This window comes from Tsukamurella sp. DT100 (assembly GCF_049844855.1).
Lineage (GTDB): Bacteria > Actinomycetota > Actinomycetes > Mycobacteriales > Mycobacteriaceae > Tsukamurella.
Window position 1 is genome coordinate 570,837 of record NZ_JBNCLV010000002.1, and the last position, 51,965, is coordinate 622,801.

General features: G+C 68.3%; 66 protein-coding genes and 1 tRNA gene (1 of these 67 only partly in view). 33 read left to right on the forward strand and 34 right to left on the reverse strand.

What is annotated here, in order from left to right; genetic code table 11:
* Window positions 1-1,084, reverse strand: the 5' portion of a protein-coding gene (locus tag ACLQ3K_RS06340) for a copper resistance D family protein (RefSeq protein WP_425997885.1). 62 nt of this gene lie to the left of the window's left edge; the window shows 1,084 of its 1,146 coding nt (coding positions 1-1,084); it begins with the start codon at window positions 1,082-1,084; its stop codon lies beyond the left edge, outside the window.
* Window positions 1,085-1,312: 228 nt separating this feature from the next.
* Here ACLQ3K_RS06340 and ACLQ3K_RS06345 point away from each other — a divergent pair, with 228 nt between their 5' ends.
* Window positions 1,313-2,650: an MFS transporter gene (locus ACLQ3K_RS06345; RefSeq protein WP_425997887.1), complete on the forward strand. Its 1,338-nt coding sequence runs from the start codon at window positions 1,313-1,315 to the stop codon at window positions 2,648-2,650.
* Here the strand turns inward: ACLQ3K_RS06345 and ACLQ3K_RS06350 are convergent.
* Together ACLQ3K_RS06350 and ACLQ3K_RS06355 are read right to left on the reverse strand one after the other, a co-directional pair.
* Window positions 2,581-3,438: a sterol desaturase family protein gene (locus tag ACLQ3K_RS06350; RefSeq protein ID WP_425997889.1), complete on the reverse strand. Its 858-nt coding sequence runs from the start codon at window positions 3,436-3,438 to the stop codon at window positions 2,581-2,583. The genes ACLQ3K_RS06345 and ACLQ3K_RS06350 overlap by 70 nt on opposite strands.
* Window positions 3,439-3,455: 17 nt before the next feature.
* On the reverse strand, window positions 3,456-4,169 hold the full coding sequence (locus ACLQ3K_RS06355) for a FadR/GntR family transcriptional regulator (protein WP_425997891.1): 714 nt from the start codon (window positions 4,167-4,169) through the stop codon (window positions 3,456-3,458).
* Between the two features lie 61 nt (window positions 4,170-4,230).
* Here ACLQ3K_RS06355 and ACLQ3K_RS06360 point away from each other — a divergent pair, with 61 nt between their 5' ends.
* Window positions 4,231-4,695 carry an NUDIX domain-containing protein gene (locus ACLQ3K_RS06360; RefSeq protein ID WP_336671102.1) on the forward strand — a complete coding sequence of 155 codons (465 nt, stop codon included), beginning with the start codon at window positions 4,231-4,233 and terminating at the stop codon, window positions 4,693-4,695.
* On the opposite strand, the gene ACLQ3K_RS06365 is transcribed toward ACLQ3K_RS06360, so the two are convergent.
* Window positions 4,610-6,022, reverse strand: a complete 1,413-nt coding sequence (locus ACLQ3K_RS06365; protein ID WP_425997893.1) for an MFS transporter — start codon at window positions 6,020-6,022, stop codon at window positions 4,610-4,612. The genes ACLQ3K_RS06360 and ACLQ3K_RS06365 overlap by 86 nt on opposite strands.
* Before the next feature lie 60 nt (window positions 6,023-6,082).
* Between ACLQ3K_RS06365 and ACLQ3K_RS06370 the strand changes: the two genes are divergently transcribed.
* On the forward strand, window positions 6,083-6,595 hold the full coding sequence (locus tag ACLQ3K_RS06370) for a winged helix-turn-helix transcriptional regulator (protein ID WP_425997895.1): 513 nt from the start codon (window positions 6,083-6,085) through the stop codon (window positions 6,593-6,595).
* A 6-nt stretch (window positions 6,596-6,601) separates the two neighbouring features.
* On the opposite strand, the gene ACLQ3K_RS06375 is transcribed toward ACLQ3K_RS06370, so the two are convergent.
* On the reverse strand, window positions 6,602-6,847 hold the full coding sequence (locus ACLQ3K_RS06375; protein WP_425997897.1) for a DUF2630 family protein: 246 nt from the start codon (window positions 6,845-6,847) through the stop codon (window positions 6,602-6,604).
* A 117-nt stretch (window positions 6,848-6,964) separates the two neighbouring features.
* On the opposite strand from ACLQ3K_RS06375, the gene ACLQ3K_RS06380 reads away from it, so the two are divergent.
* On the forward strand, window positions 6,965-7,258 hold the full coding sequence (locus ACLQ3K_RS06380; protein ID WP_224648777.1) for a DUF1330 domain-containing protein: 294 nt from the start codon (window positions 6,965-6,967) through the stop codon (window positions 7,256-7,258).
* Between the two features lie 62 nt (window positions 7,259-7,320).
* On the opposite strand, the gene ACLQ3K_RS06385 is transcribed toward ACLQ3K_RS06380, so the two are convergent.
* From ACLQ3K_RS06385 to ACLQ3K_RS06415, 7 genes are all read right to left on the reverse strand, one after another.
* Window positions 7,321-7,393 (reverse strand) — tRNA-Ala (locus tag ACLQ3K_RS06385).
* Window positions 7,394-7,481: 88 nt separating this feature from the next.
* Window positions 7,482-8,222, reverse strand: coding sequence for a DsbA family protein (locus ACLQ3K_RS06390; protein WP_425997899.1), 741 nt, complete (start codon window positions 8,220-8,222; stop codon window positions 7,482-7,484).
* A gap of 46 nt (window positions 8,223-8,268) precedes the next feature.
* The gene (gene pgm, locus ACLQ3K_RS06395) at window positions 8,269-9,912 is read right to left on the reverse strand and encodes a phosphoglucomutase (alpha-D-glucose-1,6-bisphosphate-dependent) (RefSeq protein ID WP_425997901.1); all 1,644 of its coding nucleotides are present in this window, start codon (window positions 9,910-9,912) and stop codon (window positions 8,269-8,271) included.
* A gap of 172 nt (window positions 9,913-10,084) precedes the next feature.
* A complete protein-coding gene (locus ACLQ3K_RS06400) occupies window positions 10,085-11,479 on the reverse strand; it encodes a GntP family permease (protein ID WP_224648807.1) in 1,395 nt (464 codons plus the stop codon).
* A 27-nt stretch (window positions 11,480-11,506) separates the two neighbouring features.
* Window positions 11,507-12,133, reverse strand: coding sequence for a bifunctional 4-hydroxy-2-oxoglutarate aldolase/2-dehydro-3-deoxy-phosphogluconate aldolase (locus ACLQ3K_RS06405; RefSeq protein WP_425998138.1), 627 nt, complete (start codon window positions 12,131-12,133; stop codon window positions 11,507-11,509).
* A 2-nt stretch (window positions 12,134-12,135) separates the two neighbouring features.
* Complete coding sequence (locus tag ACLQ3K_RS06410; protein WP_425997904.1) at window positions 12,136-13,737, reverse strand: N-acyl-D-amino-acid deacylase family protein; 1,602 nt, start codon at window positions 13,735-13,737, stop codon at window positions 12,136-12,138.
* 12 nt (window positions 13,738-13,749) lie between these two features.
* Window positions 13,750-15,003 carry an amino acid deaminase gene (locus tag ACLQ3K_RS06415; RefSeq protein ID WP_425997906.1) on the reverse strand — a complete coding sequence of 418 codons (1,254 nt, stop codon included), beginning with the start codon at window positions 15,001-15,003 and terminating at the stop codon, window positions 13,750-13,752.
* Window positions 15,004-15,102: 99 nt separating this feature from the next.
* Here ACLQ3K_RS06415 and ACLQ3K_RS06420 point away from each other — a divergent pair, with 99 nt between their 5' ends.
* The 5 genes from ACLQ3K_RS06420 (at window position 15,103) to ACLQ3K_RS06440 (ending at window position 19,170) form a co-directional block, all read left to right on the forward strand.
* On the forward strand, window positions 15,103-16,155 hold the full coding sequence (locus ACLQ3K_RS06420; RefSeq protein ID WP_425997908.1) for a sugar kinase: 1,053 nt from the start codon (window positions 15,103-15,105) through the stop codon (window positions 16,153-16,155).
* A complete protein-coding gene (locus ACLQ3K_RS06425) occupies window positions 16,152-16,898 on the forward strand; it encodes an IclR family transcriptional regulator (RefSeq protein ID WP_425997910.1) in 747 nt (248 codons plus the stop codon). The genes ACLQ3K_RS06420 and ACLQ3K_RS06425 overlap by 4 nt, the downstream gene beginning before the upstream one ends.
* Before the next feature lie 58 nt (window positions 16,899-16,956).
* On the forward strand, window positions 16,957-17,361 hold the full coding sequence (locus ACLQ3K_RS06430; RefSeq protein WP_146430997.1) for a RidA family protein: 405 nt from the start codon (window positions 16,957-16,959) through the stop codon (window positions 17,359-17,361).
* A gap of 87 nt (window positions 17,362-17,448) precedes the next feature.
* Window positions 17,449-18,372 (forward strand): cation diffusion facilitator family transporter, encoded by a 924-nt coding sequence (locus tag ACLQ3K_RS06435; RefSeq protein ID WP_336671116.1) that lies wholly within the window; start codon window positions 17,449-17,451, stop codon window positions 18,370-18,372.
* Window positions 18,373-18,423: 51 nt separating this feature from the next.
* On the forward strand, window positions 18,424-19,170 hold the full coding sequence (locus tag ACLQ3K_RS06440; RefSeq protein WP_425997913.1) for a lipase family alpha/beta hydrolase: 747 nt from the start codon (window positions 18,424-18,426) through the stop codon (window positions 19,168-19,170).
* Between the two features lie 4 nt (window positions 19,171-19,174).
* Here the strand turns inward: ACLQ3K_RS06440 and ACLQ3K_RS06445 are convergent, their stop codons facing one another.
* Entirely contained in the window at window positions 19,175-20,122 is a 948-nt protein-coding gene (locus ACLQ3K_RS06445) for an esterase/lipase family protein (protein ID WP_425997915.1), read from the reverse strand.
* Window positions 20,123-20,360: 238 nt separating this feature from the next.
* Here ACLQ3K_RS06445 and ACLQ3K_RS06450 point away from each other — a divergent pair, with 238 nt between their 5' ends.
* Complete coding sequence (locus tag ACLQ3K_RS06450) at window positions 20,361-20,570, forward strand: excalibur calcium-binding domain-containing protein (protein ID WP_224648827.1); 210 nt, start codon at window positions 20,361-20,363, stop codon at window positions 20,568-20,570.
* Between the two features lie 381 nt (window positions 20,571-20,951).
* On the opposite strand, the gene ACLQ3K_RS06455 is transcribed toward ACLQ3K_RS06450, so the two are convergent.
* The 4 genes from ACLQ3K_RS06455 to ACLQ3K_RS06470 all read right to left on the reverse strand — a co-directional run bounded on the left by ACLQ3K_RS06455 (window position 20,952) and on the right by ACLQ3K_RS06470 (window position 24,571).
* Window positions 20,952-21,788, reverse strand: a complete 837-nt coding sequence (locus ACLQ3K_RS06455) for a bifunctional 5,10-methylenetetrahydrofolate dehydrogenase/5,10-methenyltetrahydrofolate cyclohydrolase (RefSeq protein WP_425998140.1) — start codon at window positions 21,786-21,788, stop codon at window positions 20,952-20,954.
* Window positions 21,789-22,644: 856 nt separating this feature from the next.
* A complete protein-coding gene (locus ACLQ3K_RS06460) occupies window positions 22,645-23,016 on the reverse strand; it encodes a hypothetical protein (protein ID WP_425997917.1) in 372 nt (123 codons plus the stop codon).
* Window positions 23,017-23,270: 254 nt separating this feature from the next.
* Window positions 23,271-24,011, reverse strand: coding sequence for a hypothetical protein (locus ACLQ3K_RS06465; RefSeq protein ID WP_425997919.1), 741 nt, complete (start codon window positions 24,009-24,011; stop codon window positions 23,271-23,273).
* The gene (locus tag ACLQ3K_RS06470; RefSeq protein WP_425997921.1) at window positions 24,011-24,571 is read right to left on the reverse strand and encodes a hypothetical protein; all 561 of its coding nucleotides are present in this window, start codon (window positions 24,569-24,571) and stop codon (window positions 24,011-24,013) included. The genes ACLQ3K_RS06465 and ACLQ3K_RS06470 overlap by 1 nt, the downstream gene beginning before the upstream one ends.
* A gap of 100 nt (window positions 24,572-24,671) precedes the next feature.
* Between ACLQ3K_RS06470 and ACLQ3K_RS06475 the strand changes: the two genes are divergently transcribed.
* The 6 genes from ACLQ3K_RS06475 to ACLQ3K_RS06500 all read left to right on the forward strand — a co-directional run bounded on the left by ACLQ3K_RS06475 (window position 24,672) and on the right by ACLQ3K_RS06500 (window position 27,578).
* Complete coding sequence (locus tag ACLQ3K_RS06475) at window positions 24,672-24,959, forward strand: hypothetical protein (protein WP_425997923.1); 288 nt, start codon at window positions 24,672-24,674, stop codon at window positions 24,957-24,959.
* 37 nt (window positions 24,960-24,996) lie between these two features.
* Window positions 24,997-25,350, forward strand: coding sequence for a VOC family protein (locus tag ACLQ3K_RS06480; RefSeq protein WP_425997925.1), 354 nt, complete (start codon window positions 24,997-24,999; stop codon window positions 25,348-25,350).
* Window positions 25,343-25,816 (forward strand): hypothetical protein, encoded by a 474-nt coding sequence (locus tag ACLQ3K_RS06485; RefSeq protein WP_425997927.1) that lies wholly within the window; start codon window positions 25,343-25,345, stop codon window positions 25,814-25,816. Before ACLQ3K_RS06480 ends, ACLQ3K_RS06485 begins: the two co-directional genes overlap by 8 nt.
* Window positions 25,813-26,019, forward strand: a complete 207-nt coding sequence (locus ACLQ3K_RS06490) for a hypothetical protein (protein WP_425997929.1) — start codon at window positions 25,813-25,815, stop codon at window positions 26,017-26,019. The genes ACLQ3K_RS06485 and ACLQ3K_RS06490 overlap by 4 nt, the downstream gene beginning before the upstream one ends.
* Entirely contained in the window at window positions 26,016-26,513 is a 498-nt protein-coding gene (locus ACLQ3K_RS06495) for a hypothetical protein (protein ID WP_425997931.1), read from the forward strand. Before ACLQ3K_RS06490 ends, ACLQ3K_RS06495 begins: the two co-directional genes overlap by 4 nt.
* 126 nt (window positions 26,514-26,639) lie before the next feature.
* Window positions 26,640-27,578 carry an alpha/beta hydrolase gene (locus ACLQ3K_RS06500; protein ID WP_425997933.1) on the forward strand — a complete coding sequence of 313 codons (939 nt, stop codon included), beginning with the start codon at window positions 26,640-26,642 and terminating at the stop codon, window positions 27,576-27,578.
* A 326-nt stretch (window positions 27,579-27,904) separates the two neighbouring features.
* Here ACLQ3K_RS06500 and ACLQ3K_RS06505 read toward each other — a convergent pair whose 3' ends face one another.
* Window positions 27,905-28,627 (reverse strand): SDR family oxidoreductase, encoded by a 723-nt coding sequence (locus ACLQ3K_RS06505; RefSeq protein ID WP_425997935.1) that lies wholly within the window; start codon window positions 28,625-28,627, stop codon window positions 27,905-27,907.
* 424 nt (window positions 28,628-29,051) lie between these two features.
* Between ACLQ3K_RS06505 and phoU the strand changes: the two genes are divergently transcribed.
* The 4 genes from phoU (at window position 29,052) to ACLQ3K_RS06525 (ending at window position 32,125) form a co-directional block, all read left to right on the forward strand.
* Complete coding sequence (phoU, locus tag ACLQ3K_RS06510; RefSeq protein WP_425997937.1) at window positions 29,052-29,714, forward strand: phosphate signaling complex protein PhoU; 663 nt, start codon at window positions 29,052-29,054, stop codon at window positions 29,712-29,714.
* A gap of 309 nt (window positions 29,715-30,023) precedes the next feature.
* Window positions 30,024-30,299 carry a hypothetical protein gene (locus ACLQ3K_RS06515; RefSeq protein ID WP_425997939.1) on the forward strand — a complete coding sequence of 92 codons (276 nt, stop codon included), beginning with the start codon at window positions 30,024-30,026 and terminating at the stop codon, window positions 30,297-30,299.
* A gap of 353 nt (window positions 30,300-30,652) precedes the next feature.
* Window positions 30,653-31,549: an alpha/beta fold hydrolase gene (locus tag ACLQ3K_RS06520; RefSeq protein ID WP_425997941.1), complete on the forward strand. Its 897-nt coding sequence runs from the start codon at window positions 30,653-30,655 to the stop codon at window positions 31,547-31,549.
* Window positions 31,550-31,684: 135 nt separating this feature from the next.
* A complete protein-coding gene (locus ACLQ3K_RS06525) occupies window positions 31,685-32,125 on the forward strand; it encodes a pyridoxamine 5'-phosphate oxidase family protein (protein ID WP_425998142.1) in 441 nt (146 codons plus the stop codon).
* A 55-nt stretch (window positions 32,126-32,180) separates the two neighbouring features.
* On the opposite strand, the gene ACLQ3K_RS06530 is transcribed toward ACLQ3K_RS06525, so the two are convergent.
* Window positions 32,181-32,561 carry a hypothetical protein gene (locus ACLQ3K_RS06530; RefSeq protein ID WP_425997943.1) on the reverse strand — a complete coding sequence of 127 codons (381 nt, stop codon included), beginning with the start codon at window positions 32,559-32,561 and terminating at the stop codon, window positions 32,181-32,183.
* A 67-nt stretch (window positions 32,562-32,628) separates the two neighbouring features.
* On the opposite strand from ACLQ3K_RS06530, the gene ACLQ3K_RS06535 reads away from it, so the two are divergent.
* The gene (locus tag ACLQ3K_RS06535; protein WP_425998144.1) at window positions 32,629-32,967 is read left to right on the forward strand and encodes a histone-like nucleoid-structuring protein Lsr2; all 339 of its coding nucleotides are present in this window, start codon (window positions 32,629-32,631) and stop codon (window positions 32,965-32,967) included.
* A gap of 70 nt (window positions 32,968-33,037) precedes the next feature.
* Here ACLQ3K_RS06535 and ACLQ3K_RS06540 read toward each other — a convergent pair whose 3' ends face one another.
* The 3 genes from ACLQ3K_RS06540 to ACLQ3K_RS06550 form a co-directional block, all read right to left on the reverse strand.
* Window positions 33,038-33,565, reverse strand: coding sequence for a hypothetical protein (locus tag ACLQ3K_RS06540; protein ID WP_425997944.1), 528 nt, complete (start codon window positions 33,563-33,565; stop codon window positions 33,038-33,040).
* Window position 33,566: 1 nt separating this feature from the next.
* Window positions 33,567-33,977 (reverse strand): M57 family metalloprotease, encoded by a 411-nt coding sequence (locus ACLQ3K_RS06545; protein WP_425997946.1) that lies wholly within the window; start codon window positions 33,975-33,977, stop codon window positions 33,567-33,569.
* A gap of 732 nt (window positions 33,978-34,709) precedes the next feature.
* A complete protein-coding gene (locus ACLQ3K_RS06550) occupies window positions 34,710-34,889 on the reverse strand; it encodes a DUF7340 domain-containing protein (RefSeq protein WP_425997948.1) in 180 nt (59 codons plus the stop codon).
* Window positions 34,890-35,060: 171 nt separating this feature from the next.
* On the opposite strand from ACLQ3K_RS06550, the gene ACLQ3K_RS06555 reads away from it, so the two are divergent.
* From ACLQ3K_RS06555 to ACLQ3K_RS06565, 3 genes are all read left to right on the forward strand, one after another.
* A complete protein-coding gene (locus ACLQ3K_RS06555) occupies window positions 35,061-35,360 on the forward strand; it encodes a hypothetical protein (RefSeq protein WP_425997950.1) in 300 nt (99 codons plus the stop codon).
* A gap of 56 nt (window positions 35,361-35,416) precedes the next feature.
* Window positions 35,417-36,076, forward strand: a complete 660-nt coding sequence (locus ACLQ3K_RS06560) for a DUF805 domain-containing protein (protein WP_425997952.1) — start codon at window positions 35,417-35,419, stop codon at window positions 36,074-36,076.
* 167 nt (window positions 36,077-36,243) lie between these two features.
* Window positions 36,244-36,972 (forward strand): S1 family peptidase, encoded by a 729-nt coding sequence (locus tag ACLQ3K_RS06565; protein WP_425998146.1) that lies wholly within the window; start codon window positions 36,244-36,246, stop codon window positions 36,970-36,972.
* 403 nt (window positions 36,973-37,375) lie between these two features.
* Here ACLQ3K_RS06565 and ACLQ3K_RS06570 read toward each other — a convergent pair whose 3' ends face one another.
* Entirely contained in the window at window positions 37,376-37,843 is a 468-nt protein-coding gene (locus tag ACLQ3K_RS06570; RefSeq protein WP_425997954.1) for a hypothetical protein, read from the reverse strand.
* Between the two features lie 43 nt (window positions 37,844-37,886).
* On the opposite strand from ACLQ3K_RS06570, the gene ACLQ3K_RS06575 reads away from it, so the two are divergent.
* Together ACLQ3K_RS06575 and ACLQ3K_RS06580 are read left to right on the forward strand one after the other, a co-directional pair.
* Window positions 37,887-38,309 carry a hypothetical protein gene (locus ACLQ3K_RS06575; RefSeq protein ID WP_425997956.1) on the forward strand — a complete coding sequence of 141 codons (423 nt, stop codon included), beginning with the start codon at window positions 37,887-37,889 and terminating at the stop codon, window positions 38,307-38,309.
* 206 nt (window positions 38,310-38,515) lie between these two features.
* Window positions 38,516-38,959: a hypothetical protein gene (locus ACLQ3K_RS06580; RefSeq protein WP_425997958.1), complete on the forward strand. Its 444-nt coding sequence runs from the start codon at window positions 38,516-38,518 to the stop codon at window positions 38,957-38,959.
* 30 nt (window positions 38,960-38,989) lie between these two features.
* Here ACLQ3K_RS06580 and ACLQ3K_RS06585 read toward each other — a convergent pair whose 3' ends face one another.
* From ACLQ3K_RS06585 to ACLQ3K_RS06615, 7 genes are all read right to left on the reverse strand, one after another.
* Window positions 38,990-39,328 (reverse strand): DUF4440 domain-containing protein, encoded by a 339-nt coding sequence (locus tag ACLQ3K_RS06585; RefSeq protein WP_425997960.1) that lies wholly within the window; start codon window positions 39,326-39,328, stop codon window positions 38,990-38,992.
* Window positions 39,329-39,435: 107 nt separating this feature from the next.
* Window positions 39,436-39,816, reverse strand: coding sequence for a hypothetical protein (locus tag ACLQ3K_RS06590; RefSeq protein WP_425997962.1), 381 nt, complete (start codon window positions 39,814-39,816; stop codon window positions 39,436-39,438).
* A gap of 79 nt (window positions 39,817-39,895) precedes the next feature.
* The gene (locus tag ACLQ3K_RS06595) at window positions 39,896-40,195 is read right to left on the reverse strand and encodes a hypothetical protein (protein ID WP_425997964.1); all 300 of its coding nucleotides are present in this window, start codon (window positions 40,193-40,195) and stop codon (window positions 39,896-39,898) included.
* Window positions 40,196-40,550: 355 nt separating this feature from the next.
* Window positions 40,551-40,850, reverse strand: a complete 300-nt coding sequence (locus ACLQ3K_RS06600; protein ID WP_425997966.1) for a hypothetical protein — start codon at window positions 40,848-40,850, stop codon at window positions 40,551-40,553.
* Window positions 40,851-40,907: 57 nt separating this feature from the next.
* Window positions 40,908-41,945: a hypothetical protein gene (locus ACLQ3K_RS06605; RefSeq protein WP_425997968.1), complete on the reverse strand. Its 1,038-nt coding sequence runs from the start codon at window positions 41,943-41,945 to the stop codon at window positions 40,908-40,910.
* A gap of 144 nt (window positions 41,946-42,089) precedes the next feature.
* Window positions 42,090-42,839 (reverse strand): enoyl-CoA hydratase, encoded by a 750-nt coding sequence (locus tag ACLQ3K_RS06610; protein WP_425997970.1) that lies wholly within the window; start codon window positions 42,837-42,839, stop codon window positions 42,090-42,092.
* Window positions 42,840-42,895: 56 nt separating this feature from the next.
* Window positions 42,896-43,225 carry a hypothetical protein gene (locus tag ACLQ3K_RS06615; RefSeq protein WP_425997972.1) on the reverse strand — a complete coding sequence of 110 codons (330 nt, stop codon included), beginning with the start codon at window positions 43,223-43,225 and terminating at the stop codon, window positions 42,896-42,898.
* Between ACLQ3K_RS06615 and mihF the strand changes: the two genes are divergently transcribed.
* A complete protein-coding gene (mihF, locus tag ACLQ3K_RS06620) occupies window positions 43,224-43,535 on the forward strand; it encodes an integration host factor, actinobacterial type (protein WP_425997974.1) in 312 nt (103 codons plus the stop codon). The genes ACLQ3K_RS06615 and mihF overlap by 2 nt on opposite strands.
* 70 nt (window positions 43,536-43,605) lie before the next feature.
* Here the strand turns inward: mihF and ACLQ3K_RS06625 are convergent, their stop codons facing one another.
* Window positions 43,606-43,773, reverse strand: coding sequence for a hypothetical protein (locus ACLQ3K_RS06625; RefSeq protein WP_425997976.1), 168 nt, complete (start codon window positions 43,771-43,773; stop codon window positions 43,606-43,608).
* 154 nt (window positions 43,774-43,927) lie between these two features.
* Entirely contained in the window at window positions 43,928-44,881 is a 954-nt protein-coding gene (locus ACLQ3K_RS06630) for an MspA family porin (protein WP_425997978.1), read from the reverse strand.
* A gap of 468 nt (window positions 44,882-45,349) precedes the next feature.
* Between ACLQ3K_RS06630 and ACLQ3K_RS06635 the strand changes: the two genes are divergently transcribed.
* The 5 genes from ACLQ3K_RS06635 (at window position 45,350) to ACLQ3K_RS06655 (ending at window position 50,205) form a co-directional block, all read left to right on the forward strand.
* The gene (locus ACLQ3K_RS06635; protein ID WP_425997980.1) at window positions 45,350-45,616 is read left to right on the forward strand and encodes a hypothetical protein; all 267 of its coding nucleotides are present in this window, start codon (window positions 45,350-45,352) and stop codon (window positions 45,614-45,616) included.
* Entirely contained in the window at window positions 45,616-46,329 is a 714-nt protein-coding gene (locus tag ACLQ3K_RS06640; RefSeq protein WP_425997982.1) for a hypothetical protein, read from the forward strand. Before ACLQ3K_RS06635 ends, ACLQ3K_RS06640 begins: the two co-directional genes overlap by 1 nt.
* Window positions 46,320-46,565: a hypothetical protein gene (locus ACLQ3K_RS06645; protein WP_425997984.1), complete on the forward strand. Its 246-nt coding sequence runs from the start codon at window positions 46,320-46,322 to the stop codon at window positions 46,563-46,565. The genes ACLQ3K_RS06640 and ACLQ3K_RS06645 overlap by 10 nt, the downstream gene beginning before the upstream one ends.
* Window positions 46,566-46,872: 307 nt before the next feature.
* Window positions 46,873-49,545: a hypothetical protein gene (locus ACLQ3K_RS06650; protein ID WP_425997986.1), complete on the forward strand. Its 2,673-nt coding sequence runs from the start codon at window positions 46,873-46,875 to the stop codon at window positions 49,543-49,545.
* Window positions 49,546-49,551: 6 nt separating this feature from the next.
* A complete protein-coding gene (locus ACLQ3K_RS06655) occupies window positions 49,552-50,205 on the forward strand; it encodes a hypothetical protein (RefSeq protein ID WP_425997988.1) in 654 nt (217 codons plus the stop codon).
* An 82-nt stretch (window positions 50,206-50,287) separates the two neighbouring features.
* Here ACLQ3K_RS06655 and ACLQ3K_RS06660 read toward each other — a convergent pair whose 3' ends face one another.
* Entirely contained in the window at window positions 50,288-50,491 is a 204-nt protein-coding gene (locus ACLQ3K_RS06660; protein WP_425997990.1) for a helix-turn-helix domain-containing protein, read from the reverse strand.
* Window positions 50,492-50,752: 261 nt separating this feature from the next.
* Window positions 50,753-51,325: a recombinase family protein gene (locus ACLQ3K_RS06665; protein ID WP_425997992.1), complete on the reverse strand. Its 573-nt coding sequence runs from the start codon at window positions 51,323-51,325 to the stop codon at window positions 50,753-50,755.
* A 317-nt stretch (window positions 51,326-51,642) separates the two neighbouring features.
* Between ACLQ3K_RS06665 and ACLQ3K_RS06670 the strand changes: the two genes are divergently transcribed.
* Window positions 51,643-51,879, forward strand: coding sequence for a transposase family protein (locus ACLQ3K_RS06670; RefSeq protein ID WP_425998148.1), 237 nt, complete (start codon window positions 51,643-51,645; stop codon window positions 51,877-51,879).
* The last annotated feature ends 86 nt before the right edge of the window (window positions 51,880-51,965 follow it).

Below are 51,965 nucleotides of genomic sequence, written 5' to 3' on the forward strand. Positions count from 1 at the left end.
CGCACGCGCCGATCAGCAGCACCACGAGCAGCGCGCCGATGCCGAAGGTCTCCCAGTCGAACGGGCCGGCGGCAGCACCGTCGGCCTGCTTGCGCGCGGAACCGGACAGGAAGGGCACGATCAGCAGCACACCGCCGCCGGCCACGGCCTCGGCCGTGACCACCCTCGGGAAGTGATGCAGGGCCAGCCGCACGACGGTGTCCTCGTCACCGGCGAGGCGCGCCCGCCGGATCGCCGGAATGAGGACGCGCACGTTGTAGACGCCCGCCGCCACCATGCCCACAACCAGGACCAGCTTGATCAGCAGGTACCGGCCGTACGGCGTGGTGACGAACTGCATGAACGAGCCCACGTGCACCCACGTCAGCCACAGACCGCTCACGCCGACCGCGATGACGGCGCCCATCGCCCACGCGCTGAACCGGACCCACATGCGCTCGAAGGCGCCGGCACCGTCGACCCCGGAGCGCCGCGCCCGCAGGCCGGCGGCCGCGAGCACGAACAGCCCGCCGAGCCAGACGACGCAGGCCAGGATGTGCGCGAGCTTGAGGACGCGATTGGCCGCCGCGTCCATGCCCACCACCGCCGTGGTGAGGCTGGGCGCCGACGCGGCGAGCATCACGACGGCGAATCCCGCGGTCGCCACGACGGCCATCGAGCGGCCGTGCAGCCGCCGCAGGGCCAGCAGCAGCACGACCGCGAGCGCGAACAGGGCGAGCTGCACCGTGGCCATCGCGGCGCCCGAGATCCACGCGCCCTTCTCCTTCGGCAGGTCGAGGTACGCGCCGAATCGGGCCGGCGAGAGCGACTCGGCGAACGAGAGCCCCAGCTTGCTCCGCGCGATGCGCCCCGCGTACTGCGCGTAGGCGGCGACCACGGTGAAGACCGCGACGTACGGCACCAGGCCGCGGAGGGCACGCTCGGCCGCGCCGCCCCGGGCAGTGGCCGGCAGCAGGAAGGCGAGTGCCAGGAACAGCCCGCCGGACAGCGACAGTGCGCCGAAGTAGCCCATCTGCGTGAGGATGCGCCACAGCGGAGGAGCGGCCGGTGCGGCCGCGGCGAGATGCAAGGTAAGGCTCGTCATAGTCGAGTGAGACTAGCCTTACTTATCCGGTGTGACCAATCGGACAAAACCCCTCTTTACCTGGGGTTTTATTAGTTTGGACAAGCTGTCCGGTTCTTGCACGCGCGCATCCTCGGCCGAGAATTGATAGGATGATCCGGCCGCGATGACGCCGCGGCGACAGCTCCGTGTATCTACCTGGCACGGCCTCCGGGCACCCAAGGCGGCACGTCGACAACGATGGCGGCCGTGGCGCCGCGGAAAGGCCCGACGACGGTGACCGCCACCATGTCCCACGAGACGTCCCCCCAGGAGACCCCTTCCCCCGCACCGACATTGATGTCGGTCGCCGGGCGCAGCTACTTCCCGGTGGCCTTCGTCGCGCGGCTCCCCTTCGCCATGATGGTGGTCGGCGTCCTCACCCTGGTGGTCGCCGGCCGGGACTCGCTCGCCTTCGGCGGCCTGAGTTCCGCGATGGTCGGCATCGGCTCCGCCGCAGTCGGTCCGCTCGTCGGCGCGGCGGCGGACCGGTTCGGCCAGCGCCGGACGGTGCTCGCCGCGGGGATCGCGAACAGCCTTGCGCTGCTCCTCATGACGTGGGTCGTCTTCAGCCCGCTGCCCGGCTGGGCGGTGCTCGCCTCGGCCGCGCTGGTGGGCGCGAGCGCCCCGCAGGTCGGGCCGATGTCGCGCAGCCGCCTGGTCACCATGATCACCACGAAGCTCCCCGAGGGACGCCGGGTGCGCACGCTGCTCTCGGTGATGGCCTACGAATCCGCGGCCGACGAGGTGATCTTCGTCTTCGGCCCGGTCATCGTCGGCCTACTCGCGACCACGATGTCGCCCGCCGCCCCGATGATCGGCGCGGCCGTGCTCACGGTGCTCTTCGTCTCGGCCTTCGCCCTGCACCCCAGCGGCCGGGCGCCCGAGCAGCACGGCGACGGCGCCGTCGTGCAGGCGCCGGCCCGCGAGCTCGCGAATCCCCTGCTGTTCACCGTGATCGCCGGCGTCTTCGGCATGGGCCTGTTCTTCGGCTCCACCCTCACCGGCCTCACGGCCTTCATGCGCGACGCCGGCAACGCGGAGTCCGCCGGGCTCTTCTACGGCGTCATGGGCGTCGGCTCCGCCGCGCTCGCCCTCGGCTCCGCACTCCTCCCCGAGCGGTTCAGCATCGCCGCGCGGTGGGTGAGCTTCTCCACGGTGCTCGTGTTCGGCGCCGCCCTGATCGCCGCCGCGCCCTCGCTCCCGCTGCTGGTGGCAGGACTGGCCATCGCGGGCATCGGCGTGGGCCCGACCCTGGTGACCGAGTTCAGCCTGGGCGCCGAGCGCAGCCCGCTGGGCCGCTCCGCCACCGTCATGACCATCCTCGGCAGCAGCCTGATCCTGGGCCAGTCGCTGGCGTCGGCGGTGAACGGCGCGCTCGCGGAGAACGTCGGCACCGCGGCGGCGCAATGCGCGCCGCTGGTCGCCGCCCTCGTCGTGCTGGGTGCGGGCGTCGCGAACGCCGTTCTCTCGCGGCGTCAGTCGGCCGACGCCGCCGCGGGCAGTGCGGGTGCGGCGGGCGACCAGCCCGGCCCCTTCGCCACGTAGCCCCATCGCTCGCGCCACGAGCGCGTACCCCGCACGTCCGCGAGGATCGCGGAGTATTCGTGCGTCGCGACCTTGAGCGGGTTGTGCGTCTCGATGTTCTTCGTCAGCCCGAAGCGCACCCGCTCCCCCTCCGGCTCGAAGGTGCCGAACAGACGGTCCCAGACGATGAGGATGCCGCCGTAGTTGCGGTCGAGGTACGCCGCGTTCGAGCCGTGGTGCACGCGGTGGTGCGACGGGGTGTTCATCACGAATTCGATCGGCCGCCACAGCTTCCCGACCCGCTCGGTGTGGATGAAGAACTGGTAGAGCAGGCTCACCGACTGTTGCAGCAGGATCATCCACGGCGGGATGCCGAGGAGCGCCAGCGGGATCCAGTAGGGCAGCGCGGTGAACGGCGTCCAGGTCTGGCGGAGCGCGGTCGAGAGGTTGTAGAAGCGGCTCGAGTGGTGCACCACGTGGCTCGCCCACAGCACGCGCACGGTGTGGTGGGTGCGGTGGTACCAGTAGTAGGCCAGGTCGTCGGCGACGAAGAGCAGCACCCAGGTCAGCGGGTTCGTCGCCGGGAGGTGCACCGGCGCGATCAGGTACGCGCCGGCCAGCGCCGCCAGTACCACCAGCTTCCAGCCCAGGTTGATGACCACGTTGCCGATCCCCATGGTGAGGCTGGTGCGCGCGTCGCGCAGGTCGTAGCCGAGTTCGTCGTCGTCCGGCCGGAACCGGAAGGACAGGTACTCCAGCGCGAGGCAGAGCACGAACACCGGGATGGCGGCGCGAATGAGGTCGAACACGGTGGCATCGGTGCTTTCTAGGAGGTCGCCGAGGCGGCGTCGAGGGCGGCGACGACGCCGGCCAGGAGGTCGGAGGTCGTCCGGTGGGCCGCATCGCCGTCACCGTCGGCGATGGCGCGCGCGAGGTCGAGGTGCGCCTGCCGGTCCAACAGCTCACCGTCGAGCCCGAGGGCGCCGAAGGTCTGCTCGCCCACGCCCCGCATGCCGGCGAGGAGGGTGTTGAGCGCGAGCCGATAGGCGAGGTTCCCGGAGCCGTCGATCACGGCCGTCCAGAAGGCGGCGTCGGCGGCGTATCCGCCGTCCGGATAGCCCTGCGCGAGCGCGACGATCGTGGCCTTCCGCTCCGCGGTAGCACGCTCAGCGCACAGCCGCGCGGCGTCGGCGGCGATGGTGCGGCGCATCTCGGTGACGTCGCGCAGCACCCGCAGCGGTGGTACGACGCCCGCGGCGGCGACGGCGCTGAGCACGTCGAGGCCGGCGCTCTCCCGCCAGTCGAGCACGCGGGTCTTGCCGCCCTGCGCGATGTGCACCAGTCCCGCCTGCCGCACGCCCTTGAGGGCCTCGCGGATCGCGTGGCGGTTCACGCCGAAGCGCTCGGCGAGCTCGCGCTCCGCGGGCAGCGGGTCGCCCGGGGCGAGGCGCCCGGACAGGATCTCGTCGACGATGCGCGCGAGCACCTCGTCCGAGACCGCCGTCCGGGCGATGGGGGTGACGTCCATGGCGAGCAGCATGGCACGGCTCCAAATTCTAGTCAACTGGTTGGACCAGTTGTGTGAGGTGCACACTGAGGACGTGACCACGACCAGTGCCGGGCTCCTGCTGTTCCGCCGCACCGACGACGCTGTCGAAGTGCTGCTCGGCCACATGGGCGGCCCGTTCTGGAGCCGCAAGGACGCGCACGCCTGGTCGATCCCCAAGGGGCTGTACACCGACGAGGAGCCCCTGGCCGCCGCGGAGCGCGAGTTCGCCGAGGAGATGGGCTCCCCCGCGCCAACGGGCCCGACGGTGCCGCTGGGCTCCGTCCGGCAGTCCGGCGGCAAGACGGTGACGGTCTTCGCCCGCGAGGGCGACTTCGACGCGGAGACCATCCGCTCCAACGAGTTCGAGCTGGAGTGGCCCCGCGGCTCCGGCCGGATGCAGAGCTTCCCCGAGATCGACCGCGCCGGCTGGTTCAGCCCCGGGGAGGCCGCGGAGAAGCTGGTGAAGGCGCAGTCGGCGTTCCTCGACCGGCTGCGGGAGCACCTGACCGGAGCGTGAGCGCCCAGGCGCCGACAGCGCAGGTGAGCGAGGCTCCGGCGGCGGCCAGCGCGATGTGGTTCCACCCGGCGACGGCGCCGGTGCCCGCCGCGAGGACCCCAGCGATCGTGATGCCGAGCGCGGAGCCGACGTAGCGGGCGGTGTTGTTCACACCGCTCCCCATCGCGGCGTCGGCCGCGGGGACGCTCGCGATCGCCTCGCGCGCCAGTCCGGTGTTGAGCAGACCGGAGGCGATGCCCGCGACCAGGAGACCCGGAACGAGGCGGAGCGGGGAGGCACCGTCGGACAGCCCCGCGGTGAGGAGCAGGCCCAACCCCACGCCGGCGAGCCCGCCGACGAGGTGGACCCGACCGGACAGGACTCCGGCTAGGCGCGAGAAGCCCAGCGCCGCCACGGCGCTCGTCCCCGCCCACAACGCGAGCAGCGCACCCGCCTGCAGCGTGCTGAGGCCGAGCCCGCGGACCACGAAGGTGCCGGCGACCGACATCGCGGAGATGACGCCGATGCCGGTGCCGAAGGCGGCGAGGGTCGCGGCGAGGAACCTGGGCCGCCGGAACAGGCCCGGGTCGACGAGGCGCGCGCGACCGTAGCGCTGGCTCGCGATGAGTGCGACGGCGAGGACAACGGACACCACCCCGAGCGCAGCCGCCGGGGCGCCCGCCCCGGCGCGCGCCTCGACGAGGGCCGCGACCGCGGCGGTGAGGGCGCCCGTGAGCAGGGCGAATCCGAGGACGTCGAGCGGGCGGTCCGGGTTGTGCGCCGGCCGCGCGGGAATCCGGCGAGCGGAGCCCCACAGCGCCGCGCCGCCCGCCGCGAGCAGGAGGTAGAACAGGCGCCACGCGCCGGCGAGGTCGAGGAGGCCGGTGAGGATCGGCCCGAGGGCGATCCCCGCACCCATCGACGAGCTCCACCACACCGCGGTGCGGGCGCGGTGGCCGTCGTGTTCGCTCACCGCGGCGACGAGGCCCAGCCCGGTGGCGATCATCCCCGCCGCCCCGACTCCCGCGACGATCCGGGCGGCCACGAACAGCGGCGCCGAGGCCACCGCCGTGCACGCGAGGCTCGCCACGACGAAGACGGCTGCGCCGGCGAGGAAGACCCGTCGGTGGCCTATGCGGTCGGCGACGACACCCGCGGTGACCAGGGCCGCCGCGAGCCCGACGCTCATCGACGCGAGGATCCACGTGGCCGCCGCCGGGCCTGCGCGCAGCGCGCCGTTGAGCGTGACGGCGTTGCCCAGCGGTCCCGCGTACGCGAGCATCGCCAGCAGCGTGCTGGCGGCGACGGTCGCGAGGACCCGCTCGTATCCGGACTCAAGTCTGGTCATGAGACTCATCATGACCCATGACGAGTCCATTCACAAGACTCTTTCAACTATGCTGAAGGCATGGCTCTGGGGACCGGATACGAGGCGCAGCCCTGCTACCTGGCACGCGCGCTCGAGGTGGTCGGCGAACGATGGACCCTGCTGATCCTGCGCGACCTCTTCTACGGCGTGCGGCACTTCAGCGACCTGCTCGAGCACCTCGACGTCTCCCGCGGCGTGCTCACCGAGCGGCTCGACACCCTGGTCGCCGCCGGAGTCGCGACCCGCCGCAAGGTCGGGCGGACCGTCGAATACGAGCTCACGCCCGCCGGAGAGGACCTGTGGCCCACCGTTTTCAGCCTGGTGCGGTGGGGCGAGCGGCACCTCGACGGCGACTTCCCCGCGCGGATCTTCGCGCACGCCACCTGCGGGACGGACCTGGCGGAGTCCGGCCTGTGCCCACGGTGCGGCATCGTCCCGACGGTGCGGGACATCGACACCCGTCCTGGCGAGGGGCCGAACCCGCGCCGGCGCGACGACCCGGTCGCCGTGGCGCTGCGCACCCGGCACCGGATGCTGACGCCGGTCCCCTGACGGCCGTCAGTTGCGGTAGTTCTCCACGGTGTTCGCCGACCGGGTCGCCGCGTCGTCCGGGTTCTCGCCGAACTCGCGCCGCGCGCGTCGCTGCCGGAGCAGATCCCACGCCTGGTCCAGCTGGGTCTCGAGCACCTGGAGCCGGGCGCGCTCCTCGCTCTCGCTGATCTCGCCCGCGCCGAGCCTCTCCCGGAGCGCGTGCTCCTCCGCGATGAGGGCGTCGATCCGGGTGTGCACTGCGTCGTCGGTCATGATTCGATCCTGCCACCGATCGGCGGGGCGCGTGGGGACACAATCGAGGTGTCCCCGCCGAACCGTCGGCGCGATCGCGTCCGATCGCGGACAACCACTCCGAGCACAGGAGGCACCGTGGCCAAGGGCTACTGGGTCAGCAACTACCGCGCGATTCTCGATACCGACAAGCTCGAGGCCTACAACGTGCTGGCGGCCCGCGCCGTCGCCGCCGGCGGCGGGAGGTTGCTCTCCCGCGACGGCCGCGTCGCGGCCTACGAGGCCGGCATCGCCGAGCGCACCATCGTGATCGAGTTCGAGAGCTTCGAGCAGGCGATCGCCGCCCGCGAGAGCGCCGCCTACCAGGAGGCGCTGGCAGCGCTCGGGGACGGCGTGGAGCGCGACTTCCGCATCGTCGAGGGCCTCGACTGACCCCGCCATCACCGCGAGAACAAGAAATCCCCTCCGACCTGCGTCGGAGGGGATTTCTTCGGTGGAGCTAAGGGGACTCGAACCCCTGACCCCCACACTGCCAGTGTGGTGCGCTACCAGCTGCGCCATAGCCCCGTATTGCGTTGTTCACCTGCGGTTTCCCGCCCGGAGAACATTACAGGAGGCAGCTCTCGTGCACCAAATCGGCTGGTCAGTGCCGGTTTTACTTGAGGAGCGGGGTCAGCCAGTCGCCCTGCACGGTGATCTTCTCGCCGTTGTGCACGACGGTCGGGGTGCCGGTGCTGCCGATGTCCTGCATCAGCTGGCTGCCGGCGCCGGCGTTCTGAGCGGACTCGACGGTGTACTTGCCGTCCCGGATGGCGCTGACCACGTCGGCGGGCAGCTCGACGCCCTTGGCCTTGGAGCCGTCGGCGAGCATCGTGGCGATCTCGGCGTTGGTCTTGTCGCCCTTGCCCTCCTCGGGCTGGTTCGCGTACATCGCGGTGTGCGCGCCCAGCCACGCCTTCTGCTTCTGGTCGTCGGGCAGCGAGGACTTCGCGATGGCCAGGAGGCCGCCGGCGGCGCGGTCGGAGTAGTCGCCCGACGGGCTCTGGCGGTTCAGGAACGACAGCATGAAGAACTTGACCTGCAGCTTGCCGTCCTCGATCGCCTTGGTGACCTGCTCGCCGTACTGGCGCTCCATGTTGCCGCAGGCGGGGCAGTACGGGTCCTCGAAGAAGGTCAGCTTCGTCGGGGCGTCGGCCTTGCCGAGGACGAAGGCCGAGGTGGCCTTGTCGATGGCGGCCTGCGCCTTGTCGACGGGCGTGCCCTCCTTCTTGCTCAGCAGCAGGACGCCGCCGATGACCACCACGATCACCACGAGCACGGCGATGCCGCCGAGCACGTAGGTCATGGTGTTGGACTGCTTCGCGGGAACGTACTTCGCGTTCTTACCCTTGCTCACGCCGACCACAATAGCGGCAGTCGGCGAGTGCGCAGGTCAGGCGGGGTCAGGCGCCCAACACGCCGTCCACGAGCGCCTTCGCCTCGGCCTGCACCTGCGCGAGGTGCTCCGGCCCCCGGAAGGATTCGGCGTAGATCTTGTACACGTCCTCCGTGCCCGACGGCCGCGCCGCGAACCACGCGCTCTCGGTGGTCACCTTGAGGCCGCCGATGGGCGCGCCGTTGCCGGGCGCGCGGGTGAGCTTGGCGGTGATCGGCTCCCCCGCGAGCTCGTCCGCGGTGACCTGCTCGGGCGAGAGCTTCGCCAGGACGGCCTTCTGCTCGCGGCCGGCGGGCGCGTCGGTGCGGGCGTAGGCGGGCACGCCGTACTGCTCCCCCAGCACCGCGAAGTGCTGCGACGGGCTCTTGCCGGTGACGGCGAGGATCTCGGAGGCCAGCAGCGCCAGGATGATGCCGTCCTTGTCCGTGGTCCACACGGAGCCGTCGTGCCGCAGGAACGAGGCGCCGGCGGACTCCTCGCCGCCGAAGCCGACGCTCCCGTCGAGCAGGCCGGGCACGAACCACTTGAAGCCGACGGGGACCTCGAGGAGCTTGCGACGCTGCTCGGCCACCACGCGGTCGATCATCGACGAGCTGACCAGCGTCTTGCCGACGGCGGCGTCGTCGCGCCAGCCGCCCCGCGACGCGAAGAGGTAGTCGATGGCGACGGCGAGGTAGTGGTTCGGGTTCATCAACCCGCCGTCGGGGGTGACGATGCCGTGCCGGTCGGAGTCCGCGTCGTTGCCGGTCGCGATGTCGTACTGGTCCTTGTTCGCGATGAGCGAGGCCATCGCGTTCGGCGAGCTGCAGTCCATGCGGATCTTGCCGTCGGTGTCCAGCGTCATGAAGGCGAACTGCGGGTCCACCGTCGGGTTGACCACCGTGAGATCGAGGTTGTAGCGGTCCCCGATCGCGCCCCAGTAGCCGACGGCGGCGCCGCCGAGCGGGTCCGCGCCGATCCGGATCCCGGCGTCGCGGATCTTGTCGAGGTGCAGCACGGAAGGCAGGTCGCCGACGTAGGAGTCGAGGAAGTCGAAGCGCTGGACCGCGTCCGAGGCGAGGGCCTGCGCGAGCGGGATCCGGCGCACGTCGCGCAGGCCGCCCTCGAGGATCTCGTTGGCGCGGGCCGCGATCGCCGAGGTCGCGTCGGTATCGGCGGGGCCGCCCGTGGGCGGGTTGTACTTGAAGCCGCCGTCGGCGGGCGGGTTGTGCGACGGGGTGACGACGATGCCGTCGGCCTCGATGCCGCCGCCGTGCCGGCGATTGAAGGTGAGGATCGCGTGGCTCAGGGCCGGCGTCGGCGTGTACCGGTCGTCGTGGTCGATGAGGGTGTCCACGCCGTTCGCGGCGAGCACCTCGACCGCCGTCTCCCACGCGGGCCCGGACAGCAAGTGCGTGTCCTTCGCGAGGTACAGCGGCCCGCGCACGCCCTCCGCCGCGCGGTACTCGACGATGGCCTGCGTGGTGGCCGCGATGTGATTCTCGTTGAAGCTGCCGTTCAGCGACGTGCCGCGGTGCCCCGACGTGCCGAAGGCCACGCGCTGATCCGGGTCGCCGGGGTCCGGCACGACCGAATAGTACGCAGCACGAACAGCTTCGACGTCGATCAAGTCCTCGGGAAGAGCCGGTTGACCGGCACGCGCATGAGCCATCTTCAGTCCACCTCGTCAGTGCGGGAACGCGGCCGCGGATCGCACGGCCGCTGTCGTCCAACGTATCGCCGAGTCGGGTTCCGCGCGCGGTAATCCGGCGCACCAGCGGGGGCCGGGGTGGTGGGACGGCGACGCGGCGTCGCGACGGCGGACCGTCGCGACGCCGCGATCGTCAGACGATCGCCCAGACGACGAGCACCATCGCGAAGCCGACCACCGACAGGATGGTCTCGAGGACCGACCAGGTCATGAGGGTCTGCTTGACCGTCATGTTGAAGTACTTCGCGACGATCCAGAAGCCGCCGTCGTTGACGTGGCTGAGGATGATCGAGCCGGCGGAGATCGCGATGACGATGAGCGCGATCTGCGCCTGCGAGAAGTTGCCCGCTGCCACGGACTCGCCGATGATGCCGGCGGTCGCGGTGATCGCCACCGTCGCCGAGCCCTGGGCGATGCGGAGCGCGCAGCTGACCAGGTACGCGGTCACGATGAGCGGCAGGCCCAGGTCCGACATCGAGTCGGTGAGCGCGGTGCCGACGCCCGTGGCGCGCAGTACCGCACCGAACAGCGCGCCCGCGCCGACCACGAGCAGGATCATGCCGATCGGCTTGAGCGCCGCACCCGTCATCTCGGCGAGTTGACCGGCGTTGATGCCGCGGCGGATGCCGAGCAGGTAGAAGGCCATCACCACGGCGATGGTCAGGGCGATCGCGGGCGTGCCGAGGAAGACCAGGATCGAGAAGGGCTTCGTGCCCGGCGTCAGCCACACGGACCCGAACGTGCCGCCCAGGATCAGCAGCATGGGCACCGCGATGATGAAGGCGATCAGCGCGAGCGGAGGCTTGTCCTTGCTCGCGTGCTCCTCCTCCGGCACGAACTCCTCCGGCACCTCCACGATGACGCGCTTGCCGATCCACGTGCCCCACACGATGCCCGAGGCGAACCACGCCGGGATGCCGCAGACGAGGCCCATGATGATGATCCAGCCGAGCGAGGTGTGCAGCAGGCCCGCGGCGGCAACGGGGCCGGGGTGCGGGGGCAGGAAGGCGTGCGTCATCGACAGGCCCGCGAGCATGGGCATCGCGTACATGACCAGCGACTTGCCGCCGCGCTTGGCGCAGACGTAGACCAGCGGCGCCAGGATGAAAATGCCGATGTCGAAGAACACCGGGATGCCCAGGATGAGGCCCGTGACGCCCATCGCGAGCGGCGCGCCCTTGGGCCCGAACAGCTTCAGGAGCCAGCTGGTGAGCACGTCGGCGCCGCCGGAGCGTTCCAGGATGGCGCCGAGCACCGTGCCGAGGCCGATGATCGGGGCGATGTGCCCGAGGATGCCGCCGAAGCCGGTCTCCAGGATCGATTGCGCCGCGCCCTTCTGCGGCGACCCGACGAGCTTCTCGACGGAGACGCCCGCGACCAGCGCGAGGCCCACCGAGACGATGATCAGGGCGATGAAGGGTTCGAGCTTGACCTTGATGATGAGGAGGAGCAGGACCGCGATCGACACCGCGGCGAGGGTCAGCAGACCCCCGGTGTCGTGCTGCAGCCAGTCGATGGCCGAGGACATGAGTGGTACTCCCGTTCTGGAAGGGGATCAGAGCGCGGCGACGAAACGCGCGGCGCGGATGGTGATGTCGGCCCAGTCGCCGGCGGCGACGGTGTCGGGGGGCACGACGGACGTGCCGGCGCAGACGGCGACCGCGCCGGCACCCAGGAACTCGCGGGCATTGGCCTCACTGACCCCGCCGGACGGCAGGAGCGGCAGGCCGGGGAACGGACCGTGCAGGTCCTTGAGGTAACCCGGCCCGAACGCGCGGGCGGGGAAGATCTTCACGGCCACCGAGCCGAGCGCGGCCGCGCGGGCCACCTCCGTGGGAGTGAGCGCGCCCAGGAAGACGGGCACGCCGAGATCGCGAGCGGCCTGCGCCACCTCCTCGTTGACGTCGGGCGTGACGAGGAAGCGGGCGCCGGCGTTCACGGCGTCGCGGGCCTGGGCGGCGGAGCGCACGGTGCCCACGCCGAGGTTCGTGCCCTCGACGCCGGCGGCCCGCTCGAGGTGGCCGAGCACCCCGGGCGTGGTGAACGTCAGCTCCACGGTGCGGATCCCGCCCTCGGCGAGCGCGCGGCACAGGGCCGCCGCGTCGGGGAGTTCGGGGGCGCGCACCACGGTGAGCGCCCGGTCGGCGGCGAGCGCATCGAGCAGGCCGGAATGGTCGGTCACGGTCACAGGACCCCTTCTTCGGTCAATCGCAGCGCGCCGCCCGCGAGCGCGCCGGTGAGGTTGCCGTCGTCGAGCGCGGGGACCCCGCGGACGAGGACGTGCGTGAATCCCGCTGCGGGCGTGCGCGGGGCGTCGTAGGTGGCGCGGTCGATGACTGCGTCGGGGTCGAAGAGCGCCAGGTCGGCGGCGTAGCCCTCGCGGACGAGGCCCCGTCGGACCAGCTTCAGGCGCCGGGCCGCGCGGCCCGTGAGGTGGCCCACGCACTCCTCGAGGCTCATCAGGCCCAGGTCGCGGCTGTAGTGGCCGAGGTAGCGGGCGAAGGTGCCCCAGGCTCGCGGGTGCGGCTTGCCGCCGACGAGCAGGCCGTCGCTGCCGCCCGTGTGCGTGGGGTGGCCCATGATGGCGCGCACGTTCTCCTCGTGCCCGACGTGCTGCAGGATGCCGGTGGCGAGGCGGTCGTCGAGGAGGATCCCGATGCACACGTCGAACGGGTCGCGGCGCTCGTCGGCGGCGATCTGCTCGATGGTGCGGCCCACGTAGCCCGCCAGGTCGTCGCTGCCGACGCCGCTGATCTCGATGGTGTTCCATTCGGCGATCACGCCGTGGCAGCCGTCGGATCCGGTGTGCTCCAGGTGTTCCCGGATGCGGGCGAGGTCCCGCGGGTCGCGCAGGCGCGCGAGCGTGGCGTCGGCGCCGCCGGCCGCGGCCCAGCTCGGGAGGATCGCGGCGAGCGTCGTGGCGCCCGGCAGGTAGGGGTAGGTGTCGAGGGAGACGTCCGCGCCCGCCGCGACCGCCTCGTCGAGCAGCGTCAGGAGCTCCGGCGCGCGGCCCTTGTTGGGCCCGAAGTTGAGGGTGGCGTGCGCGAGGTGCAGCGGGCAGCCGGTGCGCCGCGACAGGTCGATCATCTCGGCGTAGGCCTCCATCGCGCCCGCGCCGTAGCTGCGGTGGTGCGGCGAGAAGTAGCCGCCGAGCTCGCCCGTGGTGCGCATGAGCGCGGCCAGCTCGGCGTCGTCGGCGTACATGGCCGGGGTGTAGGTGAGGCCGGTGGACAGGCCGACGGCGCCCTCCCGCAGGCCCTGCGCCAGGATCTCCTGCATCCGGGCCACCTCGGCCGGGGACGCGACACCGTCGCCGAAGCCGATCGTGAGGGCCCGGAGCAGGCCGTGCGGCACGAGGTACGCGAGGTTGGTGGCGGTGCCGGCGGCGTCGAGCCGGTCCAGGTACTCGCCGACGGTGCGCCACGAGAAGTCGAAGTCCTCGGGGTCGGTGTTCCACCCGGCGATCTGGCGCCGCACGACGGCGAGCGTCTCGTCGGACACGGGGGCGTAGCTCAGCCCGTCCTGGCCGATCACCTCGCACGTGACGCCCTGCGTGATCCGCGAGGGGTGCTCGGGATTGAGGAGGACCTGCAGGTCGGAGTGCGCGTGCATGTCGATGAAGCCCGGGCTCAGGACGAGACCGTCGGCGTCGATGACGCGGTGCGCAGGCCCGAGGTCGGTGCCGATCGCGGTGATGACACCGTCGGTGATCGCGACGTCCGCCGTGTAGCGCGGCGCCTCGGTGCCGTCGACGACGGCGGCGGCGCGGATCAGTGTGTCGTGCATGATGACTCCGCTCTAGAAGTACGTCGAGATCATGTCGACGACCTGCGGGTTCTCGCTGTCGTCGGCCACGACGGGGATGACGCGCCACTTGTCGAAGACGGTGCACGGGTGGCTCAAGCCCAGCCGCACGACGTCGCCGACGGCGAGCGGGTCGCCGGCGGGCAGGCGCAGGAAGGCGTGCTGGTCGTTGACCGCGGAGATCTCGCCCTCCAGGGGGCGGGCGGGATCGCCGAGTCCCGGTGCGGCGACCTGCGGTTCGGGCAGGCCCTCGTCGAAGGAGACGTCGCGGCGGCCCACGTCGAGGAGCGCCAGGCCGGGCTCGGGCCGCGAGATGACGCGGGCCCAGACGTGCATCGCCGACCGCAGCCGGGGTGCGTCGGCCTCGCGGCCGGACGGCGTGATGCCGCGATAGAAGCCGTCGTCGTGGATGATGTACGCCCCCGAGCGGACGACGATCCGCGCGTCGTCGATGTCGCCCAGGACGGCGGCGACGCGGTCGAAATAGGCGCTGCCCCCGGCGGAGACGACGATGCGACCCTCCGGGTACAGCGGACGCAGCCGGACGTGCAGGTCCTTCAGCGTGCGGAGGTAGTCGTCGACGGTGCCGAGCGCCGCAGCCGAGGTGTCGTGCGCGAACGCGCCCTCGTAGCCGGTGACGCCGCCGAGGCGCAGCCGCGGGGAGGCGGCGATGCGCTCGCCGATCGCGAAGGCCTCGTCGACGGTGCGCGCGCCGGTGCGGCCGCCGGGGCCGCCCAGCTCGACGAGCACGGTGGGCTGCCGGGTCGCTTCGGCGAGGCCGCGGTCGAGCACGTCGACGGTGCCGAGCCCGTCCGCCCACAGGGTGACCTCGAGCGCGGGGTCGGCATCGAGCGCCTCGCCGAGCCAGCGGATGCCGGCCGGGTCGGCGATCGCGTTGGCCACGTGCAGGTTCCGGAAGCCCGTGGCGACGGCGGCCTGCAGCTGCGGGAGATTCGCGACGGTGATGGCGGTGGATCCCGCGTCGAGCTGGTCCTGCCACAGGACGGGCGCCATCGTGGTCTTGCCGTGCGGCTCGAGGTCGAAGCCGTGCGCGGCGGTCCACCGCGCGAACTCGGCGACGTTGTCGGCCATCGCCGCGCGGTCAAGGACGAGCACCGGCGTCGAGAGCTCCGCCAGGCGCGGCGCGCGGGCGAGGAAATCGGCCGTCGTCATGCCGTTCGCCCACGCGGGCACCGCCTTGTCGAGCACACTCAGCTCCGCCGGCCGCGCGCCGTTCCCGTTGGCCATTATGCTTCCCAATCTGCTACGTTGCGTATATTGCAATCACCGTTGCGTGATGCGTGTCACAGACGCTAGCATTGCGGCGAGGACCTGCACAACCACGAGATGAAAGAACGGTGCGAGACGGTGACGGAAGCTTGGATCGCGTGCCTCGGGGAACCGCTGGCGCTGGTCGCCGCGGCCGACCTGGACGCGCCCGCTCCCGCCATGCACGCCGGCGGCGCCGAGGCCAACGTCGCCGCCGGCACAGCGGTCCTGGGCACCCCCACGGCCTTCCTCAGCCGGGTCGGCGGGGACGCCGAGGGGCGACGGATCGTCGAGCACCTGCGCGCGCACGGCGTGCTCACCGACGGCATCGAGGTCGACGGCAGCGGGTTCACCGGCCGGTACGCCAAGACCGAGGGCGTCGACGCGGACGGCGAGCCCGCAACCGCCAGCACCTACCGTCGCGCGGGCAGCGCGGCGGCGGCGATGGGCCCCGACTTCCTGACGCGCCCCACGATCGCCGCGGCCCTCGAACAAGCCCGGATCGTGCACACCAGCGGCATCACGCCGGCCCTGTCCCCGTCGTGCGCGGCCCTCACCCGCGCCCTGCTCCGCGACCGGACGGGCGTGCGCGGCACCGTCACCTTCGACGTCAACTGGCGCGAACAGCTCTGGCCCGACGGGGACCCGTCGCTGGTCATCGAGCTGGCCCGCTGCGCGGACGTCGTCCTGGTCGGGTCCGACGAGGCCGAGCGCGTGCTCGGCACCGGCTCCCCCGCCGAGGTCCGGGCGCTCCTGCCCGAACCGCGCACCGTCGTCGTCAAGGACGGTGCCGTGCGGGCGATCGCCGTCGACCGCGAGGGCGCGCAGATCACGGTTCCCGCGCTGTCCGTCGACGTGGTCGAGCCCGTGGGCGCCGGCGACTCCTTCGCCGCGGGCTTCCTGCACGGGCTCGCGCACGACGAGGATATGCGCACCTGCCTGCGCCGCGGGCACGCCGGCGCCGCGGCGACCCTGACGGTGCGCGCCGACTTCGCCACCCTGCCGCCCGAGGCGATGACGGCGTTACTGACCTGCGACGACGACGCCTGGTCCGCCGCGCACATCGGCCCGGACGGGATCCGCGTGGGCGGCGCTGACTTCCCGCCGCCCCGCGAGAGCGGAGCACCATGAGCCAGAGCCTGACCCGAGCGCTCGAGATCCTCCGCCTGCTGGGCGAGAGCCCCGCCTCGCTCGACGAGCTGGCCGACGAGCTCGGCGTGCACAAGACCACCGTGCTGCGCCTGCTGCGCCCGCTCACCGAGGCGCGGTTCGCGTACCACGACGAGGCGCACCGCTACCACCTCGGATCGCGCGTCTTCGACCTGGCGGCACGCGCCTCGGAGCAGCGCGGGATCCGCGAGATCGCCGCGCCCCACCTGGTCGCGTTCAACCGCGAGTACGGCCGCACCACGCACCTCGCGGCCCGCGAGGGCGACGCCGTCGTCTACATCGACAAGCTGGAGTCGCGGGACCTCATCCGCATGTACTCGCGGGTGGGCATGGAGGTCAATCTCAACTCCAGCGCCGTCGGCAAGCTCATGCTGTCGACGCTGCCCGACGACGAACTGCGACGGTTCGTCGCCGGGATGGACTTCACCCGGCGCACGCCGAACACCATCGTGACCCCCGAGGACTACCTCGCCGAGATCGAGCGCGTCCGCGCACAGGACTGGGCCGTGGACCGCGAGGAGAACGAGCCCACGATCAACTGCATCGGCGCGCCCGTCCGCGACGCGAGCCGCACCGTCGTCGCCGCGGTGTCCGTGTCGGTGCCCGACGTGGTCCTGCCCTTCGACGAGCTGCTGGACCTGCTGGAGCCGCTGCGCGCGACGTGCGCCGCCATCTCCCGCGACTGCGGGTACCGCCCGCGCTGAACCTCCCGGACACCCCGGGGAACACCGAAACACTCACGAGAGCAAAGGAATCACCACCATGACCGCGACCGCCGTCTCCACCACCGACGCGCCCGCTCCCGCCCACTTCTTCTCCCAGGGCGTGCGCCGCGGCAACATGCTGCAGGTCTCGGGCCAGGGCCCGATGGACCCGGCGACGAACCAGTACATCGCCGAGGGCGACGTCAAGGAGCAGACCCGGCGCACCCTGGAGAACGTCAAGGCGATCCTCGAGGCCGGCGGCGCCTCGGTGGCCGACGTGCTCATGTTCCGCGTCTACCTCACCACGCGCGACGACTTCGCCCCGATGAACGAGGTCTACGGTGCGTTCATCGCCGAGAACGTGCCCGAGGGCGCCGCGCTCCCCTGCCGCACGACGGTCTTCGTCGACCTCCCGCACGAGGTCATGCTCGTGGAGATCGACGCGCTCGCCGTGCTCGACTGATCGTCGCCGCGCTCCGCCCATTGATACATGCGCATACAGCCATGTATGTTCGTCCGGTGATCTCATCGGACGAGGGGCGGAGCTGAGATGAGCGGACACGCGGGACACGACCACGGGGTGTCGGCGGACGCCGACAAGCGCTGGCTGAGCCTGGCCCTGGCGCTCATCGTCGGCTTCATGGCGATCGAGGTGACGATCGGCATCATCGCGAGCTCGCTCGCGCTGATCACCGATGCCGCGCACATGCTGACCGACGCCGCGGCGATCGTGCTCGCGCTGGTCGCGATCAAGATCGCCGCGAAGCCGGCGAAGGGCGGATACACCTGGGGCCTCAAGCGGGTGGAGATCCTGTCGGCGCAGGCCAACGGGATCACCCTCCTGCTCCTCGCGGCGTTCTTCGTCTACGAGGGGATCTCGCGGCTGATCACGCCGCCCGACGTCGACGGCCGGCTGGTCTTCTTCACCGCCCTCGCCGGCTGCGCCGTGAACCTCGCCGCCACCTGGTGCATCCGGCGCGCCAACCGCACCAGCCTCAACGTCGAGGGCGCCTACCAGCACATCCTCAACGACCTGTACGCCTTCATCGCCACCGCCATCGCGGGCGCGATCATCTGGGCCACGGGGTGGGGCCAGGCGGACGCGATCGCCGCCCTGGTCGTTGCGGCGCTCATGCTCAAGGCCGGCTGGGGGCTGGTCAAGGCGTCGGGGCGGATCTTCCTCGAGGCCGCGCCCGAGGGCATCGACCCCGCCGAGGTCGGGCGCGACGTCGCGGCCGTCCCGTCCGTGACCGAGGTGCACGACCTGCACATCTGGGAGATCACCTCGGGGCAGCCCGCACTCTCCGCGCACGTCCTCGTCGACGCGGCGGCGGACTGCCACGCCGTCCGCTCGAAGATCAGCGGCATGCTGCACGACGAGTACGGCATCGAGCACGCGACGCTGCAGGTCGATCACGACGGCGCCGAGGACCACTGCGACGAGCCTCACGGGGAGGCGTACCGCTCGGAGTGAGCCGCGACACGATCCTTCTCAACACTGGTTGTTTAGGTTAGGCTCCCCTGCATGAATGCAGGACGCTCCCTCCTCGCCCTGGCTGCGGCCGTCGCCGCGACCGGCGCCCTCGCGGCACCCGCTGCCGCCGCGCCCGCGCAGGGCACCGTCGTCATCGTTCCCGGCCAGTACATCGGCTCGCTGCCCTACCAGCCGATGAAGGCCGCCCTCGAGCGGTCCGGGTCGCGGGTCGAGGTGCTGAACCTGCGGGGCCTCGACCTGCGCTCCGACGCCACCGCGATCGGCGCGGCCGTCGACCGGGCGAAGGCCGGCGGCGGCCCCGTCTCCCTGGTCGGTCACAGCGTGGGCGGCCTCAGCGCCCGCTACTACCTCAAGGCGCTGGGCGGAGCCCCGAAGGTGACCCACTACGTCGCGATCGGCACCGCGCAGTACGGCAGTCCCGCCGCCTGCTCGCAGTCCGGCACCGCCCGCGAGGTGTGCCCCGGTTCGAGCTTCCTCGCCACGCTGAACAGCGGCGTCGGGGCCGTCGGACCCACGCAGTACTTCTCGATCCGGAGCGCCAAGGAGTGGGCCGACGGCCGCATCACCGGACCGCAGTGCCGGATGACGCCCGTCCCGTCGGCCACCGGGAACGGCGGATTCGACCACACCGTCGAGCCCGTGGACCCGCGCGTGATCGCGCAGGTCCAGGCCGCGGTCGCCGGACGGTGCGAGGGCGTGCGCGCCGACGAGGCCGCCGGCTCGATCCAGGCGACGAACACCCTGTACCCGGCGGGCCGGGCCGCCAGCGGAGGCTAGCGGGTCAGGCCCCCGTGAACGGCGGCACCACGTAACAGGGCACCGGCCACGGATGCTGCGGATCGAGGGCGTTGAGCGCGAAATACGCCGCGCGCCGGGAACCCGCGATGGCCAGATGGTCGGAGAAGTCCTGGCCGCAGGTGTCCTGCACGACGATGTTGGTGACCTTGATTCCGGGCGGGCCGTCGAGCTGGCCGCTCGTGTACGGCAGCACCAGCTCGTCGAAGCGGGTGGAGATGTTCGTGTACTCGACGCCGCGCGCATAGGGCGTACCGTCGGCCCAGATCTTGTCGAGGAAGCGCGATCCCGGCAGCATGTCGCCGATCGACTCGAAGACCGGGAAGTACGGATCGCGGATGTTCAGGCCGCGAACGAAGACCGAGGCCGCGCGCCCGAGGTCGCCGCCGGTGCCGCGCCAGAGCGGCGCGAGTGAGACGTACTTGCCCACCTTGTCGGCGCCGCCCAGGTACTTCACGAAGTACGACGGCATGAGCGTGCCCTGCGAATGGCCGATGAGGTCGACCTTCTTCGCGCCGGTCGATGCGAGAACGCGTTCCACCGTCTGCTTGAGCTGCTGCGCGCTGGTCGCGAGCGGGCGGGTCCCGCCGATCTGATTCACCGGCCACGGCGCACCGGGCAGCGCGCCGTAGGTGAAGGAGAAGACGCAGTAGTCGTTGTTCTTGAGGAGCGGCGCGTAGGCGCCCCAGTTCGTCTGCGAGCCGCCGCCGGTGCCGTGCACCAGCACGACGGGATTGGAATGACGAGCCGTCGGCCTGCAGGAGTAGTCGTTCGTCCCCGGCAGCGAGCCGTTCGCGTTCGTCAGTTCCGACGGTATGCCGCCGAAGAAGTTGAAGTTCTCGGGCAGCGGCGCTGCGGACGACGGTGCCGCCACCAGGAGCGCGATGCCGGCCGCAGCGACGGCCGCCCGTCGCCATACGGAACGCAGGTTCATGCTCACGGACGATAGTCCAACCCACGTCGTACTGAGAGACATTTCTAGAACTTGTTTCACTCACAGTCGTCCGGCCCGGCCGCTCCACCATCGCCGCCGAATCGTGCGATGCGGTCACTTTCCCGGCTAATTACCCATATCCGGCAATCAGCTTGCCGCCGCAAAGGCGTACACCGTAAGAACCGCGGGAGAGGGACCGTCCCGCGGTCGTCGCTTCCCCCGGTCTGCAGGAGTACCCATGTCCCCCACCTTCACCCGCGTCGTCGTCGCCGCGTTCTCGATCGCGGCCCTCGCCGCCCCCGCCGCCGTGTCGCACGCCGACCCGTACTACAAGAACTGCACCGAGGTACGCAAGGCCGGCAAGGCCCCACTGCTCAAGGGCGATCCCGGGTACGCGAGCCACCTCGACCGCGACGGCGACGGGATCGCCTGCGAGGTGAAGAAGTAGCAGCGGACACGAAAGCGCCCCCGGCCGATGGCCGGGGGCGCTTCGCTGTGGAGCCGCCGGGAATTGAACCCGTTCAAGAGTGCTGGCGAGGGGGACGGAACGCCCATTGAACTGCATCTTTCGCCTCTGCGGCTCTACCGGGAACGACTTCGTTCTATGGCGATTGTGCAACTTTCGTGCAACCTGGACGTCCCGGATAAGGCAGACGATCCAGCGCGATCCACGGGTTGGCCGCGGTGCGCAGATTGTCGGAACTGCGGCCAGAATCGGGCTCCGTGCCACCTACGCCCGGTGGTGGCGTCGCGGCTCGCCTCCCCTTCGCTACCCGCTCAATGTGCTCGACTACCCAACCTGTGGGACTCCGCCCGGACCCCAACCGCCCTACCGGGTGCCCACCACCGCCTGCGCCGCATCCACCGTCTGAGCCAGCAACATCGCGATCGTCATCGGCCCGACACCACCCGGCACCGGTGACGCAGCCCGGGCGACCTCGGCAGCCTCCTCCGACACGTCTCCCGGAGTGAATCCGGCATCTACGACGACCGCACCCGAACGCACCATCGCGGCCGTGATCAAGCCTGGCCGGCCCGCAGCGGCGACGAGGATCTCGGCGCGGCTGGTGTGCGCGGCGAGGTCACGGGTCCGGGAGTGACACACCGTGACGGTGGCGTCGCGCGCCGTGAGCATCGCTGCCAGGGGCTTGCCGAGGATCCCGCTCCGGCCGACGATCACCACGTCTTCGCCGGCGAGTTCGACACGGTAGTGATCGAGGAGTCTGACGATCCCCGCCGGGGTGCGGCTGCGGTGGCCGGCCTGACCGAGCGCCGCCGCGGCGAACGCTGCGCTCGAGGTACCGTCCACGTCTTTCCGGAGCGGGATCGCGTCGAAGGCGGCGCGCTCGTCGATCTGCGGCGGGAGCGGGTGCTGCAGCAGGATCCCATGTACGGCGGGATCGACACCGAGCTCGATCAGCACCGCGACCAACTCGGCGGTGGAGGTGTCGGCCGGCAGATGAACGTGGCGGGAGCCCAGGCCGTACTGGACGCACCTGCGCTGCTTAATCTGCACGTACTTGGTAGAGCCGGGGTCGTCGCCGACGAGCACGGTGGCGAGGGTCGGGGTGAACGGCAGCGCAGCGGCGCGGGCAGCGGTCGCCGCGTTCAGCTCGGTAGCAAGCCGGTGCCGAAAAGAACCGTCGAATTGGCCGCCGTCGCAGATGCTGCCTGCGCGCGATTACAGGTCCACGGTCAGGTGCGCCAGTGCACGCCCTAGACTCCGTTCACACCCCGGGTCCGTACACGCAGACCGCCCGCTGTTCGCGATTGCTACAGGCCTACCCTTCGCTGTGACCGAGCTCGCACCATTGCCATCTCCCAGCGAAGGGAACATCATGCTCCGACAACTCTCCGTCGCCGGATCTATCGCCTGCCTACTTGTCGGACTCACCGCCTGTGGGAACGACACCCCAGCGACGGTCACCGTTACGGCTTCGGCATCCAGCAGCTCTTCATCCGCGACACCTGGCAACCAGACCCCGGCCACCGGTGCACCCGCACCCGGGACGAACGCGAAGCCGGCCGCGCCCGCCGCGACGCACCCGAACCAGGCCCCGGCGAAGACCACGACCACGGCAGCTCGCGCCGGCGTCCCTGAGGGACAGCGCTGCACGACCAGCGACGGCAAGCCCGGCGTCACCCAGGCACAGCCCGGTGACGCAGCTGGCGACAGCAGCCTCTGCATCCCGACCGGCACGCCCACTGCGACCAAGACCAAGCCGGCCGCCCCCGCCGGCGTCCCCGAGGGACAGCCCTGCACCACCGAGGACGGCAAGCCCGGCGTCACCCAAGCACAGCCCGGGGATGCCGCCGGCGACAGCAGCCTCTGCATCGCAAAATAGATCCGCTGACTCCGTCGGGCCCGAATCCGCTACACCCCGGGCCCGACGAGCAGCTTGTACACGAATGTCACCGTGGCAGGTACACGCACGATCGATGGCAGGATTGCATCGCGGCCTTGAGGTTCGCCGAGGTGCGGCGCTGCGAAGAACGAGGCGCAGGCCGCACGCCGCGGTCGCCTACGTCTTGGAGACCAGCACGTCGAGCTTGGCGATGATCTCGGGCACCTGATCGAGTAGTTCAAGCTTGGTCGATAGCTGCTCAAGCAGCGCCTTCACCTCGGACACCGCCCCGCGGACGTCGATGAGGGTCCCGGATACATCGGCCAACGTACCTTCGACTGAGGTCAGCGTCCCGGACACAGACGTCAGTGTGTTTCCAACCGTCGACAAGGTGGTGTCGACAGTTCCCAGCTTGGTATCGACCTCTGTAAGCGTGGTGCTCACGTCACTGAGCGTGCCGTCAACACGCCCCAGGGTGGCGTCGGCGCTGGTCAGGGTGCGGTCGGCACGGCCGATGATTTCGGTAGGGTTCTTTGGAAGGAATCCCATTTAGAATCTCCAATCTTCGAGGTACTGGCAACAACTTACTTGATAGTCAGTTAGGCGTGGGTAAATCTGTGGATTGCGTGCCCCCGGCGCTTCGACCTGGACTGCGAGGTCGGAGGGCCTCGCCCACCTGCCGACGCGGACGATCGGCCACGGGACACTCACGACTCACCCTCCCCGTTCATCCGGTCGAGCTCGTCCTCGAGCTCGCCACGCTGGATCGCCTCGCTGATCCGTGCCCGCCCCTCGGTGCTCACCTAGTCGCCCGGGCCGACCAACCGGATGCTGTTTCCCGCAACGGTGTCCCATCGCCCGCCGAGCAGATGTCGCTGAACATCGCCCGTCTCGGCCTGCAGACGCTCGGCCGCGGCTGCAGCCCCGGGACCACGGAACTCCAGCCTGGTGACCGTCGGCGTCCCTTCGCCGGCCTCGACGGGACGGAACTCGATCGTGAACCCCACGGCGTCGGTCAGCTCGACCAGCTCACCGCGCTCATCGGTGCTGGTCACGGGCTCGGCGTTCAGCACAGCGCCGTAGGCAGCGGCGACATGACGCAGCATCGGTGCCGGCATGTAGAGCACGATCCGGGTGAGCCGGAGCGGCGCAGCCGCCGGTCCCAGCTCGACCGGCCCGATCACCTCGTACTCGCCGCGCTCGATCCCGCTGCTCATGCCCTCCCAATACGCGTCGTCGCGCTCCGCCATCAGCGTCCCTCCCTGCTCAGAACCAACGCGGTGATCGGATTGCCGACGAACTTCGGGGGGCTCGCCGCCGACCATGTACAGCCAGTCCGCGCCACGCCCGTCGATCTCCTCGGCGGCCTCCGCCGGCACCACGAACCGGCCGAGGTAATCCGCGTCGTCGCCGCGATCCAGCTCCTGGACCTCGACGACGGTCGCATCCGCCACCGCGGCGAAGCCGCCCTCGTACCCACTCACCAGCACCGGCACGTCTCCCGGCAGTTCCGCCAGCAGCGCGCGCAGGCCATCGACGGTCATCACGGCCTCACCTCTATCCGCACAGTCGCATCCGTCCCGTTGACATCGACGACGTAGCGACCGTCGCGCGAGACATCGAATCCATTTGCCCGCAGTCGATCCGCAGCGTCGTCGTCCACGACGATCTCCATGTCCACGGTCGTGATCAGATGCGCTGCGAGCGCCTCCACGAGCAGCAGGGCCGGTCCTTCCTGCGGCGTGATCCGGAGCTCACCGCCGATCCGTTCCACCGCGGCGTCGGCGTAGATCGCGGTCCAGAATCGCTCGCTGATGTCGAGGCTGTTGGTGACTAGTCGCAGTTCGGTAATGCCCTCCGCTGCGCCGCCCCGAGCCTGCGCGACCACCTGCTTCGCGTACTCGCTTCGGCCCTGCTGGTGCAGGTCCGCAGTGGAGGACCACAGCGCGCGGGAGGTCAGTTGGGAGATCGTGTCCTTCTCGCCGCCGGTGACGCGCCGCGCTGCGTCAGGCGGCAACACAGCCAAGAGCCGATGCAGCGCCGCCGCCTGCTGAGCGACGCAGTAGAGGCTGGCGCGAGTCTCGAGATCATCATCGGCATCCATACCGCTGATCCTCTCTCCAGTGACCGACACCCGCACCCGAATAGCTTGAGCCTCAAGCCCGACCGTGCAAATAACAGCCCCTCAAGAGAAGATCCACTGCATGGCCCCTGACGCACCAATCGACACCGAAGAGAACCTGCGCGCCGCAGCGACAACCGCGCTCGCCCAGACCGAGCCTCCTACCGCGGAGTGGATGTACCTGCGCCGCGCGATCATCGACCTGGACCTGATCCGGGCGACCGTCGACCTCGCCTCGGCGCAGCTGCGCACCCTGATCCCGCCGTCACCACGCGGTGCCAGCAACCACCACGCCGTGCGCCTCGGCGTGAAGAGGCTCAACGCAGAGATCGAAGCCGAAATCGAACAGGCGGTCAGCCGTGCCCTCTGATCAGCAAGAACAGTGGCGGGCACGACTCGACGGTGCCGTGATCGAAGCACGCAGCTGGGCCCGGCGAGCACTGGCTGCGCGACACGCGCCGCAGGTACAGACGCTGGTGCTCTACGTGAACGACGTCGACGTCTCAGCTGCGTGGTACCGGGATGCGCTGGGCGTGACCTGGTCTCGCGAGAAGCACGCTGCCGGCCCCGAGCATGTCTCGGCACAGGTCGGCGGACTGCTGATCGAGCTGTATCCGCGTGGCGATCGGCCGGCGAGCAGGGTCAGGATCGAACTGTCCGTCGGCGACCGATTCGGCAACGCCGACCAGGCATCCGAGCAGTTTCCGCGCCGCCTCACCGACCGCGACGGCAACACCGTGGTGATGACGGTCCGTGGCTGAGCCCGACCGCAACCGCCGCCAACGCGAGCTGCTCGACGCGGTCGACGCCGAGATGATGCGGATACACGAGACCGTGCTGGGCTTGATGAGGAACGGGCTGCCCGAGGACTCATACGCGGTGCAGTTGGCCGTGTCCGGCTCGCTCGACCAGCTCTTGGAGGCGGTCGACACCGTCCTGGGCTATCACGAACGGCCCCGCGCCGACGGCGACCGCGTCGTTCTCGTCGACCGCAGCCGAACAGAGCCGATCGCATCGACCTATCCGATCGCCGACTGGAGGATCGCCGGGCCGCGCATCCTCGCCGCAGCACTCGACCGCTGGGCCGTCGAGGGCGGAAGAGTCCAGATCAGCGGGTCGTGGACCAGCGGGCGTGGTCACGTTGTCACGGACATCGGCGCGGGTCGGCAGGCCGGGTACGAAGCCTTCGCCTGGTACACGCCGGACTCCACGGAGGCAGCGCAGTGACTGCCACAGCGGAGCACACCGTCCCCTTCGCCGCCGCAGTTGCCATCGTCCTGCTCCTGGTCGCCAGCCTCGGCGGCGCGTTCCTCCGCGCGGAGTGGCTTCACCTCTACCTGCCGGCCCTCGCATTGCCCGTCCTCGCGCAGGGACTGGCAACCGGACTGCGCTGGTGCACGGCTGATCCCATGAGCAAGGAGCAGCTGTGACCGAGATCCGAACCCTCACCGATCTGTTCCCCGGCGGCGCCATCGAGTTCACCGTCACTGCGGCCTCGACCAACTTCGACATCGAGACGATGGTCCTCGACGCGCAGCGGGAGCAGGCCACCCTCGTACACGCTCGCCTCGCCAAGCAGGTCGCAACTTGGCGCCGGCAGCTGTACGCGATGCGAGCCGAACTCGGCGGCAAGCCTGCGCCCGAGACGCACGCGAGCAGCCAGCCGACCTGCCCGATGCCGGGCCGCATGCGCTGCTGGGAGACCGCTAACGCGGTGTGGCTGCAGTGGGTACCCGCCGGGGAGCCGCTCGACCTCGATCACGCAGTCGCGCAGCGGATCCCGGTGCACGCGACCGACACCGACACCGATCTTGATGCGGCTGCCGAGCGGTGGCTCACCGGCTCCGGATGTCCGCCTGAAGGCACCGTGGACTGGATCCTGCCGCAGTTGCGCGCGTGGAGAGACCGGTTGGCCATGGATTAATGGCGCGAGAAGTGCTATCGGGTCCGATCCGACGAAGTGCTGGCCGTTGCACAACGAGGCCCCGAACTACTACTCCGGGTGTTCCACCTGTTGCCGGATGCGCATGATCGAAAGACACTGGCGGTTGTGAACTACGCAGAGCAGTCCGAGTGGCAGGCCATCCAGCAGTCCCTTCCCCCGGCATACCGCCTCACCCCGGACACCGCACCCGACGAGGAATGGTGGGAGCACCGAGGCCACCGCATCCATCTCGACACCTACCGCGCCCCCGACGCGCCTGTGAAGGTGATCCTCCTGCACGGCGTCGGCACCAACGGGCGCCAGATGTCGACGATCCTCGGTCACCCGCTCGCCGAGCGCGGCTTCGAGACCATCGCGATCGACATGCCCACTTACGGCGTCACCGAGGTCGCGCCCGGCGCCCTCGTCACCTACGACGACTGGGTGCGCATCGGCTCCGACCTCGTCGACGCCGAGCTCGCGAAGGACGACCGGCCGGTGGTCCTGTACGGCCTGTCTGCAGGCGGCATGGAGACCTACCACATCGCCTCGATCAACCCGCGAGTCAGCGGCATCGTCGGGATGACCTTCCTCGACCAACAATCGGCGAAGGTCCGGCGCGACACCGCCTTCGACCCCATCACCGGCGCCGTGGGCGCGCCCGTCATGAAGGCCCTCGCCCGCACGCCGCTGCGCGGCACGAAGGTCCCGATGAAGCTGGTGAGCAAGATGCGCGCGCTGGTCAACGACCCCGCCGCCAAGCGCGCCTGCTACGCCGACCGCACCTCGGCAGGCAACCTCGTGTCCGTGGCGTTCCTCGACTCCTACTTGAATTACCGGCCCGCCGTCGCGCCCGAGGAGTTCGAGACCTGCCCGGTGCTGCTCACCCAGCCCACCGCCGACCGGTGGACGCCGCTGGAGCTGTCGACGCCCTTCCTCGACCGGATCACCCGCGTCCCGGTCGAGACCGTGCTGCTCGAGAACGCCGGACACTATCCGCTCGAACAGCCCGGCCTGGACACTATGGCCAAGACGATCGCCGCCTTCGCGGCGGCACAACTGTAGGCAGACTTGGGCGACCCTCACGGCCTCTGCGGTGAGGCCAATCGGTAATATCTGCGCCTTCGGCGGCCCTAGCCGCGCCGCAGCACTAGGCTTGCACTCGTTTAGGGGGATTGACGACGACGGCCCACGCGCCTGCTCCTGCGACGTAGCTGTGCGCCCCACGGTCCTATGGCGCCTAGGAAGCTACCATCCAGATGATCGCGCTGCCCGTCCGGTCAAGATTGCCGAGACCGCCCTCTGCAACCGCTTCGGATCCGTCACCGGAGATCAAGGCTCCCGGTCGCAGCGAGCAGAGCGACGGATGTCGCGGCTATCCCCCGTAGTCGTCAGCGTAGGGCGTATCCGCCGTCGACGTACAGGGTCGAGCCCGTCGTGTACGTGCTCGTGAAGAGGTGGACGACCGCGGCCGCGATCTCGTCCTCAGTTCCGGGGCGGCCGAGCACAGCCTCGCGCTCAATGTGCGCGAAGGCCGCCTCACGCGCCTCCCTGGGTCGGCCCGCCCACAGGTTCCCGTCGACGGTGCCGGGCGCGATCGCATTGACCCGCACCGGCGCCAACTCGACCGCCAGCCCCCGCGCGAGGCCCTCGATCGCGGCGTTCACGGCGACGTACGGCGCCGCCGGGCCCGCAGGGCGCACGCTCGCGGCGCCCGACGTGAGCACCACCGCGGCGTCCGCAGTGAGCGCCGGCAGCGCCGCCTTGACCATCCGGTACTGGCCCCAGAACTTGGACTCGAAGGGGCTGCGAGCCTCCTCGACGTCGAGCTCGACGAAGGACCCAACGGTGTAGGTCGCCGCAGTCGTGAACAGCGCGTCGACCGACTCCACCCGCGCGAAAAAGGCCTCGACGCCGTCGGGGTCGGCCGTGTCGACAGTGCGGCCCGTCGCCGCCGGCCCCAGCGCGGCGACGGCACCGTCGAGCCGCTCCCGCGAGCGCCCGCCGAGGACGACCCGGGCACCGTCGGCGATCACGCGTCGGGCGACGGCGAGGCCGATCCCGGAGGCTCCCCCGATCAGGACGACGGTGCGAGCGCGGAGTTCGAAGGTCATCCCGCGAACCTAGCCCAAGGGGCACCCTTGCGGCAGCGCTGCGCGCTCGATGATTCCAGGGTCTACGCGACTGTCCAACGGCCGTTACGACGGCTGCTTTTACTCGCGTAGTGTCGGGCGCACTCGGTGGCGATTAGGTCGCCGGTATATCACTGCCGAGCCAGTAGGGAGTCGACGCCCGTCGCGATCGCCGCCGTCGGCGTAGCGAGACGGCGCATGGCACACCAAAAGCGCTCCGTTCCATCGAGGCGCTTGCCGCCACTAGCTGCGGGCACCCCATAGACCTACTGCTACGGGTTGGAGTTTACCGCCCTCGCGGTCGACGGCCATGCGGTTCCTGCGGGATCGCTACGACGAACGAAACCGAATGCATTCCAAGGATAGGGCAATTCCCTTGCCGAATTCTCTGGGGGATGATGCTCAGATGCGGGACGACTTCCAGGAACGCCTAGACGAGCTCAGCACCACGCTCGTGACCATGTGCGATATCGCCGATGGTGCGATCGTCGCAGCGAGTTCTGCGCTGAATGAGTCGAACCTGGCCGCCGCGGAGCAGGCTGTAGATAGGTCTGCGCAGCTGACCGCTATGGAAGAACCAGCGCAATCGCAGGCGATGCTGCTCCTCGCCCTTCAAGCCCCCGTCGGGCGCGACCTCCGGCAGATCGTCGCCAGCGTCCACCTGATCGGAGACCTGGTCCGGATGGGGCAACTAGCTGAGCATGTCGCGAAGGTCGTTCGTCGCAACCACCCGGTCGACACAGGCGGCGCCGCGCGGCCAATTCTGATACAGATGGGCGAGGTGGCGCACGAACTCATCTCCGCCGCCAAGCACGTCCTGGCGGATCCCGATCCCAGTCACGCGGCATCGATCGACGCGCGCGACGACGTGATGGACCGGCTCGCCGACGAGCTGTCTGATGTCGTGTTGAGCGATGAGAGCATCTCAGTCCCCGAGGCGATCGACGCAGTGCTCCTGTGCCGGTTCTTCGAGAGGTTCGGCGATCACGCAGTGTCGGTAGGTCGCCGGATCGTGTACCTGGCGACGGGAACGTTCCCGGAGCCCGCATCCTCGGAGCAGCGGGACTAGCGGACACCGATCCGTACGCTTCCCCGCTTCCCGGGCCGCGCAGCCATGGAAAGGCGCCTCAGAGAACAGCAGAGTGCGACGATCCCCGTCCCGCCGGCGTCGCTCCATCTCAGCAGTGGGCCGGCCACTCGCGCATCCAGTGGTTAGCGTTCTGACCAACGGATGGCACCTCACGTCCTCCGGGCAGAAACTCCGACCTTTCGGAGAATGTGACGCTGCCGTCGCACTCGGGAGCCAACCTGAAGCATGTCCGCATCTTCTCGATAGAATCCATGTAAGCAAATATCGGATCAACACGGAGGCGGCGGCATGCGATTCAACAGAGGTGTATTTGCAGACCCGCCGGTGCCGTTGACAGCAAACCAGGAACAGGCAGCGAAGCTGGCTGCGCGTTCGGCAGCGCGCGAGTCGCGGCGGACCCTCCGCACTGCACGCGGGCAGTACCGCCGCTACCGGGACGCCATGGGTGCGGTGTATCTCGACTGGCCACGTTGGCACGCGGAGTACCTCAAGGAGTACCGGGGCAGTTCGACGGGAACCCCGGACGGCCTGGGCATGGCCAGCTTCCCGCCTTACGGCAGCTAGGTCAGCCCAGTACGGCCAGCGGGGTAACGAGCAGGTCGTGCCTCGTTCGGACTCTCGCCGCTCTGCCTGAACTAGATCGCCGAGTCGCGCGGCGAGGCTGGTACTGGCGACTGCGACCCGGCGGGTATACGCGCTGGGCGAGACGGTCACAGTCCGCCGAAAACCGCACCCAGCTCCGCGCACTGCCCTCAGTGCCGGCGTATCTACGCCCCGCATGTGGAGTTTCGTCGATCGAGCCGTTGCGTCGCAGCGTGGCGCGGGTCCTCGCCAAGTCAGCGACGGGTGGTGGCTGATTGCGTTCGGGGCAAGTGAAAGCCTTGGCGTGGATGCGTTTGCACTGCTGCACTGGTGGGGTGGGATCTTCAGAGCCAGAGGACGGCGGCCGCGGGCCGATCGAGTCTGCGGAGGAATGGATCGCAGCGAGCAGCTACCTGACAACGAGCAGCGGCCACCGGATCGCATATCAGCGCAGGGGGCGTGGGCCGGCGATCATCCTGCTCCATGGCTTCCCCACCTGGTCCTACGACTACGCCGCGATAGCGCAGGATCTCGCGATCGATCACACCGTGATCGCCATCGATTTCCTGGGCTACGGCGCGTCGGATAAGCCCCGCGGTCACCAATACACAGTCGGCGCTTCCGCGGACACCGTTGCCGCAGTGCTCGAGCACGAAGCGATCGAAGAGGCGCGGCTGGTCGTTCACGACTACGGAGGGATCGTCGGACAGGAGATCCTCGACCGCCACCGACGTGGCGCCCTACCGTACTCGATCAGCGCAGTCGACATCCTCAACTGCGGCATCGTCTACACCGCCTATCGCCCGACACGGGTACAACAAGCACTGAGCACCCCCGTCGTCGGTGCTCTCTTCGCGAGGCTTCTCAGCCGGCGGACACTCAAACGCGCCGTCGACTCCGTCCGAGGACAAGCCATTTCCGCGGCTGAATTCGACGAACTCTGGGTCGGAATAGCCCGCGGGAACGGACATCACATCGCCGACCGCCTCCTCGGCTACAACGCCGAACGAACCGTCCATCACACGCGGTGGGAGGCAGCACTCCGTGACTGGAACGGCCCACTCCACCTGATCTGGGGACTCGCCGATCCCGTATCCGGCGCCCACGTGCTTCACGCCGCGCAGGGGCAACTGCCGCACGCCCGCATCACCCGACTCGACGATGTTGGCCACTTCCCGCAATCGGAAGCCCCCGAAGCCGTCCTCGCCGCGCTTCGCTCCACCCCCCGTTAACGGCTGCTCACGCGGACATGCGATTACGCCTGGGACGCCGGATCGGGACCGGTTCCCCGCAACTCCACCCCAGACCACGATCACAGTTTCAACAGCGTGCTCCCAATTAGGGGCGATAGTGAAAGCGTGACGACGATGCACAGCGACCTCTTCGGCCACCTCGCCCCTGCGACGGCAACACGATTCCGCGACCGCCTCAACATCGATCTCGTTGCCTGGCTGACCTTGGTGACCGAACGAGGGACACCCCAACCCGCCCCGGTGTGGTTCCTGTGGAACGACGCTGATCAGCGGGTGATCACCTACAGTCAAGCTACCGCGAAACGTCTCGACCGCATTGCCCTGGGCGGCAGAGCATCGCTGCACCTCAACGATGACGGCAACGGGCACGACTACCTCGTGATGACGGGAATCATCGAGCGCCTGGGCAGCGGCTTCCCGCCCGCGGACGCTCATGCCGCGTTCGCCGCCAAGTACCAGACGTCGATGAATACCGTGTTCGGCAGCGCCGCGCGCTACGCGACCACGTTCTCCGTACCACTTGCGTTCACTCCGCACACAGTGCGGGGAAACTAATAGCCGCAACCCGGCACCCAACCGTTGCACCACCCAGACCCGAGGCTGGGCGGTGCTACCTGTCGATGATCAAAGTCTCGCTAGACCGTGCGCCAGCTGTGGCGTCGAGCCCAGCCTCCGTGCGCGTCCGCCAGTTTCCGAGCACCGCCAACGCCACCGTCCCGACAGCAATAGCCGCGAGCAGCAGCGCTAACGTCACACGCCCGTGGGCGAGCTCCCACACGCCGAACCCGAAGATCACGACCGGTGTGCCGATGAACAACAGCTGCCACAAACCCGCCCGCCTCGGGCGGCGCGACTGATCCCACAGGCTCACGCAGATCGCCAGCGACAGACCCGCGATCAGCAGCTGCCCCAGGGCGAGCGCGAACACGGCGAGCGAGCCTGCAACAAAGGCAGGCGCCTCCCACCGACTTGCGTTACGCGAATCAATCATGCTTGATCATAAACACTCCTCTGACCGCGTCCGCCACCTCGCCGCCCGGTTGCGTACAGTGCATCGCATGGCGCGGAAAGTAAACACCGTGGTCGTCGACGACATGAACCCCGAACTCGAGGCCGACCACACGATCGCCTTCACCTTCGAGGGAATCGACTACGAAATCGACCTCGCGACCGAGAACGCTGACCGGTTCCGGCACGCGATCAGCCCCTTCATCGACGCAGCACAACGCGTCGGAGGACGCAAGAAACGCGCAGGTAAACCAGTCGACCCACGCACCACCTTCGACCGCGAACAGACCAAGGCGATCCGCGCCTGGGCCCAGTCCGCGGGACACGAAATATCCGAGCGCGGACGGATCCCCCAGGCGATCGTCGACGCATACAACCAGTCGCGCTGAGCGTTCCAAGCCCGGATAGACGAGGGGTCGGGACAGGGCCTATCCGGCTGCTGATTCGACGTGCCGAACCTCAGGACACGGCCTGAACAACCTCCCGAATGACACCGCCCGCCTGATTGAGATCGCGCGCGGCCGTCTCAGCAGCGTCCTGGGTGGTCGCGTACGCCTTGATGAGCTTCTGCGGGGGCCCAACAGAGTCGAGTGCAAGGACGTAGTACTGTCCCGCCTCGAGCAATGGAACGTCAGCGTTCGGGCATGCAGCGGTTCCAGTCTGGTAGATGGTCACGCTCGGGGCGAGATCACCCTTCATGTTGCGGAGGTTGTCCACACGGAAGGTCGTCCGACTTGCTGCCCCATCGGTCTTTTCGCCGGTCTTTTCGGCCACCTTGCCGATGAGGACGTTCCCTGAAACACCAGCAACCTGACGTTTATCCTCCGGATCGATGAGGTAGTCAGAATTGATTGAGCAAGAAACGTTCTGGATCGCAGATGATGACGATCCGACGCTGGGCTGCGGATCCGTGTTTCCGTTGCATCCCGCGAGCGCCATCACGCCAACAGTAATTGCGATTCCCGTTATTGAATTCGTCATCTTCATGTTAGCTCGCCTTTCCTTGTATTGCGAGAGCGATGTCAAGCGGCGAAAGCGACATTCCCGGACGCCCCGATCCATCCATCACACTACCGGGACAAGTGTGTCCGATTCCGAGCGTGTGCCCCATCTCGTGGGTGACGATCTGCGTCATCCGAGCATCGTTCCCCAGAAAACCCTTGAGGGCTCCGAGGTGGATCACCATCGACGATGGCTGTTGTCCCGCAGTGTCTGCGATCACGCCGCCTCCTGCCTGGTCGAACGATATTCGCAGCGTTGAGTCACCGGCGGCGGCAGTTCCTCGCACGAACGTCGTACTGCCGGCCTGGTTCCAGTTCGCCATCGCGGAATCGATCAGAGTGTTCAGCTGACCGCTCGTGAATCCGGTTGCCTCGGCAACCGCACCGTCGACAGGCACGACCGTAACGACCACCTTATCCGACAGTGCTCTCGCAACCCCTAGATCCACAAAGTTGGCTAGCCCAGGAATCGGATCACCATCCGCAGCCGCAGATTCGGCGGCCAAACATTGGATTGAGTTCTTATTTCTGCCAACTTCGGTGACGTCGGATTGTTTCGGTGGATCGTGAGGCTTGACAGTCTGGGTGGAGCTGCGCGAAGTGGTTGGCTCGGGGCGGTTCGGGGTTGTCGTCGGTCGCACACCCGTTGTAGGCGCGGTTGGCGACGGCTGAGCAGTCGGCGTCGGTTCGCAGTTGAGGATGCAGTCCGGCGGCGGAGCGGTTGTACCGAAATCAGGCGTTTGGACATGAATGTTGCCACCAGTATTGGGGGACGTCTGCGTAGGAGCCTGCGGTAGTCCGCCGCCTGTCGCAGGCGGGACGGTTGTCTGCGGCGCCTGCGGAGCGGTGGTGTTAGCCGCTCCACCGGGTGTCGGGTCGAACGTTGGGGCCGTTGGACCGCACGTCATCGAGCCGTCCGGGCATGGAAGCGCTGTAGCTGCAGGCACGTTTGACGCGAGAACCATGCTGGCCGCGAGGGGCACGGTCGCGAGCACAACGGCGATTCGAGTTCTCACGGCGAGACTCCTTCTGGCTGGTAGCTACCGCACATGATGGCACAACTGTAAGTCGAAATTTGACATAGCGTGCCGCACTGTGGGGTCTTGAGGATCAAGCCAGGGCGATCAAGGTCACTCGAGGACGCCGGCCGGGACCGCGCAGCCGATGGTGCGCGCGAGGTGCGTGAAGTAGTCCGGGGTCCACATGTACCGGCAGCACAGGCACGCGCAGCCGTCGGAGCTGACCTGCAGCGCGGCGAACCCCACCGTCTCCCCCACGTTGTCCGTGCCGGCACACGACGAACTCCCCACAAGCGGGCACAGCGGTGCGAAGTCGATGCGCGCAGGTCAGTCGGGGAGTTGTCAACCCGCTCCGCCCACCGCTTCGTCCGGCAGCCGCGACACTATTTGTTGCATCAATGTGAATCTCAATTATAGTGATGCTGTGGTAACACGAGCCCGGACCCTCGCTCAGGCGGCGCGGTGAGGGTCGAGGAAGCAGCACTGGCCTCCGCACTGCAGCGCGCCTTCGCCGAGGCCGGCAGCCCCGACATCGACGAGATCGCATCCTCGGGGATCGGCGTCAGCGCACGACAGATCACCGACTGGCGAACCGGCCGCAACCTCCCCACCGCCTTCCGGGACCTCGAACCCCTCATCGCCTACCTCCAGGTGGCAGCTGCCGCCACCTCGCAGGTCAGTCGCCGGCATCGAATTCGCGAGGTGACCACATGGCCAACCCCTCGGTGGCGGCAACTATGGGAATCAGCGGCACATCTCTAGCGACAGCCGGATCAACACCGTAGAAATTCATCTTCTTCAAGTGTTACATTGCTGACGTGGCTCTGCCGGTGGCTCTCCACCTCGACCTCGCCGCTTCCACGGATGATTACGCACACTCAGGGGGAATGCTAGTGACGTATGGACAACCGCCGTATGGCGGTCAAGGAGAGTCCGGGCAGCAGTTCGGCGCCGGACATCCGCAGCAGGGACAGCCGTTCGCCGGGCAGCCCTACCCGCCCGCGTATCCCGCGGCGGGAGGCTACGGCGGGTTCCCCGGACCGGGAGCGAACCCTGGCGCGCAGGACCCCAACGACCTAACACTGCCGCTCTACGGTGCAACGTTCGGCCAGGGCACGAGCCGGTTCTTCCGCAACTACACGAACTTCTCGGGGCGAGCGTCCAAGAGCGAGTACTGGTGGGCCGCCCTGGTCAACTTCCTCCTCGTCATCGTGGTCGCGCTCATCGCAGGCATCATCGCCACTGCGACCGGTGGTGACGGAGACGCCGCCGCAGGCGTCGTCGGTTTGATCATGATTCTGGTCGGCCTGGCGCTGCTGGTGCCGTGGATCGCAGTGTCAGTCCGCCGCCTGCACGATGCGAACCTCTCCGGCTGGCTGTATCTGCTCTCGTTCGTTCCACTGGTCAACTACTTCACCTGGATCGTCTTCGGTGTGCTGAACACGAACCCGCTCGGCGCGCGATTCGATCGCCGCTAATGACCCACCTGGTTCCTACCGATTCGATGACTGGAGAAAAACTGATGCGACACCTCTCTCGCGCCGCCATCCTGGCGGTAGCCGCCCCTGCTGCCCTGGTCAGCCTTGCCGCGCCCGGGACAGCTTCCGCCGCACCCTCACCCGCGCCTGGTAGTGCGCGCGCGGCGATGCCGGTGGTGGGGCCCGGTTCGGAGATCGGCGTGGTGCAGGAGCGGCGCGCAGACGGGCGCGTTCGCGCGAGTGATTGCACGGTGGGCTTCGTGGCGGAGCGGCCTGATGGTCGCCGGGTTGCTGTGACTGCGGGGCATTGTGGCCGCCGGGGGCAGCTGGTGGGGGCTCCGACACCGGGACGCACGGGCGCGCTACGCCAGGTGGGCGTGGTGTCGCAGTCATCGAACCCGCCGGAGAACGACTTCACCTCGCCGGACTGGGCGGTGGTGGACTTGCTGCCGTCGGTTCCGACAGTATCAACGCGCGGGCCTGTGCGACAGAGCGTGGTTGGCGATGCCCGGGTGGGAGATCGGGTGTGCCAGCAAGGAATCAGCTCGGGATGGCGATGCGGCGTGGTGCGCGCAGTGACACCGAACCGGATTCTGACCGACATCAAGTCCCGCCCCGGTGACAGCGGCGGCCCGCTGATGCGCCTCTCCGATGGAGCAGCAGTGGGAATCGCCACCGAAGCGACCGATGATCGCGTACCGGCCGCCCGCCAGGCAACCATGTATGTGAGCCTGCGGGATGTACTGGCCCGCGCTGGCGGCGGACTGCGGCTGGCCACCACCAACAAGGGCGGCGTGCGGGTCGATCCGCGGCGTGCGGTCGCCGCCGAGGAGATCGCCGTGTTCACATCGGAGCCCGCAGCGCTGCGCACCGCTCCGACCACGGTCGTCAACTAACAAGCAGCACCGACCGGCCTGGCCGCGCACGAAGCACTCTGGGGAACCTGTTGGAAGCTCGATGGCCGCCCTCAACTGGGCGGCCATCGGACGATCCACCGACCAGAGACATCGGAAAGAACAGGCGCGCCGATCCGGTCAACGGCCGTGGAAGGTGGGGCTGCGTTTCTGGGATTGGGCGACGTGCGCTTCGCACGGTATCGGCACTGCGTTTAGCCGTAGTCGGCGACGTGCCGATATCGCTGTTCTTATGGGTAGCCGTGGCGAAGCCGGATGCGCACCAACTGGCGCGCACTAGCTGCCGCACAATCAGCGGGAATGGCGGCGAGATGAAGGTATGGGCGGATTCCGGCTCCGCTTTCACACGGCCACCGGTGGTATGCACAACGACCGCCCCGACCAGTCAGACCAAGGTTGGCGAGAGCACCCTGCGGAAAAGCCCCGGGTCGATCACGCGAATGTCGAATCTTCCGGTAGCAGCGAGGAGAGCGGCGTACTTGTCCTCGTCGTACGGTGCGTTGATGACATCAGGATGCGCCTCCTCCGGCAGTGGTGCGCCGTCACCATCTGCAGGGGCATCTTCTGTCTTGATGATGCGCCGGATGCGGTTTCCGGTCTCGTAGACGTCCAGAAGGTAGGTGCTCGCCACGCTGCTGAAGACTGCCATCACGATCCGAGCGTGAGTTTTGGTCGCGAGCTCCTCCACGGCGTCGGTGTCGAAGATGGACCGGCTCACGATAGTGAGGCCGGCGGCGGAGGCGCGTGCCCAAGCGTCGACTTCACTGTCCGCGTCGACGAACCGCTCTTCACCGAGCTCGACGAGGTGCGCAGCAGGTGGCGCGAGGTGCAGTACGGAGAAGTTCCAACCCATTCCGTGATTCTAAGTTGAAGGCGTGATCCGACATACTAGACGCGTGAGCTATACGGTCCCGGCATTCGCTGCTGACGCGGTCGCGACAGCGTATGCGGCGTTGCTGTCTGCGTGGGTGCTCAAGGTGCGCTTCGATGGCGATCTGTTGAGTCCCTTGCAAGCGTTGTCACGTACACGCGGCGTGCTCTGGGTTGGCGCGGCGGGCTTCGCGACCGCTGCGGGAGTAGCGGTTTGTGTGGGGATCGTCGAAGGTGCCGCCGTAACGGTCGGGGTCTGCGTGGCGTGCGTGATCATTGAGGCCGGTCGTCGGTTCGTGGGCCCGACCGATGAACCGTACGAGCCCGGACGCGGTTGGACAGCAGTGCTGCGTTGGGTGCTGTGGGTGGGGATGGTGGTGGCCGGATTGGTCGGGTTCGCTGCCGTTGCGGCGATGTCGGAGGCCGCTGGCGGCATCTTCGGCGACTAGGTCGAGCCGTTGGGAGCCTCACCAGCGAAGAGACAGAGCTGATGCGTTGCTGCGCCGCGTGTTCAGATTCATTGGGGAGCATCCTGTTCATAATCGCGCGACGAGGAGGGAACGTGGACTGCGTACCTGCAGCTGAGCGATCCGTTGGAGTGATGGCGATGAGAGCTGAGCGAACCGCGGCGGTCACAGGTCACTCCGCTTGGTGGGTGTTCGTCGTCGCTCGCCTGATGGCGGAGCTGGGGATGACTATTCCAGGTGGATCGAGTCGCTACTGGACGATGGTCACCTCCGACCCGGGCTGGACGGCCTATTCGCCGCTTACGTTCGCAGATAGCGGATGGCGGGATCCATTCGCGCAGGCGAACGTCCTCACGACGATCTGGCTCGCCGCCCTGGTGGTAACGGTGATCGCGGCCGTGGTGCAGGCTGTGCTCGTGCGGCGACTGTGGCGGGGTGTCGGGATGGTGCTCGCGACGGTGACCGGTGGGCTGATCATCCTGTGGGCGCTCGCGCACAGGGACGGCTACCTCGGCGTCGGTGGACCGCAACTGCCAATCCTCGTGGTCCTTGTCCTGGTGCTCGGCGGAGTCGCGGTGCGCGAGCTGGGGATGCGAGTGGCCGTGTCGTCGCGGGCGGGCTCGGCGAGATGAGCGCTCGCGGACGGCAAGTGATTGCCGTGCTCAGGGCACAACCGTTCCCTGGTGGAACCTCATCACAGGCGTCGGACCGGCCGTGTCCCAGAGCGACGAGTGGCGGCTGACCCGATCACCGTCGTCCGTTCGGTAGGTGACCAGGATTAGCCCTTCCGTGACGCTGGTGAAGTCCCACTCGTCCACCACGGGTCCGCGCCCGCGCGGATGGGCCAGTAGCGATTCAATGATCGGATCTCGTGTCCACCGCCGGCCGGAGCGACCGATCTCCACGAAGTCAGGATGCAGCAACGCCCGCAGCCTCGAGGCGTCCGCGCGCACAGGCGGGGACATCAGTTCGAGTTCGAGCTGCTGGATGAGGGAACGCATGCCCTTCATTGTCAGGCTCGCCTGCAACAGTCGCTATCTGAATTCGACGGCAGTGCGCTGCGGCACTCGGTTCCTCCTGGACCCCAGTAGCCGCGCGCGCGGGAGGTCTACACGCCGCGACGATCGATCAGCGCGGCTTTGCTCACCGCGGTGATCTGCATCCCGCCGGCGACAACAGTGACTTCCTCGAGAACTCCCCGTGCGGGCCACGTCGCTGCCGAGAACCCCACCCCGAGCGCGCGTTCCAGTGCACTCGGCAGGTCCGGCACCAGCACTTCCAGCACTGCCGGCAGGGCCCGGGGACCGATCGCAACGTCGACGGTGGTCTCACCGCCCCGGAGTGTCGTCGCCTCCGTTTCGGAGCCATCGCCGTGGGTGTACAGCAGCCACGTCACGTGGTCGGCACCTGCGAACGCGGTGAGCACGGCGACGATCTCAGCGGCGTCATCGACCTCAGCGACCAAAAGGACGCGGGACAGGGCGTGCATGGGGTTCTCCTCGGTGACAACATCCGCCGCACCCGGATCGGGCACGGCTAGCGTTGTTCGAACCCGCTGCGCTGCAAGGTCACAGCCTATCGCCGGCCGCCTCGGAAATCGGGATTCCGTCCCGATCTACGGCGACCGCCCACCACTGCTCGTCGAGCACGATCACACGGTCGGCGTCGTTGACGGTGACCCGTCCCTGCTCCGGGGTGCCGGTAATCGCGATGGTGCCGCCCAGGCTCGCCTGCCACAGTTGGATCGCCTCGTTGATCCCGGCGGCGTAGACGTTGAGCCACTCCTCGGCGGGAGAGGCGAGGAGCTCGCCGCCGAGGAGGTCGCGCACGTAGACGCGGAGCTGTGTATCGGCGAGCATCCCGTCCATGAGCGCAGGGTAGCGGCGGCCACCGTCACGTGCGCCGCAACTCGGTCGCGGCGCGGAGACGGTAGGCCACGACGGCGAGCGCATCCGCGCGTTGCTCCGATCTTCGTTGTGAACTCGGCGGGTGAGGCGCTCGGCGTCGGGATCCTCAGTGGGTTCGATGCCGCCAGCAACACGGTGGTGGCGTACCTGGCGCCCGCGCTCAACCCGCTCGGCATTGCGGACTCCGTGGGATGTCGGCGTCGCACTCGGAGCGGTGCTGGCGCCGGATCCGCTCGATCGCTACGAGACGGCGGGCGAGTTCGCGGGTGGCGTTGCGGCGTGCGTGCGTGCGGGTGTCCGTAGAGCACTCTGCTGGTTAGGTATTAGTCGCTGCTTCCCAGAGGTGTCGCCACCGCACCGTCGGCCAGGCGGTCACCTCGCGCAGTCGATGCCTTCTATTCACCTGCGTGGCGGTGGCGGCGGCGACCTGAAGGTAGGCGATGAGAGGTTCGAGTTCGCGGAACGTGGCGGGCGGGTTGCGGCCGGCTCGCCAGTCGGTGATCTGCTCTCGGTTCAGCCCTGCGCCCGAGGCTGCGACCTCGTCGATGTCGAGGTTGCCCGCCTCGCCGAACGCGCGTTGCAACGCGGACGCCAGCGCTGCTTCCTCCACCCTCATCGCGCCGACCATCGTCGCTCGGGCGTGTGGTGGTCACGACTGCTGTCACCAGGCATTCTATTTCAGTGTGGGTAGGGGGACTCCGGCTTGGGCGAGGGCGATGACGCCGTCGGTGGTGATGGGGGCCCAGTCTGATGGGCCGGGTGTGATGGTGGGGTTGCCGCCGAGTGTTCCGACGTATTGGGTTTGCATCTCGTACTGGAACTGGTAGCGGACGAGGGTTTCGGTGTCGCCGAGTGTGGTGGTGACGGCTCGTGTGCCGATCGGGGTTGCTTTGACTACGCGGAGGCGGACCATGCGTTCGACGCCGATTTCGGGGAGGCGTCCGCCTTTGCCGGGGACGCGTAGTTCTCCGGGGGCGGTGGGGATCCGGATGGTTTCGGAGCGGCCGCCGCCGGGGCCAGGGAGGGCCCCGCCGGTTTTGCCGAGTGCGTTGGGGACGATGAGGTTGCCGGACCATCCTGCGGTTGCGCCGGTGTTGGTGTTGGGGTCGATCGTGCGTGGTGCGGTGCGTGGGTCTCCACCGGGGAACGGTCCGGCTGTGCCGGGGGCAATGGAGAAGACCCGATCGGTTCCCAGGTGGTACGGGGATCGAGACGCCTGGCCACCGGCGGGCAACGTCTCACTGAGGACGGCCGAGCCCGGCAGGTCCGGGGTGCCACCGACACTGCCGACCTGCACGGTTGAGGTGGTCGGTGATGGCGAGGTCGGCGTGGCGGGGCTCGGTGGCTGCGGGGACTCCCCGGCCGGTTCGGCGGCGGCGGGGTTGTCGTCGGATCCGGAGTTCGGGTCAGGGAAGTCCGGAATCGCGGTCGCGCTCGTGGAAGGTTGCTGCGGCTGCGTCGACGGTGGTGAAGGTTCGGCAGTCGGCGCGGCGCTGCTGGGGCTCGTCGGCTTCGGCCCGTCGGAGTCGCGATCACGACTTGGCCGATCGCGATCCTTGTCCTTGTCCTTGCTCTTGTTGTCGCCGGGCTTGCTCGAGTCATGAGAGCCCGAGCCGCCACCCCCAGGTTCACCGTGCGCAACAGCGACGGGACCAGCCCCAACCGTCACGACGACGGCCGTCGCCGCGATGAACTTGATCGTGCGTGACATAACGATCCCCAATCAGATCCGCCAACATGGATATTGAATCCAACATTAGGCGGAGTCGGCGGGGGGTGTCGCGGCGAGGCAAGGCTTGCGTGTCCGACATCACAAATCTTCAGGTGCACCGCTGAGTGCCGTGCACTGCCTGGGTCAGCGGCCCTCGAAGGTGGGGCTGCGCTTCTGGAAACGGGCGACTTGCGCTTCGACGGCATCGTCACTGCTCCATGCCGCGTCGAAGAGCTGTCTGTGCTGATCGGTTTCGGTATCCCAGGCACCGTCGTCGTTGAGGACTCGCTTGCCGTGCTGGATCGACAAAGGGGCCAGGGCAGCGATCTCGTGCGCCCACTGCTGGGCGTCGGCGAGGTCGCCGATGCGGTTGGCCAGCCCGGTGAGGAGCGCTTCGTCGGCGGGCAGCTTCTGTGCGCCGAGGAGCATTGCCCGCGCTCGTCCGTATCCGACGAGGGAGGTCAGTCGGCGGATCGACCAGGTGTCGAGGGCGAGGCCGTACTTGGCGACCGGGACCTGGAAGTACGCCTGCGGTGCGACCACCCGCAGGTCGCAGATGATCGCCAAGGGGATGCCGGCGCCGATGACGGGACCGTTGATCGCAGCGATCACCGGGATCGGTGCGTGGTCAATGGTCTTGTTCAAGATCACCGCCCGCCCTTGCAGATCGGCGATGAGATCTTCCGCGGAGGCGGCACCGTCACCGGAGAGGTCGATGCCGGAGCAGAACGCGGTGCCTTGCCCGGTCAGGACGATCGCTTTGACCCCTTCGCCGGCGGCGCTGCCGACCGCGTCGCGCAGACGGTCGAGCAGCTCGGCAGTCAGGGCGTTGCGGCGCTCCGGCCGCTGGATCTCGATGGTCAGGACGTCGCCGTCACGGCGCAGATCAATCACCCTCGTAAACTATCCCTTGCAGGAGCCGCATTCGACGGCGGGTCGTCCGACACGGCTCACCCCGGAGGGTGCAGCGGATCTTCCAGTACCGTCGCTGGGGTGTCGTACCGCAAGATCGCATCCACCGTCCGTGTCGGCGACCGTGTCTGGCGTGATGGCAGGTACTGGCTCGTCGAGCAGAGCGCCGCGAGCGAGGTGCCGGGTGGCGGTTCCAACTCCGCGACAAACAGGACCAACGAACCGTGTGGATCTACCGCCGGGACTTCGACGTCGCCGTCGCCGGCCACGGCGACGACAACGACGACACCACCACCTAGCGCCAACCTGTCGGACTCCTTCGCTAACGTCAATTCAGACAGTCCAGCAACTAGGAGGAGCTCCCCCATGGCACTCCCCACCCTCACCCCCGAGCAGCGCGCCGACGCACTCGCCAAGGCCGCCGCCGTTCGTAACGCCCGAGCCGCCATCAAGAACCAGCTCAAGACCGGGGCGACCACCCTCTCCGCGGTCCTCGGCCGTGCGGATGAGCCGGCAGTCGGAAAGACGAAGGTCTCCGCGCTGCTGCAGGCCCTGCCGAAGGTGGGCAAGGTCAAGGCCGGCGAGATCATGACTGAGCTGGAGATCGCGGAGAACCGCCGCGTCGCCGGCCTCGGCGAGCGTCAGCGCGCAGCGCTGGTCGAGAGGTTCGCCGCCTGACCGAGTCCACACCGAAGCCCGTCACCGTGGTGGTGGCGGGCTTCGCTGAATCCGGTGCGGGGATGATGCGCTATTCGGGTAGCCCCTCTGTCTCACGGCGGATCGCTTCGGCCTCCTCGTCCGCCGAGATCACGCCGCCGTTGCGGAGCACTCGCCAATAGTCGCGGCGGCGGGCGAATTCGTGCTCAACCCAATTGGGTAGGCGCTGCCCGCCTTCGATCGGCTCGTCGTCGGTCACTAGCTGAGATTAGCTGCGCGGCATGGTGAGCGAGGCGTTATCCAGATTGGCAGAACCAGCCGAGGGCAGGTGGCCGACGCGCTGCGGACACGGACGAGAGGCCCGTCACCAACAACGTGGTGACGGGCCTCCGAGTCGCGAGCTCAGCGGGTGCCTAGCGGTTCTGCTCGGGACGGGTCAGGAAGATGGGCTTGCCGAAGGTGGTGAGTGTGTCGTCGGTGGCGTCGGTGCTGATGGCGACGGTGGCGTAGGTGCGGACCTGGACGCCGCCGATGCAGTTGTCGACGGCGATGCGGATGTCGCGGGACATGACCTGGGCGTTGGGGCCGACGACGGCCTTCTTGGCGTAGGGGATGTCTTTGGTGGTGCCGGGCTTGAGAACTCCGGAGATGCTTCCGGTCTCGGTGACGGTGTCCGACAGGGTGCCCGACAATGAGCCGGTTCCGGTGCCGGAGACGCTGCCGCCGCCGGAGCCGCCGTTGGAGCCGCCCTGTCCTTGTCCGGTGACGGTGCCGGACGCGGTGACGGTCGGGGTGATCGAGGCGGTGGTCGCGTTCGACAGCGACCCACCGACGGTGAGGCTGTCGGCGGTGACGGCGCAGCCGATTTGTGTACCGGTGGTCAGCGTTGCGGACTTGATCTTGCTGCTGGGCTTGCGCTTCGGGTCGTTCGGGTAGGCGGCTTCGATCTTCGCCTCACCGCCGACGGAGCTGAAGCCTTCGAAGCTCTGGGGCGATCTGTTCAGCGGCGGGACGGAATCGAGCTTCTCCCCGAACTTGCTCACGGTGACCTTCCAGCCGTCGCGGGTGATCAGTTCGCGGCTGGTGTCGGCGAACTCGCCGTCGCGGATCTGCCCGGGCACCGGGACCCGCATCCGCGGCGCCGGCGGCGGGGTCACCGCCGCCGGGGCGGTGGCGGGCTTCGCGGTCGCCGCCGCGGGGGCCGGCTTGGGCGCCGGTGCCGGTGCCGCACCGGCCGGTGCTGCCGTGATGGCGATGGTCGCGGCGGCGCACAGACCGATCAGCGTCCGCGGAAGCCGGGACGAGTGAGCGTGATCTGCAGGGTGCATGGTCAGGTTCCCCCAGGTGAAGTCAATCAGCAATGTCACATCTGTAACAACAGTCCCAATAGCACCACAATGGACACACGATCTGCAATCCGGGTCGATAACAGATCGATCACAGTTGTTCGAACTCCGAGCGCGTACATCTCGGCGCTGGCCGTCGTAGGGCTCCTGCGAGAGCGGTGCGGTATGGCCGCCGTATCGATAGCCACGACAGGCGAAGCGTTCCCCGCCAGATCTTTTAGGTCGCGACCATTAGGGCGCTATGGAGACGAACGAGCTTCTCTGTAGGCACACAGCGAGGTGGGTGATATCGAATCCCTGGTACGCCTGGGCGATGAGTATCCGCTACGGTCAGGTTCGGGCGGATGGCGACAATCCACCTGGATGTGCCGTGATGTCGTAAGCGTACCGAAAGGTTGGCCCATGTCCGCGGACGAGACCCGACATCTCCCTGTGCAGCAACGAGCGGCTGCACCTGAAGCCGCTGCGCCGACTTCCTCGCCGGCACCGGTGGCTACTGGGAGTAGCGCGGAGTCGGAAGGCAAGGCGGCCGACGAGGAGCTGCGTGCCCTCGCGCGGAAGGCTGCTGGGCTGGTGGTCGGGTTGGTGATGTTGATCGGCTGCGGGTTCGCCGTCTCCCACCTGAACGCCTGGGGTGAGCGGTTCACGATGCCGCTGGTGTTCGTGGTCTTCGTGCTCGTGATGATGCTCGCCAGCAACCTCGTCGTCGGCGGCGCGAGCGCGGTGTGGAACGCCGCCCGCACCGGCGCCCGATAATGACCTCCCCCGCGCACCCCGAACAGGCCGGCGACGACGCCGCGGTCTTCGCCTCGGCGTTGCGCCGGTTGTTCACGCTCGCCGGCTCCCCGACGGTGCGGGCCGTTGCGGAGGCCGTCGGGGTCAGCGCTGCGACGGTGTCGAACTGGCGCACTGGACGACACCTGCCGGCTGAGTTCGAGACCATCGAACCGATGCTGGTGTGGCTGACCGCCCGCGCCACCACCGAGAGTGCGGCCGGGGACGACGTGGTGACGGTGCGGCAATGGCAGCACCTGTTCACCACGGCCACCGGCCGCGACCCCGCACTGCCCGTGCTCACCCAGATCGCGACCGCCGCCGAGCATTGGGCGACCGACGCAGACACCACAGAGCCCGCCCGCATGGAAGACGTGCGGCTTCTGCTGCTGAGTTGTGTCGCGGTCTCGTCGACAGGGGACCTCGCACCACGCGTTGTGAACGTTGCGGACGGCGCGCAACACCTCGCAGCGGAGCTCGTCGACCTCGGCGTTCTGAGCCCCGGGCGCGACGACGAGGACGGTGGCCAGCTGCGACTGACCGACCTACGCCTCGTCGACGCTTGGCCGCGCCTGTCGAGTTGGGTGCAGCAGGCCCGCCCCGTGCTGATCGCGCGCAGCGCGCTCGAGCAGGACGCCCACCGCTGGGCCACCGCGAGCAGGCCCCGCCATGGCTCTACGACTACGTGCGGCTGACCCTGACCGGCGAGGCCCTTATCGCCCTCGCACCCGCGACCGACGATCCCGCAGCGGGAGAGGCGTTCCGGTTCGGAGCGGCGACCACCGTACACATCCCACCCGGCACCGCCACCGAGTTCTGGACTGCGTCCCAAGCCGCATCCCTGCACACCCTGCGCGTGCACCAGATGATCGCCGCCGTCTTCATCACGCTCATCGTCATGATCCTCGGCCTCGGCGCCGTCACCGCATGAGGCCAGCAATGCACATCCGCCCAACAGCCCGCATCCGGTTCGCATCCGAGGTCGCCTCAGCGACCACCTCGCCCCGCGATTATGGGCGATTTGCGTTGTTCAGTGGGGCACTAAACAAGCCCCAAACCGGGGTGCCGTGTTTAGTCACCCCACTAAACACCACTAAACACACCCTCCCTGGCCAGCGGAAACGCGTGTTTAGTCAGATTCGGCGGTTGACAAGCCCGGATCGTGTGGAAGCTTGGCATCCATCAACCGGCACTTCGCCGAATCTCCGATCCGATTCCCTGCACTTTGGAGTGTTCTGATGCCCACACCCACCCCGCGGCAACCGCAGCCCGCGCCGCTGCCGCCCGGTAGCCCGCGCCATGCCCGAGCCGCGAGCGAGCCGACCGCAAGCGCGCCCGACAGTTCGTCGCCTACGGTGCTGCAGCAGCGTCTGCAGGGCGCATTCCTGACGATCATCGGCCTCGCCGGCCTGATCGGCGGTGTCCTGTTCTCCATCGAAGCCCCGCGGTTCACGCCGGTGCCGGTGGTGTTCCTGACCTTCTGGCTCGTCATGGTCATCGTCGGCAAGATCCTCTTCGCCGGCCTGAGCAAGCTTCGCGAGGCCGGTGTCGGCGCACCCGCACCCGCGCAGGTGCGCGCCGCCGCCGCCGTTGCCGGGATCGTGGTCGCGGTCGGGATGATGGGCTTCGCCGCCACCACCGCAGGCAGTGGTGTCGCCTCCGCGGCGCCGTGCCCCGGCGGAGGGCCCGCGACTTGTGGGCCCACTGGACCGGACCTGACGTTCGCGCCGCCGACAGGGCAGGCCACCGCTCCCGGACAGCAGCCGGGTCAGCAGGGCGGTCAGGACCAGCAGGGCATCGCGACCTCCCCTGCGCGGGGCGGTGACAACGGCCCCGGAATCCAGGCCCAAACCCCGGAGTTCGGCACCTCCGGGCAGCAGGCCCCGAACATCCCCGGCAACGAACAACCCGGCCAAGGCGGCGGCCAGCAGGGGCAGCAGCCGCAGGGCAACGGGCAAGGACAGCAGAATCAAAGTCCTGTCCAGACGACCGCACCCGGGCGACCCGACCAGACCGGTCAGCAGCAGCCCGGGCAGACCCAGTCCGGGCAGCCCAGCAGCCCCACCGTCACGGTCACCAAGACCGAATCGCAGTGCGCGGTCCCCGGAGCCGGCAACGGCGCGGGCGCACCCGGCGGCCCCGGCAACGGCGACTCAAGCAACAACAGCGGCACCGGCCCCGACAATGGTGACGGCGAGAACAAGGACGGCGCCCCGTCGTGGGCGTACCTCGTCGCTGAAGCGACAGGCATCATGGCAGGCGGCAGAACCCGACGACGCCCCACACCCGGCGCAGTCGCCTCACAGCTATCCTCCGAAACCCTCACCGACACCACCACCGACACCACCACCGCCACCAAAGCCAGCAGCGAGTACTACAGCTCCGCGCAAATCAACCCGAGCCCATCCGGCGACATGGAACCGGCCGCGCCGAATACCGCTGACGCCCCACCTTCGCATCAGCCGATGCAGCCTCCATCGACTGGATCCGGAAACAGCGGAAGCGGCCCAAGCTCGTCCGCGAGCCCGAGCCCGAGCACATCAGGCGGGCAGGGCGGGTCGGTTGGCACCTCGCCAGGACAGGGGGCGGGCACCGGCAGTGGTAGCGGTTCCACACCGACTCCGATGCCCGGCAGTGCAGGCAACAACATCACCCCCGTCAACTTCGGCGGTCCCGACGGTGAGGGATACCCGCAGCCGGGCGGAGTCCCCGGGATCTTCTCGTTCCTATGGCCACTCGCGAACGCCCTCGCGAAGCTCTTTCAAGACATCTTCAACCGCCTGATCAAACCGTTTCTCGACTGGATCGCGGAAATCATTCGAAACATTGAACAATTCCTCATCGGCCTTCCCGGGCTGATCGCGATCCTTCCGGATATCCTCCGGAAGTATCTCGAAGGGATCGTCGGCCTCACCCGAGGACCCGAACGGGGAATGGCTCCACCCACGACCGGAAACCCCGGCACCACCGCGCCCACCAGCCCCGGCGACGAGGAAGGTGGAGGAAACGGAGATGGGAACAAACCACCCAAGCCCACACCCCCGATCGTTCTACCTCCAGGACAGAACCCCGGAACTGATCTCCCCACGCCTGCAGACCCCGGCACACCCCTGCCCGGACAACCCCGACCACCCATTACACCCAAACCCACCACGCCACCCGACCCCGGCAAACTACCCACACCTGGCCGCATCGACCCCGAAACCGGCCTCCCCGTCATCCCACAACCACCACGCCCCAGCACCACACCACAACCCGGCACAGGCTCCGCACCCAGCGCCAGCAACGGCGGCACGAACCCCGCGCCGCCTAAACAAGGCGCCCCAAGCAAGCCAGGCGAGACGAAGAAACCTGGAGAATCAAGCGGGAAACGTGAGTACGATCCTAAGGACTTCACGCCGCCATTCCAGGCCAACCCGGGAGATGGCACTCTTGAGAAAATTGCGGAATGGATGAAACTTTTCAGAGAAGGCAAACTGAGCAATAGTCAGCTTGCTAATCTGCTGAGGCCATTCACTCCGCAAATCACGGCAGCCAACGATATTTCGTTACAAGGAATTAGGCGACCTAGCGTTGGGGATGATAATCCTGCGACACCGGAGCAGCCGATCACAGCACGGAGAAATGGGCTCCCTAATGTTTCGGCAGATCATATCATCCCGCTTATTCAGATGGTTGGCCTGCCTGGATTTAAGGATCTATCCGCGGCTCAAGTCTACGACCTGATAAACTGGATGAGAAATCTGCAGTGGATGGCGACCCCCGATAATCAAGGAAAGGGTGGAAACTCGGCGGTTGACGTGACTAGATGGGCGAACAACCCGGCGTTCGTCGCGGCTCAAACGAAACTGGAAAACTCTGCTCGACAGGCTCTGCTAGAAGCTATCTCACAGCTAGTGAAAGGTCAGTAGCGACGAATGACAACTGTAGATCGCCTCGCGCAATCGGGGATCAAGGCCAGGATTCTTACCGATAGGTCTGAAATTGCGACAGCGTTTCCGGCCTTGGCTGCGACGGCTCCAACGGAGTATGTACGTCTAATTTCGGAGATGTTTCCATCTTTTGCTGAAGAATTCGGCCGCCGAATCGTAAGCGTGGATCCTGTCGCGGTGGAGGTAGGTGACGAGAGTCTGTACTACCTCTGCTACCAAGAGGGTCGTTTCGACCAGATTTGGATGGGTGAATCGCCATACCGAGGTGCCACTCTAGCTGTTGAGAGCTTTCTTCCGGACAGTTACGTACATTTTGCACGCTCCGTTCACAATGGAATATACCTGTCGTCTGTCGAGAACGGTCCGATGGCACTTGAAGAAATGGTGCTACTGTCGAATGAAGTTACCGAAGAGGATGTGGCAGGCAATTGGCCGGAGGCTGCGATAGATCCCCAAAATCTCTACAAAGTAGCTACTCTACACATGGCGGAAATATGTGTCTCGCCAAACCTTCGGCGTGGAGAGGCGGTCGCGATCAATTTCCAAGACGCGACCGTAACGCAGCATACTGTCGGATTCGCCGAAGCTCTTGACGACCTGATGCGCACTACTTTAGATAGTTACGTGGGCTACCGCTGACCGGCGCAGTACCTCGACCGGCGATTAGAACCTCGACTCCCAGTGCGCTCACGGCGGAGTGATCCGGCTACCGAACCACCCATCACTGAGCTCGCGCCGACGTCACGAGCACGGCGTCCCTCACGATCCGGTAGGCAGAGGCGCGGCTGATCCCGAACGCCTCCGCCGCCATCGCCACCGGCTCGCCGGCCCAAACTAGTCGCACCAGCTGCGCGGCCTTCGCTTCGGTCAGGGCCTTGGGGCGGCCGATGCTCTGGCCGCGGGCCTTGCGGGCGGCGCGGCCCACGGCGCGGCGTTCCTTGCCGAAGGCGAGCTCGATCCCCGCCGACGGCGATGAGCAGGTTCAGCATCGCTTCGCCGACAGATGTGGATGAGTTGAGGCCTTCGCGGAGTGCGCGAACGGTGATGCCTTTCCCCCCGGAGCTCGCGGACCGTGTTTGCTCATTTCAGGACGTCGCGGTCGAGCCGGTCCGCAGCGGCGACAACGATGACGTCGCCGGGGCGTGCACGTTCGAGGAGTGTCGCGAGTTCCGGGCGAGGGGAGCCGTCACGCGGAGGTCGCCGCGACCTCGTCGGCACGGTAGTTGTAGACCGACTGCCGCGAGATCCCGTACTCCCCAGCCAGCTTCGTCGCGGACTCCCCGCCGGCGAGCCGTTCCCGCAGAGCCTCGGCCTGCTCCGTGGTGAGCTTCGCCTTCCGCCCCTTGTAGACGCCGCGCGCCTTCGCCAGGGCGATGCCCTCGCGCTGCCGCTCAAGGATCAGTGACCGCTCGAACTCAGCGACCGCGCCGAGCAGGCTCAGCAGCAGGTTCGACATGGGCGACTCCTCGCCGGTGAACGTGAGGGACTCCTTGAGGAACTCCACGCGCACGCCGCGGCCGGTGAGCTCGCGGACGATACGGCGGAGATCGTCGACGTTGCGGGCCAGACGGTCCATGCTGTGCACGATGAGGGTGTCACCGTCGCGTAGGAACCGCAGCGCCTCAGCGAGCGCCGGCCGGTCGGTCGACCTCCCGGAGGCCTTGTCCTCGAAGACGCGGTCGACCGCCACTCCGTCGAGCTGCCGCTCGGTGTTCTGGTCAGCGGTGCTGACCCGTCGATACCCCACCCGCTCACCCATCTGATGTCCTCCTCGGCTTGATGTGTCGCGTTGGGCCCTAGACCCCGCTTGACACCCTGTCTATTAACTCGGTTCGGACCCTAGATGTACGCACTGACAGAAAACGTGCCGCAGTCGTGTTGAGGTATGCCCCAGATGTACACCTGGACTTGAGGTTCGAGTCGCGCGGACCATCTCACCGAGACCAGTAGCAAGGCCAGTAAGAAGGTGGCGTCGCGCCCCGCACACCATGTCGGCGCCGGCGCCAACATGGTGACCTCACGACCGAGCGCGCCCCGTTCCAGCATGCCGCCCCCAACCCGAGCGTCCGCCGCGACATCGCCCTCGCGGTCCGCGACGGCATCTCACCCGAGCAGTTGGCCGCGGAGTTCGGCATCAGCGTGGCGACGGTGCACCGGTACGTGAACGAGTGGGAAGGCGCGCAGAGGAGAATCCGGAGCCTCGATCCGTGGGAGCGAGAGATCATCATCCACGCCTGCCGTCGCGGTGGCCGCCGGCGATGGGAACGGGAGCTGGGCGTCGACGTGGTCCGGGAGCTGCTGGGTGAACGCTGAGCAGCGTGTACATTGTGCACATTGCTCGCGTTGTCGCAGGTCAACCAGACTACCGGCGGCGGTCACCTGATCCCGTCAGCCCCGCG

What these genes read in the sequence shown, in the direction of transcription:
- ACLQ3K_RS06525 (WP_425998142.1), top strand. Translation starts at nt 31,685, where the DNA reads ATGCACAGCGACCTCTTCGGCCACCTCGCCCCTGCGACGGCAACACGA.
- ACLQ3K_RS06605 (WP_425997968.1), bottom strand. Translation starts at nt 41,945, where the DNA reads ATGTCACGCACGATCAAGTTCATCGCGGCGACGGCCGTCGTCGTGACG.
- ACLQ3K_RS06370 (WP_425997895.1), top strand. Translation starts at nt 6,083, where the DNA reads ATGGCTCTGGGGACCGGATACGAGGCGCAGCCCTGCTACCTGGCACGC.
- ACLQ3K_RS06665 (WP_425997992.1), bottom strand. Translation starts at nt 51,325, where the DNA reads ATGGGTGAGCGGGTGGGGTATCGACGGGTCAGCACCGCTGACCAGAAC.
- ACLQ3K_RS06420 (WP_425997908.1), top strand. Translation starts at nt 15,103, where the DNA reads ATGAAAGAACGGTGCGAGACGGTGACGGAAGCTTGGATCGCGTGCCTC.
- ACLQ3K_RS06410 (WP_425997904.1), bottom strand. Translation starts at nt 13,737, where the DNA reads ATGCACGACACACTGATCCGCGCCGCCGCCGTCGTCGACGGCACCGAG.
- ACLQ3K_RS06505 (WP_425997935.1), bottom strand. Translation starts at nt 28,627, where the DNA reads ATGACCTTCGAACTCCGCGCTCGCACCGTCGTCCTGATCGGGGGAGCC.
- ACLQ3K_RS06540 (WP_425997944.1), bottom strand. Translation starts at nt 33,565, where the DNA reads ATGAAGATGACGAATTCAATAACGGGAATCGCAATTACTGTTGGCGTG.
- ACLQ3K_RS06415 (WP_425997906.1), bottom strand. Translation starts at nt 15,003, where the DNA reads ATGGCCAACGGGAACGGCGCGCGGCCGGCGGAGCTGAGTGTGCTCGAC.
- ACLQ3K_RS06365 (WP_425997893.1), bottom strand. Translation starts at nt 6,022, where the DNA reads ATGACCAGACTTGAGTCCGGATACGAGCGGGTCCTCGCGACCGTCGCC.
- ACLQ3K_RS06375 (WP_425997897.1), bottom strand. Translation starts at nt 6,847, where the DNA reads ATGACCGACGACGCAGTGCACACCCGGATCGACGCCCTCATCGCGGAG.
- ACLQ3K_RS06435 (WP_336671116.1), top strand. Translation starts at nt 17,449, where the DNA reads ATGAGCGGACACGCGGGACACGACCACGGGGTGTCGGCGGACGCCGAC.
- ACLQ3K_RS06615 (WP_425997972.1), bottom strand. Translation starts at nt 43,225, where the DNA reads ATGGGGGAGCTCCTCCTAGTTGCTGGACTGTCTGAATTGACGTTAGCG.
- pgm (WP_425997901.1), bottom strand. Translation starts at nt 9,912, where the DNA reads ATGGCTCATGCGCGTGCCGGTCAACCGGCTCTTCCCGAGGACTTGATC.
- ACLQ3K_RS06475 (WP_425997923.1), top strand. Translation starts at nt 24,672, where the DNA reads ATGGCCCCTGACGCACCAATCGACACCGAAGAGAACCTGCGCGCCGCA.
- ACLQ3K_RS06355 (WP_425997891.1), bottom strand. Translation starts at nt 4,169, where the DNA reads ATGCTGCTCGCCATGGACGTCACCCCCATCGCCCGGACGGCGGTCTCG.
- ACLQ3K_RS06650 (WP_425997986.1), top strand. Translation starts at nt 46,873, where the DNA reads ATGCCCACACCCACCCCGCGGCAACCGCAGCCCGCGCCGCTGCCGCCC.
- ACLQ3K_RS06425 (WP_425997910.1), top strand. Translation starts at nt 16,152, where the DNA reads ATGAGCCAGAGCCTGACCCGAGCGCTCGAGATCCTCCGCCTGCTGGGC.
- ACLQ3K_RS06430 (WP_146430997.1), top strand. Translation starts at nt 16,957, where the DNA reads ATGACCGCGACCGCCGTCTCCACCACCGACGCGCCCGCTCCCGCCCAC.
- ACLQ3K_RS06440 (WP_425997913.1), top strand. Translation starts at nt 18,424, where the DNA reads ATGAATGCAGGACGCTCCCTCCTCGCCCTGGCTGCGGCCGTCGCCGCG.
- ACLQ3K_RS06535 (WP_425998144.1), top strand. Translation starts at nt 32,629, where the DNA reads ATGGCGCGGAAAGTAAACACCGTGGTCGTCGACGACATGAACCCCGAA.
- ACLQ3K_RS06585 (WP_425997960.1), bottom strand. Translation starts at nt 39,328, where the DNA reads ATGCGTTCCCTCATCCAGCAGCTCGAACTCGAACTGATGTCCCCGCCT.
- ACLQ3K_RS06530 (WP_425997943.1), bottom strand. Translation starts at nt 32,561, where the DNA reads ATGATTGATTCGCGTAACGCAAGTCGGTGGGAGGCGCCTGCCTTTGTT.
- ACLQ3K_RS06465 (WP_425997919.1), bottom strand. Translation starts at nt 24,011, where the DNA reads ATGACCGTCGATGGCCTGCGCGCGCTGCTGGCGGAACTGCCGGGAGAC.
- ACLQ3K_RS06600 (WP_425997966.1), bottom strand. Translation starts at nt 40,850, where the DNA reads ATGAGGGTGGAGGAAGCAGCGCTGGCGTCCGCGTTGCAACGCGCGTTC.
- ACLQ3K_RS06460 (WP_425997917.1), bottom strand. Translation starts at nt 23,016, where the DNA reads ATGGGATTCCTTCCAAAGAACCCTACCGAAATCATCGGCCGTGCCGAC.
- ACLQ3K_RS06570 (WP_425997954.1), bottom strand. Translation starts at nt 37,843, where the DNA reads ATGGGTTGGAACTTCTCCGTACTGCACCTCGCGCCACCTGCTGCGCAC.
- ACLQ3K_RS06595 (WP_425997964.1), bottom strand. Translation starts at nt 40,195, where the DNA reads ATGGACGGGATGCTCGCCGATACACAGCTCCGCGTCTACGTGCGCGAC.
- phoU (WP_425997937.1), top strand. Translation starts at nt 29,052, where the DNA reads ATGCGGGACGACTTCCAGGAACGCCTAGACGAGCTCAGCACCACGCTC.
- ACLQ3K_RS06640 (WP_425997982.1), top strand. Translation starts at nt 45,616, where the DNA reads ATGACCTCCCCCGCGCACCCCGAACAGGCCGGCGACGACGCCGCGGTC.
- ACLQ3K_RS06445 (WP_425997915.1), bottom strand. Translation starts at nt 20,122, where the DNA reads ATGAACCTGCGTTCCGTATGGCGACGGGCGGCCGTCGCTGCGGCCGGC.
- ACLQ3K_RS06655 (WP_425997988.1), top strand. Translation starts at nt 49,552, where the DNA reads ATGACAACTGTAGATCGCCTCGCGCAATCGGGGATCAAGGCCAGGATT.
- ACLQ3K_RS06515 (WP_425997939.1), top strand. Translation starts at nt 30,024, where the DNA reads ATGCGATTCAACAGAGGTGTATTTGCAGACCCGCCGGTGCCGTTGACA.
- ACLQ3K_RS06470 (WP_425997921.1), bottom strand. Translation starts at nt 24,571, where the DNA reads ATGGATGCCGATGATGATCTCGAGACTCGCGCCAGCCTCTACTGCGTC.
- ACLQ3K_RS06450 (WP_224648827.1), top strand. Translation starts at nt 20,361, where the DNA reads ATGTCCCCCACCTTCACCCGCGTCGTCGTCGCCGCGTTCTCGATCGCG.
- ACLQ3K_RS06565 (WP_425998146.1), top strand. Translation starts at nt 36,244, where the DNA reads ATGCCGGTGGTGGGGCCCGGTTCGGAGATCGGCGTGGTGCAGGAGCGG.
- mihF (WP_425997974.1), top strand. Translation starts at nt 43,224, where the DNA reads ATGGCACTCCCCACCCTCACCCCCGAGCAGCGCGCCGACGCACTCGCC.
- ACLQ3K_RS06590 (WP_425997962.1), bottom strand. Translation starts at nt 39,816, where the DNA reads ATGCACGCCCTGTCCCGCGTCCTTTTGGTCGCTGAGGTCGATGACGCC.
- ACLQ3K_RS06400 (WP_224648807.1), bottom strand. Translation starts at nt 11,479, where the DNA reads ATGTCCTCGGCCATCGACTGGCTGCAGCACGACACCGGGGGTCTGCTG.